General features: G+C 31.9%; 68 protein-coding genes and 1 tRNA gene (1 of these 69 only partly in view). 19 read left to right on the top strand and 50 right to left on the bottom strand.

What is annotated here, in order from left to right; genetic code table 11:
• The first annotated feature begins 128 nt into the window (after positions 1-128).
• From amrS to XO08_RS06055, 5 genes are read left to right on the top strand one after another with little or no spacing between them, the layout of a single operon-like run.
• A complete protein-coding gene (gene amrS / locus XO08_RS06035; protein WP_075666116.1) occupies positions 129-1,109 on the top strand; it encodes an AmmeMemoRadiSam system radical SAM enzyme in 981 nt (326 codons plus the stop codon).
• Entirely contained in the window at positions 1,082-2,137 is a 1,056-nt protein-coding gene (locus tag XO08_RS06040) for an FAD:protein FMN transferase (RefSeq protein WP_075666117.1), read from the top strand. Before amrS ends, XO08_RS06040 begins: the two co-directional genes overlap by 28 nt.
• A gap of 12 nt (positions 2,138-2,149) precedes the next feature.
• Complete coding sequence (locus tag XO08_RS06045; RefSeq protein ID WP_075666118.1) at positions 2,150-2,491, top strand: YbaB/EbfC family nucleoid-associated protein; 342 nt, start codon at positions 2,150-2,152, stop codon at positions 2,489-2,491.
• An 8-nt stretch (positions 2,492-2,499) separates the two neighbouring features.
• Positions 2,500-3,165 (top strand): rhomboid family intramembrane serine protease, encoded by a 666-nt coding sequence (locus XO08_RS06050; RefSeq protein ID WP_077287647.1) that lies wholly within the window; start codon positions 2,500-2,502, stop codon positions 3,163-3,165.
• 2 nt (positions 3,166-3,167) lie between these two features.
• The gene (locus tag XO08_RS06055) at positions 3,168-4,208 is read left to right on the top strand and encodes a hypothetical protein (protein ID WP_077287649.1); all 1,041 of its coding nucleotides are present in this window, start codon (positions 3,168-3,170) and stop codon (positions 4,206-4,208) included.
• An 18-nt stretch (positions 4,209-4,226) separates the two neighbouring features.
• Here the strand turns inward: XO08_RS06055 and XO08_RS06060 are convergent, their stop codons facing one another.
• Positions 4,227-4,754, bottom strand: a complete 528-nt coding sequence (locus tag XO08_RS06060) for a hypothetical protein (RefSeq protein ID WP_077287651.1) — start codon at positions 4,752-4,754, stop codon at positions 4,227-4,229.
• Positions 4,755-4,911: 157 nt separating this feature from the next.
• On the opposite strand from XO08_RS06060, the gene XO08_RS06065 reads away from it, so the two are divergent.
• Both XO08_RS06065 and XO08_RS06070 read left to right on the top strand, forming a co-directional pair.
• Positions 4,912-6,159 carry a L,D-transpeptidase family protein gene (locus tag XO08_RS06065; protein WP_077287653.1) on the top strand — a complete coding sequence of 416 codons (1,248 nt, stop codon included), beginning with the start codon at positions 4,912-4,914 and terminating at the stop codon, positions 6,157-6,159.
• A gap of 1 nt (position 6,160) precedes the next feature.
• Positions 6,161-6,787 carry an SDR family oxidoreductase gene (locus tag XO08_RS06070; protein ID WP_077287655.1) on the top strand — a complete coding sequence of 209 codons (627 nt, stop codon included), beginning with the start codon at positions 6,161-6,163 and terminating at the stop codon, positions 6,785-6,787.
• Here the strand turns inward: XO08_RS06070 and glgX are convergent.
• The 7 genes from glgX to XO08_RS06105 all read right to left on the bottom strand — a co-directional run bounded on the left by glgX (position 6,760) and on the right by XO08_RS06105 (position 12,722).
• Entirely contained in the window at positions 6,760-8,949 is a 2,190-nt protein-coding gene (glgX, locus tag XO08_RS06075) for a glycogen debranching protein GlgX (RefSeq protein WP_077287657.1), read from the bottom strand. The genes XO08_RS06070 and glgX overlap by 28 nt on opposite strands.
• A 1-nt stretch (position 8,950) precedes the next feature.
• Complete coding sequence (locus tag XO08_RS06080) at positions 8,951-9,376, bottom strand: OsmC family protein (protein ID WP_077287659.1); 426 nt, start codon at positions 9,374-9,376, stop codon at positions 8,951-8,953.
• A 14-nt stretch (positions 9,377-9,390) separates the two neighbouring features.
• Complete coding sequence (locus XO08_RS06085) at positions 9,391-10,029, bottom strand: cytochrome c biogenesis CcdA family protein (protein ID WP_077287661.1); 639 nt, start codon at positions 10,027-10,029, stop codon at positions 9,391-9,393.
• Between the two features lies 1 nt (position 10,030).
• Entirely contained in the window at positions 10,031-10,702 is a 672-nt protein-coding gene (locus XO08_RS06090; RefSeq protein ID WP_077287663.1) for a thioredoxin fold domain-containing protein, read from the bottom strand.
• Between the two features lie 139 nt (positions 10,703-10,841).
• Complete coding sequence (locus XO08_RS06095) at positions 10,842-11,084, bottom strand: glutaredoxin family protein (protein ID WP_077287665.1); 243 nt, start codon at positions 11,082-11,084, stop codon at positions 10,842-10,844.
• Between the two features lie 12 nt (positions 11,085-11,096).
• Entirely contained in the window at positions 11,097-12,047 is a 951-nt protein-coding gene (gene trxB / locus XO08_RS06100) for a thioredoxin-disulfide reductase (RefSeq protein ID WP_077287667.1), read from the bottom strand.
• A 12-nt stretch (positions 12,048-12,059) separates the two neighbouring features.
• Positions 12,060-12,722 carry a thioredoxin family protein gene (locus tag XO08_RS06105; protein WP_077287669.1) on the bottom strand — a complete coding sequence of 221 codons (663 nt, stop codon included), beginning with the start codon at positions 12,720-12,722 and terminating at the stop codon, positions 12,060-12,062.
• A gap of 169 nt (positions 12,723-12,891) precedes the next feature.
• Here XO08_RS06105 and XO08_RS06110 point away from each other — a divergent pair.
• From XO08_RS06110 to XO08_RS06130, 5 genes are all read left to right on the top strand, one after another.
• Positions 12,892-12,981, top strand: a tRNA-Ser gene (locus XO08_RS06110).
• A 69-nt stretch (positions 12,982-13,050) separates the two neighbouring features.
• Positions 13,051-13,590 carry an NUDIX domain-containing protein gene (locus XO08_RS06115; RefSeq protein WP_077287671.1) on the top strand — a complete coding sequence of 180 codons (540 nt, stop codon included), beginning with the start codon at positions 13,051-13,053 and terminating at the stop codon, positions 13,588-13,590.
• On the top strand, positions 13,587-14,186 hold the full coding sequence (locus XO08_RS06120) for a hypothetical protein (protein WP_077287673.1): 600 nt from the start codon (positions 13,587-13,589) through the stop codon (positions 14,184-14,186). The genes XO08_RS06115 and XO08_RS06120 overlap by 4 nt, the downstream gene beginning before the upstream one ends.
• Before the next feature lie 13 nt (positions 14,187-14,199).
• Positions 14,200-14,610, top strand: coding sequence for a flagellar export chaperone FliS (fliS, locus tag XO08_RS06125; protein ID WP_077287675.1), 411 nt, complete (start codon positions 14,200-14,202; stop codon positions 14,608-14,610).
• A gap of 13 nt (positions 14,611-14,623) precedes the next feature.
• Positions 14,624-14,824, top strand: a complete 201-nt coding sequence (locus XO08_RS06130) for a hypothetical protein (protein ID WP_075666133.1) — start codon at positions 14,624-14,626, stop codon at positions 14,822-14,824.
• A gap of 23 nt (positions 14,825-14,847) precedes the next feature.
• Here XO08_RS06130 and XO08_RS06135 read toward each other — a convergent pair whose 3' ends face one another.
• The 6 genes from XO08_RS06135 to XO08_RS06160 all read right to left on the bottom strand — a co-directional run bounded on the left by XO08_RS06135 (position 14,848) and on the right by XO08_RS06160 (position 24,086).
• Positions 14,848-16,080 (bottom strand): DUF1015 domain-containing protein, encoded by a 1,233-nt coding sequence (locus tag XO08_RS06135; protein WP_077287678.1) that lies wholly within the window; start codon positions 16,078-16,080, stop codon positions 14,848-14,850.
• A 164-nt stretch (positions 16,081-16,244) separates the two neighbouring features.
• Complete coding sequence (locus XO08_RS06140) at positions 16,245-17,249, bottom strand: ABC transporter ATP-binding protein (protein WP_077287680.1); 1,005 nt, start codon at positions 17,247-17,249, stop codon at positions 16,245-16,247.
• Complete coding sequence (locus tag XO08_RS06145; RefSeq protein WP_077287682.1) at positions 17,230-18,234, bottom strand: ABC transporter ATP-binding protein; 1,005 nt, start codon at positions 18,232-18,234, stop codon at positions 17,230-17,232. Before XO08_RS06145 ends, XO08_RS06140 begins: the two co-directional genes overlap by 20 nt.
• A 6-nt stretch (positions 18,235-18,240) precedes the next feature.
• Positions 18,241-20,763: an ABC transporter permease gene (locus XO08_RS06150; protein WP_075666137.1), complete on the bottom strand. Its 2,523-nt coding sequence runs from the start codon at positions 20,761-20,763 to the stop codon at positions 18,241-18,243.
• Positions 20,764-20,776: 13 nt separating this feature from the next.
• Positions 20,777-22,210 (bottom strand): ABC transporter permease, encoded by a 1,434-nt coding sequence (locus XO08_RS06155; RefSeq protein ID WP_075666138.1) that lies wholly within the window; start codon positions 22,208-22,210, stop codon positions 20,777-20,779.
• Between the two features lie 52 nt (positions 22,211-22,262).
• The gene (locus XO08_RS06160) at positions 22,263-24,086 is read right to left on the bottom strand and encodes an ABC transporter substrate-binding protein (protein ID WP_075666139.1); all 1,824 of its coding nucleotides are present in this window, start codon (positions 24,084-24,086) and stop codon (positions 22,263-22,265) included.
• 149 nt (positions 24,087-24,235) lie between these two features.
• Here XO08_RS06160 and rsmD point away from each other — a divergent pair, with 149 nt between their 5' ends.
• Positions 24,236-24,775, top strand: coding sequence for a 16S rRNA (guanine(966)-N(2))-methyltransferase RsmD (rsmD, locus tag XO08_RS06165; protein WP_075666140.1), 540 nt, complete (start codon positions 24,236-24,238; stop codon positions 24,773-24,775).
• On the opposite strand, the gene XO08_RS06170 is transcribed toward rsmD, so the two are convergent.
• The 7 genes from XO08_RS06170 to XO08_RS06200 form a co-directional block, all read right to left on the bottom strand.
• Positions 24,758-25,528, bottom strand: a complete 771-nt coding sequence (locus tag XO08_RS06170) for an ABC transporter permease (RefSeq protein WP_077287684.1) — start codon at positions 25,526-25,528, stop codon at positions 24,758-24,760. The two genes, rsmD and XO08_RS06170, sit on opposite strands and share 18 nt — an antisense overlap.
• The gene (locus XO08_RS06175) at positions 25,525-26,334 is read right to left on the bottom strand and encodes an ABC transporter permease (protein WP_075666142.1); all 810 of its coding nucleotides are present in this window, start codon (positions 26,332-26,334) and stop codon (positions 25,525-25,527) included. The genes XO08_RS06170 and XO08_RS06175 overlap by 4 nt, the downstream gene beginning before the upstream one ends.
• Entirely contained in the window at positions 26,335-27,426 is a 1,092-nt protein-coding gene (locus XO08_RS06180; protein ID WP_075666143.1) for an ABC transporter ATP-binding protein, read from the bottom strand.
• Between the two features lie 11 nt (positions 27,427-27,437).
• On the bottom strand, positions 27,438-28,460 hold the full coding sequence (locus XO08_RS06185; RefSeq protein ID WP_077198445.1) for an extracellular solute-binding protein: 1,023 nt from the start codon (positions 28,458-28,460) through the stop codon (positions 27,438-27,440).
• 71 nt (positions 28,461-28,531) lie between these two features.
• The gene (gene speE / locus XO08_RS06190) at positions 28,532-29,413 is read right to left on the bottom strand and encodes a polyamine aminopropyltransferase (protein WP_075666732.1); all 882 of its coding nucleotides are present in this window, start codon (positions 29,411-29,413) and stop codon (positions 28,532-28,534) included.
• A 30-nt stretch (positions 29,414-29,443) separates the two neighbouring features.
• Positions 29,444-29,836, bottom strand: a complete 393-nt coding sequence (gene speD, locus XO08_RS06195) for an adenosylmethionine decarboxylase (RefSeq protein WP_075666145.1) — start codon at positions 29,834-29,836, stop codon at positions 29,444-29,446.
• Positions 29,837-29,857: 21 nt separating this feature from the next.
• Positions 29,858-30,391 (bottom strand): helix-turn-helix domain-containing protein, encoded by a 534-nt coding sequence (locus XO08_RS06200; protein ID WP_075666146.1) that lies wholly within the window; start codon positions 30,389-30,391, stop codon positions 29,858-29,860.
• Between the two features lie 201 nt (positions 30,392-30,592).
• On the opposite strand from XO08_RS06200, the gene XO08_RS06205 reads away from it, so the two are divergent.
• Positions 30,593-32,014: a phospho-sugar mutase gene (locus XO08_RS06205; protein WP_077287686.1), complete on the top strand. Its 1,422-nt coding sequence runs from the start codon at positions 30,593-30,595 to the stop codon at positions 32,012-32,014.
• 12 nt (positions 32,015-32,026) lie between these two features.
• Here the strand turns inward: XO08_RS06205 and XO08_RS06210 are convergent, their stop codons facing one another.
• From XO08_RS06210 to XO08_RS06295, 19 genes are all read right to left on the bottom strand, one after another.
• Positions 32,027-32,800, bottom strand: coding sequence for a Rossmann-like and DUF2520 domain-containing protein (locus tag XO08_RS06210; protein WP_075666148.1), 774 nt, complete (start codon positions 32,798-32,800; stop codon positions 32,027-32,029).
• Positions 32,801-32,814: 14 nt separating this feature from the next.
• On the bottom strand, positions 32,815-33,504 hold the full coding sequence (locus XO08_RS06215; RefSeq protein WP_332881322.1) for a DUF554 domain-containing protein: 690 nt from the start codon (positions 33,502-33,504) through the stop codon (positions 32,815-32,817).
• 7 nt (positions 33,505-33,511) lie between these two features.
• Positions 33,512-33,919 (bottom strand): rRNA maturation RNase YbeY, encoded by a 408-nt coding sequence (gene ybeY / locus XO08_RS06220; RefSeq protein ID WP_077198448.1) that lies wholly within the window; start codon positions 33,917-33,919, stop codon positions 33,512-33,514.
• Entirely contained in the window at positions 33,906-35,264 is a 1,359-nt protein-coding gene (locus XO08_RS06225) for an HDIG domain-containing metalloprotein (RefSeq protein ID WP_075666151.1), read from the bottom strand. The genes ybeY and XO08_RS06225 overlap by 14 nt, the downstream gene beginning before the upstream one ends.
• A complete protein-coding gene (locus XO08_RS06230) occupies positions 35,251-36,207 on the bottom strand; it encodes a PhoH family protein (RefSeq protein ID WP_075666152.1) in 957 nt (318 codons plus the stop codon). Before XO08_RS06230 ends, XO08_RS06225 begins: the two co-directional genes overlap by 14 nt.
• A gap of 68 nt (positions 36,208-36,275) precedes the next feature.
• Positions 36,276-37,154, bottom strand: a complete 879-nt coding sequence (gene meaB, locus XO08_RS06235) for a methylmalonyl Co-A mutase-associated GTPase MeaB (protein ID WP_075666153.1) — start codon at positions 37,152-37,154, stop codon at positions 36,276-36,278.
• Positions 37,151-37,552: a cobalamin B12-binding domain-containing protein gene (locus XO08_RS06240; RefSeq protein ID WP_075666154.1), complete on the bottom strand. Its 402-nt coding sequence runs from the start codon at positions 37,550-37,552 to the stop codon at positions 37,151-37,153. Before XO08_RS06240 ends, meaB begins: the two co-directional genes overlap by 4 nt.
• A 10-nt stretch (positions 37,553-37,562) precedes the next feature.
• Positions 37,563-37,970 (bottom strand): biotin/lipoyl-containing protein, encoded by a 408-nt coding sequence (locus XO08_RS06245; RefSeq protein WP_075666155.1) that lies wholly within the window; start codon positions 37,968-37,970, stop codon positions 37,563-37,565.
• Positions 37,943-38,269 carry an OadG family protein gene (locus XO08_RS06250; protein ID WP_077287688.1) on the bottom strand — a complete coding sequence of 109 codons (327 nt, stop codon included), beginning with the start codon at positions 38,267-38,269 and terminating at the stop codon, positions 37,943-37,945. Before XO08_RS06250 ends, XO08_RS06245 begins: the two co-directional genes overlap by 28 nt.
• Positions 38,270-38,279: 10 nt before the next feature.
• A complete protein-coding gene (locus tag XO08_RS06255) occupies positions 38,280-39,818 on the bottom strand; it encodes an acyl-CoA carboxylase subunit beta (RefSeq protein ID WP_075666157.1) in 1,539 nt (512 codons plus the stop codon).
• 14 nt (positions 39,819-39,832) lie between these two features.
• A complete protein-coding gene (gene mce, locus XO08_RS06260; RefSeq protein WP_075666158.1) occupies positions 39,833-40,240 on the bottom strand; it encodes a methylmalonyl-CoA epimerase in 408 nt (135 codons plus the stop codon).
• 64 nt (positions 40,241-40,304) lie between these two features.
• On the bottom strand, positions 40,305-40,622 hold the full coding sequence (locus tag XO08_RS06265) for a cyclic nucleotide-binding domain-containing protein (protein ID WP_075666159.1): 318 nt from the start codon (positions 40,620-40,622) through the stop codon (positions 40,305-40,307).
• On the bottom strand, positions 40,609-41,325 hold the full coding sequence (locus XO08_RS06270) for a hypothetical protein (protein WP_077198452.1): 717 nt from the start codon (positions 41,323-41,325) through the stop codon (positions 40,609-40,611). The genes XO08_RS06265 and XO08_RS06270 overlap by 14 nt, the downstream gene beginning before the upstream one ends.
• A gap of 4 nt (positions 41,326-41,329) precedes the next feature.
• Positions 41,330-43,897, bottom strand: a complete 2,568-nt coding sequence (gene secA, locus XO08_RS06275) for a preprotein translocase subunit SecA (RefSeq protein ID WP_075666161.1) — start codon at positions 43,895-43,897, stop codon at positions 41,330-41,332.
• Positions 43,894-44,511, bottom strand: coding sequence for a septum site-determining protein MinC (minC, locus tag XO08_RS06280; RefSeq protein ID WP_075666162.1), 618 nt, complete (start codon positions 44,509-44,511; stop codon positions 43,894-43,896). Before minC ends, secA begins: the two co-directional genes overlap by 4 nt.
• 12 nt (positions 44,512-44,523) lie before the next feature.
• Positions 44,524-45,570, bottom strand: a complete 1,047-nt coding sequence (locus XO08_RS06285; protein ID WP_232218170.1) for a YfbR-like 5'-deoxynucleotidase — start codon at positions 45,568-45,570, stop codon at positions 44,524-44,526.
• Between the two features lie 29 nt (positions 45,571-45,599).
• Positions 45,600-45,935: a ThiF family adenylyltransferase gene (locus XO08_RS09455; RefSeq protein WP_250636767.1), complete on the bottom strand. Its 336-nt coding sequence runs from the start codon at positions 45,933-45,935 to the stop codon at positions 45,600-45,602.
• Positions 45,936-45,961: 26 nt separating this feature from the next.
• Positions 45,962-46,252: a ThiF family adenylyltransferase gene (locus XO08_RS09460; RefSeq protein WP_250636768.1), complete on the bottom strand. Its 291-nt coding sequence runs from the start codon at positions 46,250-46,252 to the stop codon at positions 45,962-45,964.
• Positions 46,253-46,315: 63 nt separating this feature from the next.
• Positions 46,316-46,534 carry a hypothetical protein gene (locus XO08_RS06295; RefSeq protein ID WP_077287690.1) on the bottom strand — a complete coding sequence of 73 codons (219 nt, stop codon included), beginning with the start codon at positions 46,532-46,534 and terminating at the stop codon, positions 46,316-46,318.
• A gap of 60 nt (positions 46,535-46,594) precedes the next feature.
• Here XO08_RS06295 and XO08_RS06300 point away from each other — a divergent pair, with 60 nt between their 5' ends.
• From XO08_RS06300 to fliE, 5 genes are read left to right on the top strand one after another with little or no spacing between them, the layout of a single operon-like run.
• Positions 46,595-47,284, top strand: coding sequence for a metallophosphoesterase family protein (locus XO08_RS06300; protein WP_077287692.1), 690 nt, complete (start codon positions 46,595-46,597; stop codon positions 47,282-47,284).
• Positions 47,281-48,114 carry a DMT family transporter gene (locus XO08_RS06305; protein WP_075666165.1) on the top strand — a complete coding sequence of 278 codons (834 nt, stop codon included), beginning with the start codon at positions 47,281-47,283 and terminating at the stop codon, positions 48,112-48,114. The genes XO08_RS06300 and XO08_RS06305 overlap by 4 nt, the downstream gene beginning before the upstream one ends.
• 25 nt (positions 48,115-48,139) lie before the next feature.
• Complete coding sequence (flgB, locus tag XO08_RS06310) at positions 48,140-48,523, top strand: flagellar basal body rod protein FlgB (protein WP_075666166.1); 384 nt, start codon at positions 48,140-48,142, stop codon at positions 48,521-48,523.
• Between the two features lie 11 nt (positions 48,524-48,534).
• Positions 48,535-48,948: a flagellar basal body rod protein FlgC gene (flgC, locus tag XO08_RS06315; RefSeq protein WP_075666167.1), complete on the top strand. Its 414-nt coding sequence runs from the start codon at positions 48,535-48,537 to the stop codon at positions 48,946-48,948.
• A gap of 5 nt (positions 48,949-48,953) precedes the next feature.
• Complete coding sequence (gene fliE, locus XO08_RS06320; protein WP_075666168.1) at positions 48,954-49,241, top strand: flagellar hook-basal body complex protein FliE; 288 nt, start codon at positions 48,954-48,956, stop codon at positions 49,239-49,241.
• Positions 49,242-49,272: 31 nt separating this feature from the next.
• Here the strand turns inward: fliE and XO08_RS06325 are convergent, their stop codons facing one another.
• From XO08_RS06325 to XO08_RS06370, 10 genes are all read right to left on the bottom strand, one after another.
• A complete protein-coding gene (locus XO08_RS06325; protein WP_075666169.1) occupies positions 49,273-49,701 on the bottom strand; it encodes an Hsp20/alpha crystallin family protein in 429 nt (142 codons plus the stop codon).
• A gap of 16 nt (positions 49,702-49,717) precedes the next feature.
• Complete coding sequence (gene dnaK, locus XO08_RS06330) at positions 49,718-51,508, bottom strand: molecular chaperone DnaK (RefSeq protein WP_077287694.1); 1,791 nt, start codon at positions 51,506-51,508, stop codon at positions 49,718-49,720.
• Positions 51,509-51,657: 149 nt separating this feature from the next.
• Positions 51,658-51,990 (bottom strand): YbjQ family protein, encoded by a 333-nt coding sequence (locus XO08_RS06335; RefSeq protein ID WP_075666171.1) that lies wholly within the window; start codon positions 51,988-51,990, stop codon positions 51,658-51,660.
• 14 nt (positions 51,991-52,004) lie between these two features.
• Entirely contained in the window at positions 52,005-53,204 is a 1,200-nt protein-coding gene (estD, locus tag XO08_RS06340; protein ID WP_077287696.1) for an esterase EstD, read from the bottom strand.
• A gap of 2 nt (positions 53,205-53,206) precedes the next feature.
• Positions 53,207-53,950: an ABC transporter permease subunit gene (locus tag XO08_RS06345; RefSeq protein ID WP_077287698.1), complete on the bottom strand. Its 744-nt coding sequence runs from the start codon at positions 53,948-53,950 to the stop codon at positions 53,207-53,209.
• Positions 53,947-54,759, bottom strand: a complete 813-nt coding sequence (locus XO08_RS06350) for an ABC transporter ATP-binding protein (protein ID WP_088368930.1) — start codon at positions 54,757-54,759, stop codon at positions 53,947-53,949. Before XO08_RS06350 ends, XO08_RS06345 begins: the two co-directional genes overlap by 4 nt.
• Entirely contained in the window at positions 54,710-55,078 is a 369-nt protein-coding gene (locus XO08_RS06355) for a GntR family transcriptional regulator (protein ID WP_075666174.1), read from the bottom strand. The genes XO08_RS06350 and XO08_RS06355 overlap by 50 nt, the downstream gene beginning before the upstream one ends.
• A 107-nt stretch (positions 55,079-55,185) precedes the next feature.
• Positions 55,186-56,388, bottom strand: coding sequence for an acetyl-CoA C-acetyltransferase (locus XO08_RS06360; RefSeq protein WP_075666175.1), 1,203 nt, complete (start codon positions 56,386-56,388; stop codon positions 55,186-55,188).
• Positions 56,389-56,407: 19 nt separating this feature from the next.
• The gene (locus tag XO08_RS06365) at positions 56,408-57,052 is read right to left on the bottom strand and encodes a 3-oxoacid CoA-transferase subunit B (RefSeq protein WP_075666176.1); all 645 of its coding nucleotides are present in this window, start codon (positions 57,050-57,052) and stop codon (positions 56,408-56,410) included.
• Positions 57,049-57,474 carry the 3' portion of a CoA transferase subunit A gene (locus tag XO08_RS06370; protein ID WP_075666177.1) on the bottom strand. The gene runs 225 nt beyond the window's last position, so the window shows 426 of its 651 coding nt (coding positions 226-651); the start codon falls outside the window, past its right edge; its stop codon occupies positions 57,049-57,051. Before XO08_RS06370 ends, XO08_RS06365 begins: the two co-directional genes overlap by 4 nt.

The raw sequence follows: 57,474 nt of genomic DNA on the forward strand, positions 1-57,474 counted from the left end.
TTAATTCTCATACCTTACCCACCTCCGTGTGTGTTATTCAGAGTGCCTTGGACATTAATCTTATCGGAATTTTTGGAAAAAACTTTAAAGTTTTTTTGTGGTATAATTTTTTTAGGGTGGTGTTAATTATGAAAAAAATGGCAACGTTTTTTGATGAAAAAGATGGTGGGATTGTTTGTGAACTTTGTCCACGTAAATGTTTTTTAAAAGATGATCAAATGGGTTTTTGTAAAGTTAGAAGAAATGAAGATGGAATTTTGTATACCATGAATTACGGTGAAATAAGTGCTATTGCAATGGAGCCAATTGAAAAGAAACCGTTTTTTCATTTTAGACCAAAAGATAAAGTATTTTCCATAGGTTCTTGGGGATGTAATTTTTCATGTGGTTTTTGCCAAAATTGGGAAATTTCTCAGGTTAAACCTGCTGTAAAAACTGTTACTCCTGTACAAATTGTTGAGATGGCTAAAAATAGTAATTCAGGTGGGATAGCATTTACTTATAATGAACCTATTGTGGGATATGAATTTGTGCTTGATACTAGTAGAATTTCTCATAAGGAAGGTTTGTATAATGTTTTAGTTACTAATGGTTATATAGAATTGGAACCACTTTCGGTATTAATACAAAATATTGATGCGATAAATATTGATGTAAAGGGAAACGAGAGTTTTTACAGGGAAATTGGGGGGGATTATAATCATATTTTAAAGGTTATTGAATTTTTAAAATCAAGAGGAATACATGTGGAGGTTACAACACTTGTTATTCCAGGGAAAAATGATAATGAAGGGGATTTATCAAAGATTTTCGAAGATATTTCGAAAATTGATAGAGATATCCCATTGCATTTAACTAGGTATTTTCCAGCGTATAAATATGATATTTCTCCAACTCCTATTGAAAAATTGGAAAAATTATTTTATATTGCAAAGGAATTTTTGAATTTTGTATATCTTGGAAATGTATTTGATAAAAAGTTTGAAACCACTTTTTGTCCAGAGTGTCATACGGAGTTGATTGTAAGGGACGGTTATAAAGTTGAGGTAAAGAATCTTACAGAAGGAGGAATTTGTAAAGTATGCGGAAAAAAAATAGTAAAGATTTGAATCGACTTTCGAGAATTTCTTTGATATTTACAATTCTTTTGGTAGTGTTGATTGGTGTAGTTTTAATTACAAGTTTTTTTAAAAAAAATGTAAAGTATGAAACTTTTGAAACATTTTCTTTAGGGACATATGTACAGTTGAGAATTTCGACAAAATCCAATGCAACGATAATTGCAAGAGAGATTTTTCAAGAGCTTAATAGAATAACAAAAAAATTTGATCCGTACAATCCAGAATCAATTATTTACAAATTGAACAACAGCAACGGATGGTTAGAAGTTGACGATGAAACTTTTGCCGTAGTTGATTTGTCACTACAATATGCGAAAATTACAAATGGAAGTTTTGACCCTACTTTGGGAAGACTTGTAAAACTTTGGGGATTTGATAAGTTTGCGGAAAAAGAAAATAAAACCTTTAAAGTTCCAGCGAGAGTGGAAATTGATAAAGTGCTAAAAAAGTGTGGTTATGAAAAAGTAGAAATGGATTACAAAAATAGAAGGATAAAGACGAATGGTGTTTGGCTTGATCTTGGAGGGATTGTAAAAGGATATGCACTTGAAAGGGCTTATCAAATTGCAAAGGAAGCAGATCAAGAATGTACAGGTTTTATAGAAGCAGGAGGAGACATTAGGATATTAGGGCCCAAGTTTGGAAGAGATTATTGGATTATAGGGATTAGAAATCCGAGGGGAAGTGACAGTATAGATTATATATACCTTAAAAGTGGTGCTGTCGCAACCAGCGGAGATTATGAGAGGTTTTTTGTAGTAAATGGAAAAAGATATCATCATATATTGGATATTTCTACAGGATATCCCGCGACAAGTGCTATAAGTGCGACTGTTATTGCAGACGACGCTATAAAAGCCGATGCATTTTCTACTGCAGCTTTTGTTTTAGGAAAGAATAAATGGCTTTATACAAGGACTATTATGCCCAAAAATAATGCGGATGTATTTTTGGTTACCGATGAGTTGAAATATTTAAAAACAGATGGTTTTGTATATTATGAAAATACATATTAAGGAGGTTTTGAAATGAAAAAATTGAAAAGTTTTGGTGGAAAGAATCTTGGTGGTAAATCTATGAATCAACTTCAAAAAATTCAAGAGGAAATGCAAAAGAAACTTCAGGAAGTAGAGGGAAGTTTTGCAAATATGGAAGTTGAAGTTAGTGTTGGAGGGGGAGCAATAAAAATAGTAGCAACAGCAGATAGAAAGGTAAAGGATATAGAATTAGACGAAGATTTATTAGAAGATGGTGAAACACTTAAGGACTTGTTAATTGCTGGTATGAACGAGTTGATGGAAAAAATTGAAAAACTAAGAGAAGAGGAAATGGCAAAAATTACTCAAAGCTTTCTTCCATTTGGAATATGAGGTGAATTATGAAAAAAGAAAGTTTTTATTACCTTATATTAGTGAATGTTGTTATTTTACTCTTAATTGAAATACTGAAATTTTTTAGTTACAATGAGGTTATGTTATATTTGATGTTTGGTGCACAGTATGGTCCGTTGGTTTCCAGTGGACAGTGGTATAGAATTATTACTGCAATGTTTGTCCATGGAGGTTTTATTCATTTAATATTTAACATGTATGCTTTGTATTTTTTAGGACGTATCGTTGAGAATGTGTATGGTACTGATAAGTTTTTATCGCTTTATTTTTTGACTGGTATTGTTGGAAATGTAGCAACCCATTTGTTTTATTACAAATCTTTTTCAGTAGGGGCTAGTGGAGCCATTTTTGGATTAGTTGGAGTGTTATTTGCAGCGGGATTTAGAAGAGATACGCCATATACTTTAAAACCTCTAACTGGTAGTGCTTTATTACCGATGATTTTGGTAAATATCTTTTTAGGATTTATGCCTGGTTCTAATATAAATAATGCTGCACATTTGGGTGGTTTCTTTAGTGGAATGGTTTTGGGATATTTTGTCCCTATGTATGATTATTCTTGGAATGTCAGAAAAATCTGGAAGATATTAAAATGGATTTTAATTTTGTTGGTTATAATTTCGTATTTTTTATTATTCATTAATGAGGTGTAAATATGAGAAAAGTTGTATTATTTTTTCTTTTGTTTTCTATCACTTTTTTTGGAGAATTTTTAATGCTTTATCCTGAACATGGGTTACTTGTAAAAAATATTTCTGATGGCTTTATATTACCTGAAAAGTGGAGAGTGGAAAGTATTCAAGGTAGTTTTCATGTAAAAGATATTTTTATTGATGAAAAATTAAAATATGTACCAAATATAAAGGGAAATTTTGTTTATAAAGATGGAAAGTTTGTTTCAAATGATGGTAAGGAATACAAAATAATTGATGGATATTTTTTCGAAATAACACAACATCCCAAGGTGGTCAAGAAGATATTTTTAGATACGAAAAAGGCAACGGCAACTTTTTTGGTAGATGGAAGGTACAGTTTTTCTTATATTTTAAACGAAAATGTTTTATCTCAATTTTTAAATATTTATGCAGATGTTGATAGGGCTTTTGTTTTTGTAGTTTCAGAGCCTCAACAAAATAGATGGTTAATGAAAGGATCAGGCGAAACAAATATTCAAGGTAAAAAAGTCTACCAATTAGGTGAAATTGAAGATTTAAGAAATGAAAGAACTATTTTGATTGATAGGATGAAAGTGGAACGCTTAGATTATAACTACGTTGAACTATATGATTATGTAACGAATTGGAATCCCACAAAAAGGATGGTATACATAAAGACATTAAGACAGTTACCTGCTGGAAAAATTACGGTTTGGTCAAAATTATATAATAGGTATTTGCCATTAGATCAGGCTTATTTGCCGGATACAAATGAAGAGATTGAAATATTTTTAGGATATTCATGGAATAATTGGTATAAATGGAATGTAAAAACATCTCTTAATTTGGGGAATAGAAAGAGAATATCTGGAGAGTTGAGTTTAAAAGGAAGGGGAGTATATAAAATAAAGATATTTGGGAAGAACATTGGTAGTATAAAAACCAATGTAGAAGTTATTGAAAAAAACGAGAGTTACATTATTTTACTTGCACATAATACTCAAACTATCTTTATTGAATATGAAAAGGATAAAAATTAAGCCTGGAAATTTCCAGGCTTAATTTTTGGCTATTTTATCTATAAATGTAAGTGTGTCAAAGACTCGAAAATAATAATTTGGGCTGTTATTCCAAAAATTCAAAGCTTCTATTACATTAAAGTTAGTTATATTTTTCATTATAAGATATAGGTATCTGTATGCTATTCTTATTTGAAGCTGTGGAAATTTTATAAGTTCATCGTGAGGAATTTTCTGAGCAAGTGTTTTGATTTCAGGAAAGAAAATGGAAACATAATCAACAGCTGACTTGTGGAGTTGACAATAACCAACTGCATGACCACTATCACCGTATAAATTTTTAAAACCACTTTCAGATACAATTAGTGATACAAATATTTGATAGGGTACTTGTGGAAATCTTTCGTATTCTTCAGAGACTGTATATGCGAGTAATTTTGCACGTTCTTGAGAGACATTGTAGTATTTTGCAACTTTATATGTGTATTGATAAGCTTCTTTAAACATGTTATTAGAGAATAGTACTATTGATATAATAATCAATGTTAGTACAATGTGTTTTTTCATATCAAGTCCACCTCCATAAATATATTTTTTGTATTGTGATTATAATATATTTTTTCTTTACTTTTGTGTACATATATATACGATAAAAGAACAAAATCTTCACAAATGTTAACTAATTTGAACTAATATTAAGTTTTAGGTGTGATATAATAAAAATATGAAGAAAATTTACGTGATTTCATATTTATTTCTTACAGTACTACTTTTTTCGGCGCATTATGTAGAAGTTCATACCGTTACTGCTACGGGGACTGTTTTATCCATAACACCGTATTATGATGCTGTCAAGGCACCAAAAGTTTATATTTATGGGCCTACAGGTTTTGTAAGAGCAAGAAATATTGGGAATAATCTTTACGAATTTGAGGATGGAAAGTTTAGTTGGATTGTACCTATAATTTTTGGGGAAAATAGATTCGGACAGATTGTTACTGGTGTACTTCCTGCGCCGGTTATTGATGTATACCAATATAAAAAAAATGTTAGTGTTAAGGTGCTTACCAACCCGAAAGATTTGTCTTTAACTGTGAAGGTGGATACAGATTATGATGTTGTTTCCGGGTATATTGATGGAGATAAAATGATTTTAATTAAGAGCGATAGTGGTTATATACTTTATACAGATAAAAAAAGAAAAGAACATCAAAATATCTTAAAAATAACTGTTAAGGTTGATGAAAAAAAGAGTAAAGATGTAACATATAAATTATTTACTTTAAATGGGTTTACAACTTATCTTCGAGGTGATTTTACACCGTATGTTTTTAACAAAATTACTACCCATGTAGTAAAGAGAGGAGAAACATTGTGGGAAATTGCCAAAAATTATGGTGTAAGAACGGCTGATTTACAAATTATAAACAAATTGGATGACCCTAATAAAATATATGTGGGTATGAGATTAGATATAGGAAAGGTGCAGTTTACAGAAGGATTAACATCTATAGTTGTTAACCTTGCAACTTCTAGGTTAGCGGTATATTATGCGGGAAAATTAGTAAAAATCTTTCCCGTAGCAATTGGAAGAAGTGATTCAATGCCCCCAGGAATTTATTGGATTTTTGATAAACAAATTGATCCCGCACTTTATTGGTTTGGAGAATATATTCCTCCTCGTTCGCCAATTAATGGATTGGGAACTAGGTTTTTGCAACTTTCGAATCCCAAATATGGAATTCATGGAACAACAAAGCCATGGGAAATAGGTAGGAGAATATCACATGGTTGTGTTAGAATGTTCAATAGAGATGTCGAGACATTAGATTCTTTTGTTGATTTGGGAAGTCCCGTATTTGTGGTAAAAAATTTTAAAGATTTTCCGGAGAATTTGTCTAATATTCCTGAATTTGTTAAATTTAAGATTCAGACGGAAAAAATAAGAAACAGGGAGAATAAGGGAGGATAGTATGAATATATTAATTACAGGGGCAAATAGGGGAATTGGTCGAGCATTACTCCTTGAAGCACAAAGAAGGGGATACACAATTATTGCCACAATGAGAAATTCAGTTGAGGGTGCATATTATTTAGATTTATCAGAAAAAGATTCAATAGATAAATTTGCAGATGAGTTGGTTGAAACTGTAGATATCTTAATAAATAATGCAGGAGTTTTGTATAAGGATAATTTTGGTAATTTAGATTATGAAAACTTCATAAAAACTTTTAAAGTAAATACTTTAGGAGCTTTGTTTCTTACAGAAGCTTTGTATAAAAGAGGAAGATTAAGAAGAGGAGGTAAAGTTGTAAATATTTCTTCTGTGTTGGGATCTATTGAATTGACAAGTGGAACGACTAGTTTTTCATATTCTCTTTCTAAAGCAGCCCTTAATATGGTAACCAAACTTTTATCTGATAAATTGAAAGGTATATCAGTTATTTCCGTGCACCCAGGTTGGGTAAAAACAGAAATGGGTGGAAAAGAAGCGCCAGTCTCACCGAATGATTCTGCAAAGGGTATATTGAATGTAATTGAAGAGATAAATGATACAGGTATATTTGTAGATTATACAGGTAAATTGCTACCTTGGTGATTTTTTTTGCTAATTAATATAACCGAACTTCTAGGTTGAGCGGTATATTTAAATCCTATTTGTTCAGGGATATCTAAGAAATCATTTGGTGAGTCTTTAGATGTGTCAACAACGCGATACCAAGTTTTTTCGTGCAATATAGGAAGTGTAAAGGTGAGAGGTTCTCTCCATTGGTTCAAGATAACAAATATGTCATTATCCTCCGTGGCATTTTCACACAAAAAGTCGTTTCCACTTATCATAAAGGCCAAAGAATGCGAATGGTAGGACCAATCTGGTTCAAATGGTTTTATACCGTGCCAACTAATATCTGCAATACCATCACCAGTTAAGTCTTTCCCGGTGAAAAAGTGTTTTCTACGAAGGGCATGGTGTTTTTTTCTAAAATCAATCATTTTTTTGAAAAATCTAAAAATATCGTAGTATTTTTCTTTAAATGTCCAATTAAGCCAGGTTTTCTCATTGTCTTGACAATACGCATTATTGTTTCCGTATTGTGTTCTGTATATTTCATCTCCCATTAAGATCATAGGTGTGCCATGCGATATCATAAGGATTGTTATAAAGTTTTTTACTTGACGCTTTCTTAATTTTATAATTTCGGGATTATCTGTTTTACCTTCAACTCCATAATTATAACTAAAGTTTTCATTAGTGCCATCTTGATTATTTTCTCCATTTTCTTCATTGTGTTTTTCGTTGTAACTTACTAAATCTCTCATTGTAAAACCGTCGTGGCAAGTTATAAAATTTATACTAGCGTGTGGATTTTTCTTCCCGTATAAGTCTTTACTCCCTGTTATTCTTTGTGCAAGTTCAACAATTACCCCCTCATCCCCCCTAACGAATCTTCTAATTGTATCTCTGTATTTTCCGTTCCATTCTGCCCAACCTTTTGGGAATTCGCCTAAGAAATATCCTCCAGCTGCATCCCAGCCTTCTGCAATAAGTTTTAGGTTATGTAAAATTGGATCTTCTGCTATGTCCTTTAAAAGTGATAAATCTCCTATCCATCTTCCATCTGGAGTTCTCCCAAGTACTGCGGCAAGGTCAAATCTAAAACCATCTACATGCATTTCAGTTGCCCAATATCTTAAACTGTCTATAATCATTTCTTTTACAACTGGATGATTACAATTTAACGTGTTACCGCATCCTGAATAATTAAGGTAATACCTTTTGTTTTTAGGATTTAGCATATAGTATATTTCATTGTCAATTCCCCTGAAATTTAAAGTTGGCCCCAATTCGTTTCCTTCACCTGTGTGATTGTAAACAACATCTAGAATAACTTCAAAACCATTTTTGTGCATTTCTTTTACAAAATCTTTGAATAAGAATACTTGCTCACCAAGTTTTAAACCTATTGAATAGTTTCCGGTAACTGCAAAAAAACTCAAAGGATTATATCCCCAAACATCTTTAAGTCTTTCACCAGTAATAGGATTAATTCTATCAATGGAATTAACGTTAAATTCAAAAATAGGCATTAATTCAATTGTAGTTACTCCTAATTCTTTTAAATGATCTAGTTTTTCAATAATTCCAAGAAAGGTTCCAGGAAATTTTATCTTAGAAGTAGGACTTATTGTGAATAGTCTAACGTGCATTTCATAGATTATAGTGTCTTCCCAAGGTATATGCAATTGCTTGTCATTACCCCAATCGTATTTTGAATCATCTATTACAATTGATTTTGTGGGGCTTTTTGCAGAATCTTCTGTGGAGAAAGATAAATCTTTTAACGGGGAATTTATATCATATCCGTATGCAGAAGATGAATCCCAATCAAATGAACTAGAAATAGCTTTAGAGTATGGATCAACTAGTAACTTGTTATGATTAAACCTTTTTCCATTTTCTGGATCGTATGGTCCAAATACCCTCCAACCATAATATTGCCCATGTTTTATGCCATATATGTAAATATGCCAAATATCCCCTGTTTTATTTGACACGGGATCTAATTCAAATCTATGAGAAGGTTCATCATCGTAGTAGTTTTGATAAAGTTCCAAAACTACTTTTTCGGCATTCCTGGAAAAAATACCAAAATTTACACCTGTATCATCTGGTGTAGCACCAAGTTTTGGATATCCCTTTTTCGTTTTTAAAATAACATTTGAATCGGGGTTATTATACTGTAGAGGATAATCTGCCATATTATTCGTATACAATCTCGTAAGTGAATTCTGGTATCACTTTTTTCAACATGGCAGAGACTGCACAGTATCTATCCTGAGAAAGATTTACTGCTTTTTCTACTTTTTCTTTTGGAGGTTCTCCGTTAAATTTGAATATATATTTTAGATGAATTTTGGTATATACCTTTGGATGTTCAGATGCGTTTTCATAATCTACTTCTAACTTGAAAGATTCCATTTGGTCAATAACTCTCATTTTTCTTAATAATGAAACTACATCCATTCCCGTACATCCCATAAGAGAGTATAAAATTAATTCTTTAGGTCTTGCTCCTGCATCTTTTCCACCTACATTCTCAGAAGCATCAAGTATTAAATCATGACCTGATGTTGTTTTTGAATAAAATAACATACCATTGTAAAAATTCATTTCAGCTTTTGCCATGAAAACCACTCCTTTCAAACTACCATTTTCCCAAACATTATTAGAACACCAAGTAATATTAAAAAGGCTCCGCCAATAATTCTTAGTGTAAGTTCCCATTTATATGCTTTAAAACTTGCGGTTATTAATTTTGATATATATGAGCCAATAGTCAAAAAAGGTATTGATATACCAAGAGAGTATACAAAAAGAAGAACAGCACCTTTTAGCGAATTTGCACTTGCGGCAATTGCTAATATTGAACCTAATATTGGACTACTGCATGGGATCCAGATGATGCCGATAACTCCTCCAAGTAAAAAACCGGTAATAAAGCTGCCACCTTTGAATTTCCACACATTTACTTTTCTTGGCTTTAGTAGTTCTTTTTGAAAAATATATAATGTCCCCATTAGTATAATTATAGAGCCAAATACATAATTAATTATACTACTATATTTTGCAAAGAAAAAACCAAAAATTGATGAAAAAACACCAATAACTGTGAAAAATATGGAAAAACCAGAGAAAAAACCTAAAAGTTTAAGAAGTTTATTTTTGGCAGTAAAAAGTATTCCCAAAAATGCAGGAATTAATGGTAAAATACATGGACTAAAAAAAGATAGTATACCATGACCTAGAGCTACCCAAACACTTATATCTTTATAGAACATATTACTCCTCCAATATAAGTACTCTTAAGGCGCCATTTTTACTTAATTTTTTAGCAATATCTTTGGATTTAGTTAAGTAGACGTTATAGGGATTTATATCCTCATTTAAACTATCTAAAAATATCGAGTTTTTGTCGTTCTCTTTTACAAAATCAAAGTCATCTTTTGAAACAGAAATTATTTTTTTATTCCCTAAATAGAAATCATCTTTTTTTGAGTATACCTTAAAAGTTTCTTTGTAATTTTCGTATAAAAATCTTAGGATATACATAAGTGCTTTTTTAAAATCGTTTAATGGCATATAACCAGGTATTGAGGTAATCGCCTTATCTTGATGCCAAAATACAAATGTTGGAGTTCCCCTAATACCAAACGCCGAAAAAAGTTCGTTGTTTGTAAACTCTTTGTCTAAAAACACTGTTTTTTTATTGTTTGGATTTATTTTTACAAATATATATGCAGCTTTCAAAATTTCTTGAAATTCTTTTGATGATAGTACTTCATTTTCAAATTTTTTGCAGTAAATACAAGATGGAGAAGAGAAATATATTAAAAGAGGTTTATCTTCTATCTTTGCAACTCTATTAGCAATGCCAAGGTCATAGAAAGTATAATCATATGAAAATACAAAAACTGATGTAAGTACCAACAAAGATAGTAACATATTTTTCATGGATTTACCTTCTTTCTTACTTTAAATTTTCTCATTCCAAGTTTTTTAAAAAAGCTTATAACGGGACATCTCATTTTCAACTTTTCAAAAAATTTCATACTATCACTCCTAAAAAACTAAGGGCAGGTGTAACCCTGCCTTAGTTTATATTTAATAATCTGTCTATTTTAGCTTTGTCGAATCCTACAATAACTTGATTTCCAATCTCAATTACAGGCACACCAAGTTGTTTGCTTTTTTTGTACATTCTTTCAGCGGCTTTTTGATCTTTTGAAACATCATATTCTTTAAATTTTAATCCAAGTTGCTTAAAATATTGTTTTGCCTTTTTACAATATGGGCAAGTTGGAGTGGTGTAAATAATAATTTTAACGTGTTGCATTACCCCACCTCCTTAGAAGTATTTTTTTGCAGCATGTTCAACAGCAATTGCCCCATCTGCAGCAGCTGTTACAATTTGTCTGAGATTTTTCTTCCTCACATCTCCGACTGCATAGATTCCTGGGATGTTTGTTTCCATATTCTCGTCGGTAATTATATACCCATAGTCGTCAGTTTGGACTATGTCTTTGATTAAATCACTATTCGGTTTAAGTCCAACATAGATGAATACTCCTTCAGCTTTAATAACTTTTTCTTCTTTTGTTTCGTTGTTTACTATAACAACCTCTTCAACTTTATTAGTTCCTCTGATTTCTTTTACTAGAGAGTTGAGGATTACTTTTACGTTCTTGTTTTGCATAAGCCTATCTTGAAGTACTTTTGCGGCAGTAAGATAGGGCAAATTTTGTACCATAGTAATGCTATTTACCATTTTTGCAAGAAAATGTGCTTCATCACATGCACTATCTCCACCACCAACTACAACAACGTCTTTTCCAGAGAATAAATAACCATCACATGCTGCACAGTAAGTAACACCTCTACCTCTAAATTTTTCTTCTCCGGGAACACCTAATTTTCTTGGAACAGCACCTGTTGCGAAAATAATAACCTTTCCTTTAATTTTCTTACTGTTATCAAGTTCGACGTATTTGTATTCGTTATCGTATGAAATCTTTACCACTTGTGCTGTAACAATTTCCGCTCCAAAAGCTTTTGCGTGCGCCGCAAATTTTTCTCCAAGTTCGCCACCTTCAATTTTAATAAACCCTGGCCAGTTTTCTACAATATGAGTTTGTGTTACAGCACCACCTTCTAATGCTTTTTCAAGAACAACAGCGGATAACCCCGCACGTCCAGCATAAATTGCTGCGGTAAGACCTGCTGGCCCTGCTCCAACAATAATAACATCGTAATATTCCTTTGGTCCGGAGGATATATTTCCCAAGTCAAGGTGAATCATATTTTCACCTCCTTATCTAATAGCTTTTAATACTTCTTCAAGATATTGTGGCTCAGGATATGCTCCTATAAAGAATGTATTTGGATTTCTGTTGATTACTATATGAGGAACTGATGATACACCAAATTGATTACTCAATTCAAAAAATTCATTTGCTTCAATCATTTCGGCTTTTATAAGTGGATTTACTAATGCAAAGTTATGAGCTGTTAACACTGCACGTGGACAGTATGGACATGTAGGAGTTACAAAAACACTAATTGTAACAGGTTTGTCAATTGATTTGAGTTTTTCAATTGTTTCTGCTGAAAGCTCTGGTGTAGCACCTTTTCCAAAAGTTACAATGTCTTGTACAAGTGTGCCAAATTCGTGGCCAGATGGTATGCCATAAAATCTTACACCTTTATCTTCACCATCTTCAAGTGTTAGGATAAGTGCAGGTGTCATTTCAACACCGAATTTTTCTGCTAAATCTTTATTTTCATTTACGTTATATTTTTCCACAACTATCTTATCGGAAAGATTACTTACTTCATCTAAAATTTGCTCTTCAAGTTCGCAATATTCACAATTTTCTTTTGAATCACCAAAGTAAATAAGTTTTACAGTGTTTTTAAGTTCTTTTGAAAATAAATCTTCAAGGTATTTCTTGTCTTCGTTTGATAAAAGTGCCATAATATTACACCTCCAAAAAAATTAATTAATTTCTCCCAGATTTGGGTCCCTTTTATTATACACCAATTTATGTAAATTAGTCTAAACTTAATGTTACAATTTCGGATATAATTTGTCGGTTTTAAATATTGTTGAAATTTTTATAATTTATGGTAATATATTGATGATTGGAGGCGTGCACCGAATTGGCTAAGGGGCCGGTCTCGAAAACCGGTGGGCATTTTTGCCCTTGTGGGTTCGAGTCCCACCGCCTCCGCCAAATGGCAGGGTTATCCCTGCCATTTTTTGTAGTATAATTAAGATGAGAATAGATAAGAGGGGGAGAATAATGGAAAAACTTTTAAAGAGCCAAGAAATTTTTAAAGGAGTATTATTGCACGTGAAAAAGGATGAGGTACTTCTTGAAAATGGTAGGAAAAGCACAAGAGAGTATGTGTTACATCCTGGGGCAGTTGCAGTTGTTCCAATTTTGGACGATAATAAAGTTGTGATGGTGAAACAGTATAGATATCCCATTGGTAGAGAGTTACTTGAAATACCTGCTGGAAAGTTTGATTTTAAAGGGGAAGATCCACTTGAATGTGCCAAAAGAGAACTAAAAGAAGAGACGGGTTTCCAGGCAAAAGATTATACGTATTTGGGATATATACATACTACCCCGGGTTTTTCAAATGAAGTGATTTACATATATCTTGCTAGGAATTTAGTGAAGGGAAATGCCGAACCCGACGAAGATGAGATAATCAAGATAGAAGTCAAGGATATCGAAGAAGTTTTGGAGAAATGTATAAGTGGTGATATTACAGATTCAAAGACTATAATAGGTATTTTTAAAACGTATTTTTTCTTAAGGAGTGGAAAAGAATGATAAAGTTAGTGGTAAATGGGAAGGTTGAAAAATTCGAATCTTCGAAATATGCGAATTTTGGAGAGCTTTTGGACAAAGTTTCTATGAATTTAAAAGGAATGGTTTTAAGTGAAGTAAAGATTAATAAAAAATTGGTTCCGATTAGTAGAATTGATGAATTAAGAAATGCTATTTTAGATAATGAACTTGAAATTGAAATGAATTTTGTACCGCTACAAGAATTTTTTATAACAACCCTATCAGATGTTATTGAATATATCGATAATATCACAAACCTTCTTGGTAAAGTTTCAGATAATATATTGTTAGGGGATAATGAAGGATTTAGCAATATTGTGGATCTTGCAGAGGGTATTTCTTCTATGGAGAATTTGAGGGTAAATTCCATGAAAATGACGGGTTTTTCACCTTCTGATTTTCAATTAAAAGTAGATGGTAATGAAGTTGCAGATATATTGAGAAATTTTGTGGAAGCCCTTGAAAGTAAAGATTTACTAGAACTTTCGGATCTATTGAAGGAAAAGATACCTATTGTTTTAGATTACTATAAAAGTTATTTTCAAAATATTTTAAAAACCTTGAAACAAAATAATTAGGGAAGGTGAAATGATGGATTATACAGAACAAATGGTGAAAACTGCTAGTCCAGCAAAGTTGATAGAAATGTTATACCAAAGGGCTGTAGAATTGTTGGATTTATCTATCGAGAGTATTAATAAAAAAGATTTTCTAAGTGCGAACGAATACATAAAGAAGTGTCAGGATATTATTACCGAACTTAATTTGTCGCTAGACATGAAACAAGGAGGAGAAATTGCTAAAAATTTGAGGGCATTATATAATTACATGTTTAAAGCATTAGTGGAAGCTAATATTAAGAAGGATATAGAAAAAATAACAGAAGTTAGGAATTATCTTTTTGAGCTTTTAGAAACATGGAAAGAAGCCATGAAAAACGTAGGAAATACGGCAAATAAATTACCTGATCCCAATAGACCAAGGCTTAATGTGAGTCTTTGAGGGTGTGAAAGATATGAAATTTGTTTCGAATATTTTCTTTGTTTTAAGCATTGGTTTATTTATAATTTCTGCCGTGTTTTTTGAGATTTCATTGAGATATATGAGAAGGCAAAACGAAAAAAAGAAAAAAGAAAGTGCAAATTTAGGAATAAAGTTTTTAGTATTTGGAGGTATAGTTTTTGTGATTTCAGGTATTTTTGCTTTTTTTGCTTAAAAAAACCCCCAATCTGGGGGTTTTTACATTAAATGTACAATTATTCCACTTTTTAATTTTGGCTCAAACCATGTGGATTTTGGAGGCATGGTTTTTTCTTCGTCAGCAACTCTTAAAAGATCTTCGATATCCGTTGGATATAATGCAAATGCCACTTTATATTCTCCGTTGTTTACCAGCCTTTCAAGTTCTTCAATTCCTTTAATTCCACCAACGAAGTTAATTCTTTTGTCTGTTCTTGGGTTTTCAATGCCTAATATAGGTTTTAATAGATTTTCTTGTAATATCGAAACATCTAGTGAGGAAACCACGTCATTTTCATTGTATGTTCCCTCTTTAGCTGTTAATCGATACCATTTTTCATCAATGTACATGCCAAATTCGTGTTTTTTAGATGGTTTAAATTTTTCTGTTTCTTCAATGTTGAAATTTTCACTTATTTTTTTCAGGAATTCTTCTTTTGAATGTCCATTGAGATCTTTTACAACTCTATTGTAGTCTAATATATGAAGTTGTGTGTGAGGAAATAGTACTGCAAGAAAATAGTTGTATTCTTCTTCACCTGTATGATTTGGATTTTCTTTTGCTAGTTCTTCGGCTGCTCTTGCAGCAGCAGCAGCTCTATGGTGTCCATCTGCAATGTAGAATGCGTCTACCTTTTTGAATGCTTCAACAATTTCGTTGATTTCATTTTCATTTTTAACTATCCAAAGTGTATGGTGTATACCAGATTCATCTGTATAATCATATTCTGGTTCTTTTGTTGTGTGCTTTATTATTAAATTGTCGACTTCTGGGATGGAACGGTACATTAGAAAAACAGGGCCAGTGTGTGCTTTCATTAATTTTACATGTCTTGCTCTTTCGTCTTCTTTATCTTTTCTTGTAAGTTCATGTTTTTTGATTTTTCCATCTTTGTACTCTTTGGTTGAGAAAGTTGCGTAAATTCCCGTTTGTGAATATCCCTTCCATTCTTCTCTATACACGTAAATAGCTGGTTTATCTTCCAATATCATTACTCCATCTTCTTGGAATTGCTCCAATACTTCTTTGCCTTTTAAAATGACCTCATCTGAATGTGTATCAACCTCACCATCAAAATTAATTTCTGGCCTTGTTACTCTATAGAATGTATATGGATTTTTTTGTGCTTCTTTTCTTGCTTCTTCGGTTGTTACTACATCATACGGTTTTGCAGCTACTTTTTCAATCATGTCTTTTTTTGGTCTTAAACCTCTGAAAGGTCTTACTATCATCTTTTCCCCTCCTTTTTTTTATTTGCAGAAAGATTTTAGCATACGAGTTATACATTTGCAATTTTGGTTAGGAATAAAATTTTAAAATAATCAAGTGCTAGCTTATTTTTTCTAAATTATACAGTTTTATGTATAATAAAAGTCCTAGTTCTTTTGAACTAGGACTAAATTTTTCCTTCTTCAACTAAATAGCAAGAAACATAATGTTCATTTCCCAAGTTTTTTAATGGTGGATGTGGATTGTCTTTACAAAGATTAGTTCTAAATGGGCATCTATTGTAAAATCTACACCTTTGAGGAGGATTTATTGGTTTACTTACAGAACCGATTATATTTGGTTCTTCTTTTTCATAGTCTGGGTCTGGAACTGGAACCGCGGAAAGCAATGCTTTGGTGTATGGGTGTAATGGATTAAACAATATTTCTTCTGCATCTGCATACTCAACAATTTTTCCCAAATACATTACTGCTATTTTATCACACATGTATCTAGCAACTGCGAAATCGTGCGTGATATACAAATAACTCATATTATATTTTTCTTGTAAATCCATTAGAAGGTTCATAACACCTGTTCTAACTGAAACATCTAACATTGAAGTTGGTTCATCTGCCACTATAAAACTAGGTTCTAGTACAAGTGCTCTTGCTATTGCAACCCTTTGTCTTTGTCCACCGGAAAGTTCGTGTGGATATCTCCACAAGAAACTAGATGGAGGAGTAAGACCTACGTCTTGTAATAATTTTTCAACTTTTTCTTCTCGGTCTTTCAATGTTCCTATGTTGTGTATATTTAGTGGTTCTGCAATAATATCAAATATTGTCATTCTTGGATTCAAAGATTCATATGGATCTTGAAATATCATTTGTACTTTTTTGTGATATTCCAGATGTGAAGAAAATTGATGTATTTCTTTACCTTCAATGTAAACTTTTCCATCGGTTGGTTTTTCAAGCCCTACAATGACCTTTCCCGTTGTGGTTTTTCCGCATCCAGATTCACCAACAAGTCCCAATGACTTACCACGTTTTATTTCAAATGAAACATCATCGACTGCGTGAACAAAATGACGTACTTTTGAAAATAGTCCCCTATCTGCCGGAAAAAATTTCTTTAATCTTTCAACTTTTAATATAGTATCGACTTTATTAGAGCTTAGTTTTTGCATTTTTTCTCACCTCTTCATTTAAAGGATACCAACATGCTACAAAGTGCCCATTTTCAATTTCCTTGTATTCAGGTTCTTCATTTTTACATTTTTCAGTTGCCCATGGACATCTTGGAGCAAACCTACAACCTTTTGGTGGTTTTAGAAGGTTAGGTGGTTCACCTGGAATTGTTAAAAGTTTTTTCTTTTCACCTACAGTACTTGGAAATGCGTTCATTAGCAAAAATGTATAAGGATGCATTGGATTTTTGAATATATCATGGGAGCTTCCAAGTTCAACGAATTTTCCCGCGTACATAACCGCAATTTTGTCACTTACTTCGGCTATAACTGCTATGTCATGGGAAATGTAAATCATAGCCATATTTAATTGTTTTTGAATTTTTTTCATTTCTTTTAGTATTTTATCTTGAACAATTACGTCAAGAGCCGTTGTTGGTTCGTCTGCTATTATAACTTTTGGATCACAAGATAAAGCTAGTGCTATAACTGCCCTTTGCTTCATTCCACCACTGTATTGATGAGGATATTGTTCCATTCTTTTTGGATCAAGTCCTACGAGTTCAAATAACTTTGCTACTTTATTTTTTGCGTCATCAATACTCATTTCCGGATAGTGTGTTAAAATAGCCTCTACGATTTGATCACCAACCTTGTATACGGGATTTAAGGAATTCATAGCTGCTTGAAAAATCATCGCAAGACCTTTCCATCTGTATTTTCTCATTTTATCTTCTGAAAGTGAAATAAGATCAACTATCTTTCCGTTGTCGTTAAAAAGCACTTGACCTTTCTTGAATTCGCCATTTTCTGGTAATAGTCTTAGCATTGTCATTGAAACAGATGTTTTTCCGCATCCGGATTCTCCTACTATTCCTAGACTTTCGCCACTATTAAGGGTGAAATTTATACCATCGACGGCTTTAACGTAACCCATTTTGGTTTTGTAATGCATTTTTAAGTTTTTTACTTCAAGTAACGCCACTTTAAATCACCTCTTTCTAAGTCTTGGGTTTACAATTTCTTCAAGTCCTCTTCCAAGGAAGTAGAAGCCAGAACAGAATATAGTTATTATTAACCCTGCTGGGACCCATAGCCACCAGTATGATCCTATATTTCCAGATGAAAGATATCCTGACGTCCACGCAGTGTTTATCATTATACCCCAACTTATTCTTATTCTTAAAAGTCCAAAAAAGCTTAAAGAGGCTTCTGAAAATACCGCACCTGTCACATTAAACATCATATAAAGGAATGAAAGAGGCATTACATTGGGAATTATGTGGTTGAATATAATATATCTATTACTTGCACCTGCGACTTTTGCAGCTTCAATGTATGGTTTTACCTTTATTGTTAGTGCTTGTGCTTTAATTACAAGTGTTATCCCACCAAAACCGCCTAGTAAACCAAGTATCAATGCAAGCCAAAATAGGTTTAATTTGAAAAATCCTGATAAAACAATCAAGAAAGCAATACCTGGGAATAGTAACATTAAATCGGCAAGTCTCATAAAGAAAGTATCTATAAATCCACCATAATATGCTGCAGTAGTACCAATAATAGTACCAATTGTTACGGTTATAATTGCAGCTAAAAAACCAAGCATAAATTCACTTGGGGTGCTTCTCCAAAGTTGCATAAAGATATCTCTACCACCTGGATCAGTTCCCAAAATATGCCACCTGTTTGGAGGTAATGGATGTTGAATTCCAAGCTTGGATTCAAGGGCAAGTTTGTTGTAGATTGATACTATAAGTTTTTCTGCATCTTTTTTTGATAATTTGATCGGTTTGTTTAAGTGTTCAACGGCTTTTGAAAGATCAGTTTGAGTGTTTAATACATCACTATATTTTTTTACCCAATAACTTTTGTCGTTTAATTTGGATATATATTTTTCTAAAAGAGATTTAAGTAAGTATTTTGATATTACATAGTAATCATTGAATTTATTTAAAAAGTTTATTTCTTCCGTTAGTTGTGGAGTTTTTTCTAATTTTTCAACTATATCCAATCTTTGATAATTAATATCTCCTGCGCTTTTAATGTTATTTATTATAAGATCAAAGTGTTTTGTACCTTTGGTAGCGTATGACAAAAGATTTGTCATAGGAGAGTCAAGTTCTGGAATCAGCTTGGTGTAATCAAGTGAAAGGTAAATTTCGGGTATATTTATTTTGTCAATTGGTTCATTATAAATATTTGATATTATTGTGAGCATGAAAGCTCTTGAGTTTGCAACAATTTTGTAAAGTTCTTCTTGTTTTTTTCTAAAACTTTTTTGGATTTCCGGATATTTTTCTAAGTTATTTTCAAGTTTTGCTTTAGTTTCCGGAGAAAGGTCAAAAGAAATAATGGCAAGGTTAATACCAGAAAGGTTATCTAAAATTATTTGTGGATGATTTAAATCAAATGTTAGATCAAGTTTTTCAAAAATTTTCTTAAGTTCTGAGAAATATTGATTAATTCTATCTAAGTTTGAATTTTTGTTTTCCGGATTTTCTAAGTTAGGTATTTTTTCTTCAGCCAATTTTAGTAAGTTTTTGTAATGTGAATTTTCCAATTTTGATATTATGTTTTTGTCCTTTTTTATTTTTGCGTATGTTAATATGTCCACTAACGTATTGAAAATGGTTGATTTTGCTAAATCAAATGTAGGAATCTTATTTGTTCTGATGATATTTTCAAGGTCATTTTGGCTGTTAACAGAAATTTGTATCTCTATGTCACCATTTTTTACAAGCTCGTTAACTGCGGAGAAGATTTTGTTCTTGGCTTCTGATTTTTCAAATTCAGAATATGTGTTTTTCAACATTTCGTTAAATTTATTCCTTTCATTTTTTCCTTTTATTATTTTTATCCATAAACCTATTGTGGAAACTTCACGACTGTTTTTGTATTCTGAAAGTGCAATTGCTAATGTTTTTGTATCTGCTTTTTTCAATAATTTTTTAAATGAAATTAGTGAAAACTTTTTCCTATTACCAATTTCAATAATGTTTGACAATGGTTTAATTGAAATAAGATTATGCTCTAAAAGTTGAGAAACTTGGGTTTGAAATCTCATTCTTTCTTTTATTGGAAAATAGCTGTCAACGATGGTATCTAAAATATGTCGAAAGGCTTGAGCATAATCAAGGTTTACAAATTGTCTTTGTGCGGCGTCTATTTTTTGTTCTATTTGTTTTTTGAAATCTTCTCCTTGATCTAAAAATGAATACGTGAAGATTCTTGCAGGTGGAATTTCTATGCCTTTAATTACATTTTGTGGAGACATGTATTTTGATATGTATGAAATATCTTGTACCCTTGGATCCGTACCAGTAACAGGATTATAGATACTGTGATCTACAAATTGCCAAGCGATAGGATATGTTAGTGCAAAAATTCCGAAAATTATAATTATTGATAAACCAAAGATTCCCATTTTATTTTCTTTAAATAAATTCCAGTTCTTTTTAAAATTTCTCAAAAATAGCTTAAATTTAATTTTTGTAATGGATTCATTTGCCATCTATTTTCACCCCTCAATATCTAATTCTAGGATCAAGTATTGCATATAGGATATCTGCAACCAAATGAGCTATAAGTATAAAAACACCGGTAAACGTTAAACATCCCATTGCAAGAGGTGTATCTTGGACAAGTGTGGCGTTTAAAAGAGTAAGTCCCATACCTTTCCAAGAAAACATTGTTTCGGTAATAACACCGCCACTAACTGTAGTTGCAAGTGAAAGTACAAAACTTGTAACTAAAGGTAGAAGAGCTGTTCTTGCTGCATGTTTATCTCTTACCACTTTGTCTGGAAGACCTTTAGCTTTAGCAGTTGTAATGTAATCTTCTTTTATTATTTCGAGCATGGTATCTCTCATTACTAACATACTACCTGCAAATCCCAACATTGTGAGGGATAAAACTGGTAATATTACATGGTAAATTATATCCAATGCGTAGTATCCGTATCCATTAAACAACCAGTATAATATAATAATTGAGATCCCAGAAAAGGTTATACTAAGCATAGATACTGTCTTAGATTTTTTAGTTTTCATAAATGTGGCAACAATTAGTCCAACTGTCCAGAAAACAACCATTAAAAATGCACTTAAAAGTAATCTAATAAACACATCCTGTGTTGAAAAACTTACATTTAACCACTTCGATGGTTCTATAAACCCACTAATTGGGAAGATTTTCAGAACAACACCAAAAAGCCAAATCATAATGAGCATAAAGAAAGGCGTAAATATTGTCCAAAAAATAATTCCAACAAAAGTTGCCACTTTATCTGAAATGCCACCGCGTTTCCAAGCTATTCTTTTTCCAAGATTGTATCCTAAGATATATGATGAAAGGGTTGTCATTAAAAATAGAAATACTGTTCGAGGGAGCCTTTCGGCAATGATTTCTTCAACAGGTTTTGGATATTCGGAAAATGATATGCCAAGTTCTAAGTTAAAGAAATTTCGCATATGCTTTGCGTATTTTACGTACCACGGGTCACCAACACCAAATAATTTTTTTATTTTTTCCATCATCTCAGGTTGTTTCATGATTTTTGGATCAAGAAATTTAGAAGTATAATCACCTGGCATTGCAAGGAATATGAAAAATACAACGGTTATATATATTATTAACAAGATTAACATCTGATATATTCTGTTTCTTATAAACTTAAAGAGGCCGGGTAATGGTAGTGAAAATAAGTACAAAACAATAGAAAGCAAATAATTAAATCTTGGACTAAATATAAAGAAGTATTTAAATCCAAAAAACGCTGAAAAATAAAGTAAAAGTGAAATAATCAAAAATATATAATGATGAATTTTTTTTGTATTAAATGCTGTTGTAATTATTGCGAACAGTGGTAATATTACTCCAAAAGAAGTGTATGGATGGATAAATAACAATACAAAAAATACTAATACTATTATTAACTGCATCCAAAGTTTTGTATTCATTTTCACCTCTCCTTTTTGTAGAATTCCCCCTCGAAAAACGAGGGGGGAAGGTTTATTTTACTTTCATTACGTTTTCTGGGAATCCATTGTAGTTTTGAATACCATCAAGTGTATCTGTATATGGAAATTGTATGGTATCTCTATATGCTTCGTAAATTGGTGTTGTAAAGAGTATTATATATGGAAGATCATCTGCAAGTAATTGTTGAGCTTCTTTTATGGCAGCAACAGCTTCGTCAAAATTATCAGCCATTTCAAATTCTTCAACTAAGGCATCAAATTCTGGATTGTTGTATCCTGGGGTGTTAAAACCTTCTGGAGCCATTTGGTCAGATGACCAGAAACTCTTAAAGTATGTTGGAACTCTTCCGATACCCCAACCAAGCATGTACATATCAAAATCAACTTCGTCAAATGCCCTTGTTACAATTTCATTAAAATCGGTGAGTTTCACATCGACGGGTATTCCGAGGTCTTTAGCCCATTGTTCAATGTAAATTGCCGTTGTTGCTCTCATTGGGTCATATTCTCCGGATGGGGAAAGTAATTCAAGATCTGGAACGTATTTTCCATCGGGACCTTTGAGCCCTTTTCCGCGTTTGCTTATAGGATTTGCTGGGTTATTCGGGTTAATTACAGGTTCTTGATCCCAACTAAATCCGGCTTTTTTGAGGAGTTCAACTGCTAGTTGGTATCTTTCGGCTCTTGAGAGCCCTTCTCCTATAGTCTTAACATCAGGATTAAACCAGAACGTATTTGCGGGTGGAACGGGAGTTGCAAGAGGAATTGCTTTTCCCTGAAGGACTCTGTTACAAATATAATCTCTATCTATCAACGCGGCAATTGCTTGCCTGAATTCTTTTATGTTAAATGGGAATTTTCTCATATTAAACGCAAGGTATCTGAAACCAAGTGATGGATTTACCGTTAATTTTATACCAGGTACGCCTTTCAGAGATTCAAATTCACCAGAGGTCAGACCATTTGGATTAAGAACGAAATCCACGTCACCTTTTTGAAGTGCTTGGAGCGCGACAGATTTGTTTCCGTATATTCTGTATATAATTTTATCAATGTATGGACCGTTGGCTACTTCGAGCTTTATGTTTCCATCCGGTTTTGGATTGTTGCTTGTCCATTTATAACCGCTGTTTGGATTTTCAACAACGAAACCTCCATTCTCAAAGTATATGGATTTTTCGCCTTTTGCCCAATAGAAATTATCTTCTACTTCCTTTTTAACTTCTACAAATGCACCTTTTTCGATTTTTCCAAGATTTAATGCTGTAATTCCTGGATCGACTACTTCTTGGCTTAATAACCAGTTAACTGGATTTTCTTGTTTTTTTGCCTTTTCCACATATGTTTCCCAGAAGTTTTTGCATACTATTGCAGTCATAAGGGTGTCATAGTAAATAGTCATAGTTTTTTTCTCTTCAAAATAGAACTTAACTGTCCAAGGATCAATTTTTTCAACTTTTTTTGGTTCATATGCTCCCGTCCAATTACCACCTGGGATTTGGAGTTCTTGGATGGTATTAAAGGTGAATACCACATCATCTGCGGTAAATGGTGAACCATCGCTCCACCTTAAGTCTTTTCTGATTTTTACAGTAACTGTATACATTCCGTCTTCTTCAACTATTTTTGGAATTTCAGCAGCAGCCGCTGGTATTAACATTCCATCTTTATTCATAGATAAGAGTGAAGGATATTTCCAAAGTTGTACATAAAAGTTCCAAGAAGATGAACCTGAACCAAGTAAATTCCAAATATTTGTTGTTGTGATATCTTCGAGTAAAGCATAGTTAACCACTGTTTCAGCAAATAGAAAAATACTAAATAAAATAGTTAGAAATACTAACAAACGTTTCATATAAAGACCCCCTCCTTTTAAGAAATGTAATGTTGGCAAAGTTTTGGTAACCGACATGATATATTATACATAAATTGAAACAAAAAAGTCAAATAAAATAGATAGAAATATTGATAGAATATGTTTATATTAGAGGTAGAGGTGATAGTGTGTTGTACATTGAATCTGGGAAGTTTAAAGGAACAAAAATTGAAACAGTTCCAAATGTGAAAACTAGGTATACACCAAGTATAGTAAGGTTGGCTCTCGTAAATATGTTGGATTTGGAAGGAAAAGATGTACTGGATTTATGTGCGGGAAGTGGTGTTGTGGGAATTGAATTTTTAAGTAATGGTGCAGGTTTAGTAACTTTTGTTGATGTTTCTGCAAAGTCCGTCAAGACTATTAATAAGAATATAAATAAAATTAATTTGAAAGAAAAGATTAAAATCGTAAAAAAAGATGCAAGGGTTTTTTTAAGAACATCAAAAGATAAATACGATATAGTGTTTATGGATCCACCTTTTGGTCTTGGGATAGTTAATGAATTATTACAATATACGCACAAAGTTTTAAAAATAAATGGAATTTTAGTTGTTGAACATTCTAAGAGAGAAAAAATAATACCTCCAGACGGTTTGGAGGTATTAAAAATAAAACGGTATGGAGATGTTGTTATAGATATGTATAAGTTAAAAAATATACTTTAAGTATTTTTTCATTGAAACACTTAATAGGATAGTTCCAATTAACATTATAGTTGAAATTGCGTTTATTGTTGGTGATATTCCAAATCGTATCATGGAATATATTTTTAAAGGAAGTGTTGTTGAACCGGGGCCAGCTACAAAAAATGTAATTACAAAATCATCAATTGAAAGCGTAAGTGACATGAAAAATGCGGCCAATATGCCTGGAAAACTCGCAGGAATTATGATTTTTGTCAATGTTTCAAATTTTGTTGCCCCAAGGTCATATGCTGCATCTATTATACTTTTATCAAAATCTTGTAACCTGGAAAATACTATCATCATTGCATAGGGAAGGGAAAAGGTGGTATGTGCTACAAAGATTGTAAATAAACTTAATCTTATGTTTATCATGACAAAAAATATTAAAAGAGAAACTCCAATAATAATATCGGGTATTATTAATGGTAAATATGAAAGTATCCAAATGTACTTCTTTGATTTAAATTTCTCCCAATACAATCCTATTGCCGCTAGTGTCCCAAAAGAGGTTGCAACAAAACTTGATAATAGTGCTACAAAGATTGACTTGAAGAAGGCATGCCAAATATCGAATGCATTAAAAAATAGTTCTTTATACCAGTGAAAACTAAATCCTACCCATACAGGTGATTTTGAGTTATTAAAAGAGAAGACCACTACAATAAAAATTGGTATGTAGAAAAATATTAAAACGAGAATTGTTAATATTTTTGATAATTTTCCTGGTGTCATCTTTTTTCACCTTTTTCTGCTTGTTTTACAAATAAAAGTACACCAATGAGTGTGAAAATGGTTAATATTGCAGAAATGGCAGATGCAGCTGGCCAGTTTTTTGCAACGGTTAATTGTCTTACTATTTCATTTCCAATCATTTTGGAATTTTTTCCGCCAATGAGGTCTGGAATCGCGTATGAACCTAGTGCGGGTATAAATACAAAAATTGTAGATGTGACGATTCCAGACTTTATATTTGGTATTAATACTTTAAAAAAAGCTTTGACTTTGTTTGAACCAAGGTCAAGAGCAGCTTCTATCATTGACTTATCAATTCTATCAATGGATGCAAAAAGGGGAATTATTGCGTAAGGTAAATATGTGTACACTATGACTAAAATTACCGCAAAAGGATTATACAAGAATTGTACATAATGATTTGTGACTTTTGAAATAATTTGGTTTATAATTCCGTTATTTCCAAGAACAAATATCCATGCATAAATCCGTATAAGTGAATTTGTCCAAAACGGTATTACAACTAAAAGAAGCAAGAAATCTTTAAGTTTACTGTTTGCAATAAAATAAGCAGTTGGAAGGGCAAGTAAGACTGTAAATATAGTTGCAATCAATGATATCCAGATACTCCTCCATAGTATTTTCAGATAGCTAACAGAAAATAAAGATTTGTATCCATCTAATGAAAATGAAAAATTAATACCACCGTATAGAGATTTTTGCATAAAACTAAAGCTAAGTACTATTAAAATTGGTATGAGAAAGAAAAAAATTAGCCAGAAACTATATCCAAATGTGTACTTCATCTATTCCACCTCAACAATAAAGCTATCGTTTGGATCCCAACTTACAAATACTTCATCTTTCCAGGTTAATATCGTTTCATCCAATAGATAATTTATATGTTGTTTGTAAACCTTTAGGATGTAACCATTATCTAGTTTTACAAAATACCTAGTTTGATATCCCATATATATTTCTTCTTCAATTATTCCGTGAAAAACGTTTTTTCCGTTTAAAGATTTTTTAGAAATTTTTATTTTTTCAGGTCTTAGGGTAATTAAGATATTATCATTTGATGATACATCCTTATCTTTATAGCATATAAATTCACCGATTCCAGGTGTAGTAACTTTGATAAACTCTTCATTTATTTCTATAACTTTACTTTTCATAAGATTTGTTTCCCCAATAAAAGTTGCAACAAATTTATTAGCAGGACTTTCATAAATTTCATAGGGGGTTCCATATTGTACAACTTTTCCTTCATTCATTACTGCAACATGATCAGATATACTTAACGCTTCTGCTTGGTCATGAGTTACGTATATAAATGTTATACCCACTTGATCGTGCAAATTGTCCAATTCTATTAAGAGTTCTTGTCTTAATTTTGCATCGAGAGCACTTACTGGTTCGTCTAGTAAAAGTACTTTTGGTTCGTTTGCGAGTGCTCTTGCAATGGCAACCCTTTGTTTTTGCCCACCTGAGAGTTGATGAGGTTTTTTCATAGCATGTTCTTCAAGTTTTACAAGATTCAATAGTTTTTCAACCTTTTCTTTTATTTCAGTTTCTGAAAATTTTTTTAATCGCATAGAGAAAGCAATGTTTTCAAATACGGTTAGATGAGGAAATAGAGCATAATTTTGAAAGATAGTGTTTACCGGTCTTTTATTTGGGGGGATGTTTAACACTGAGGTGTTATCAAAAAGGATATCCCCTGTGTCTGTATCTTCAAGTCCAGCTATAATTCTTAAAAGGGTTGTTTTGCCGCATCCTGAAGGACCAAGAAGGGAGAAAAATTCTCCCTTTTTGATTTCTAAATTTATGTCTTTTAAAACTTTAAAGTCATCGAAGGATTTATTTATATTTTTTATAGTGACTGTACTCCCAATCATTTAACTTCTCCTTACATTATTATTTCTTGCCATGCTTTGTTATAAAGTTCTATTGCACTTCCTATATCATTTATAAATTCACAGTTTTTGAGGTCTTCAATTGTGTAGATGGGTTTTTCTTTAATGTATTTTCTTGCTTCTATATTTGGCGAAGGTAATGCAAGAAAATCTGCTATTATAGCCGCATTTTTGGGATCTAAAATGTGGTTTATAAATTTGTATGCAAGGTCAACGTTTTTTGCACCTTTAAGGATTACCATGTTATCTATCCAAAGTGTGCCTCCTTCTTCTGGTATAAAGAAGTCAAAGTTATCTTCTTCACCTTCGGGGATTCTTTGGAATATGTCTTCACCATAGCCGTGGACAACCCAGTATTCACCATTTACAATACCATTTGCATAAGAAGATGCGTCAAATTTAACTATGTTTTCCTTCCATTTGAGTATTAATTGTTTAGCTTCTTCAATTTCTTTTGGATTTGTTGTATTTACAGAGTATCCCAAGTATTTTAAAGCCCCACCAAAAACTTCTCTCATGTCGTCGAGTAATGTCATTCTTCCTTTTAGTTTTTGATCTAAAAATATGTTCCATGAGTGACTATAATCTTTTACGTATTTTTTGTTTACACAAATTCCCGTTGAACCCATCATATATGGTACGCTATATTCGTGATTTTCATCGTAAATAGTTTTTCCCAATATCTCAGGATCAAGATACTTGAAATTTGGAATTTTGTTAAGATCTAATTTTAGAAGCAACCCTTCTTTTTTCATTATTGAAACATGATCGCCAGATGGAAATACAATATCGTATCCACCACCGCCAGCTTTTATTTTTGCATACATTTCTTCATTTGAGGCAAATGAATCGTACACAACTTTGCAGTTATACTTTTCTTCAAAGGATTTGATAACTTCATCAGGTATATATTCTTCCCAATTGTATATATAGAGTACTTTTTTTCTAGGAACTACAAAGAAAGTAACTGCAACAAAAATAGCAATTAGCCCAAGTGTGAACCAGAATTTTTTCATGCACTTCCCCTCCTTTTCCAATAAAAACGGATGGACGTAAAGTCCATCCTCTTATTGAATTTTTTTAGGCATTATAGCTGCTCCAATTCATTTTTTAAGAATGTAGGTAAAGCAAATGCTGCTTTATGAATTTCTTCGTTATAATATTTCAATTCTTCTTGGAAAGATTTAACTTTTTCGGGAGCAAAATCTTTTAATGGATCAAGTCCTTTTGATGCAAATGTATAAGACCACATTCCACTTGGGTATGTTGGCATAAATCCAAGATAAAGTTTGGTTATAGGAAATGTCTTTCTAATTCTTGAATAAGCAAGTCTCATCCATGCACCATCATATAACCAATCTTCTGATTCAGCTGAAAGTGTACCATTTTCGGTTAATGCGTCGTAACATGCCTTGTAAAAATCTTCAGTGAATAAGTGTCCACCTTCACCAGCAGTTGGATCTGTAGAATCTATAATTATTACATCAAATTCGTTTTTGAAATTTCTGACAAATTGAGAACCATCTTCGTAAACAAGTTCTACTCTAGGATCATCAAGTTTTGAAGCTGTTACAGGAAGATATTTTTTTGCGGCTTCAACAACCATTTGGTCAATTTCACACATGACAACTTTTTCTACGCTTTTGTGTTTTAAAACTTCCCTAACACTTCCGCCATCTCCGCCACCGATTACGAGCACTTTTTTTGGATTGGGGTGCATAAACATAGGTACATGAACGAGCATTTCGTGATAGAAAAAGTCGTCTTTTTCAGTGGTCATCGTGATACCATCTAAAGAAAATACCCTTCCAAAAAAATCAGTTTCAAAAATATCAATTCTCTGATATTTACTTTGAGCAGAATATAATGGTTTGTTTATTTTCATAAATATCCCCGTGTTTCCAGGGGTATAGTATTCAAAATACCAAAGATGTCTATTAGGAACAAATCCATATTGGAAATCTTTCATTATTTTCTTTTCTATATTTTCATTCATAGTTTACACCTCCATTTTGTGTGGGGAATTTTCTGGAATACCAATCTCATCATATTTTCCTCTCAAGTGTTCTACAACATGCACTCTTTGAGATTTAAGAGATTTTTTTAAATAAGAAAATGCCTTCCAAGGATCTACATCATCGCCACAGGTAAATAAATCCACAGCTGCATAACCATACTCAGGCCAGGTATGTATGGTTAAATGTGATTCGGAAATAACTACTACTCCACTTACTCCATATGGGAGGAATCTATGGAATGAGGAGTTTACTAATGTAGCACCAGTTTCGTATGCTGCATCTTTCATTGATTTTTCAATAACTTCAACATCATCCAGTATTTCCTTATCACAGTCGTAAAATTCTGCTATAATATGTCTTCCTAAGCTTTTCATGTTAATCCCTCCCTTTCTTTTTTATTCAATATCAATCCAAATGAATTTTACTTTGGATTTATAAGGATTTTTTATTTTATGCCTTCTGTCGGCGCAATAATAAAAACAATCTCCTTCGTTTACTTTATATTTTTTTCCATCTAATATCAATTCCAGCTTTCCACTTATAACAAATCCGAATTCATCTCCCTCATGGGGTTCTTCTTCTTCAGTTTCAGAACCTGGTTCCATCTCAATTAACTTTGGATCAATTGACTTGTCTTCGATATTGTCCATTAAAATAAAACCTTTTATGCCTAATTCATCTAAATACATTGGAACTCTATCGCTTACTTTAAAAACTATCTTTTCTTGTTTTTTGTCTGTTGAGAAAAATGTTTTTAAATCACTTCCTAGGACTCTTAATATTCTTTCTAAAGTGTCTATCGAAGGTGAAACCTGGTCATTTTCAAGCTGAGATATGAAACTTCTAGAAAGATCACATCTATCCGCTAATTCTTCTTGAGTGTACCCCCTAGCCACTCTTAAAGTCCTTATTTTAGAGCCTAATTTCAACTTCCCACCCCGTTGATGTCTATAATACTAAACAAAAAATGTTTATGATACACAACATATTATATAATCTTTTCACTTTCTTTCAAGTTAATTTTGTGTAAAATAAAGGTAACGAAATAAGAGAAAAATGCGTTAAAAATAGCACTTATTAGATTTTTAGGTGTTATAATTACAAAGAAGATGATGAGAGGAGGTTTGATAATGATATTATTTGGAACTGGTGGAATTAGAGGAGTAATGAGAGAGGGAGAATTTGACGAAAAAACAGTTATGGTTGCAAGTAAAGGTGTTTCTAATTATATGAAAGATAATAATTTAAAAAGTGTAGTTATTGCATACGATACTAGAAATAATTCAAAAAAATTTGCAGATTTATCTGCAAGGGTCTTTGCATCAGATGGTCATAAAGTTTTTTTGTTTTCACAGCCGGTTCCTACTCCTGTTTTATCGTTTGCGGTAAGGCAATTAAAATGTGATATGGGGATTGTTATAACTGCAAGTCATAATCCACCTGAATATAATGGATATAAGGTTTATACTTTTGATGGAGTCCAAGCTATACCTAAAATTACAAATGTTTTGGCAGATTATGTGGAAAAAGCATGGAATATGCCTATAGAACTTTCAGAAAATTTTGAATACGTCCAAGATGAATTGCTTGATCAATACATAGAAAAAGTAACCAGTTTAATTTCAACAGATTTAAATGGACTTAAAATAGTGTATACACCGTTACATGGAACTGGTTTAAAACCAGTTATGTCTGTATTAAAAAAATTAGGTGCGCAATTAATACCTGTTTCGGAGCAGTTCACATTTGACGGAAATTTTCCCACTGTAAAATCTCCAAATCCGGAAGATGATGGAGCGTTAACTTTATTGAGAAAGTACATGAAAAAACATAATGTAGATCTTGGAATTGCAACTGATCCAGATTGTGATAGAGTAGGGGTTGTTTATAAAGGAATACGTTTAACAGGCAATCAAGTGGGAGTTCTTATATCTGATTACTTATTAAACTATGCAGATGAAGACAGTATGATAGTTAAAACTATTGTGACTACGGATATGGTGAAACCCATGTGTAAGGAAAATGGAGTAAGGTTATTTGAGACACCAACGGGCTTTAAATATATAGGCTATCTCGCAGAAAATAGTAAATATAAATTTTTATTTGGTTTTGAAGAGAGTTGTGGATATCTTACGGGAGATCTTTCAAGAGATAAAGATGGAGTGATAGGTTCTGCGTTAGTTGCCGTGGTTTCAAAGAAATACGATTTATTGGATAGATTAGAGGAACTTTATCAAAAATATGGATATTACCAAGAAAAGCTTTTAAACTTTAAATTTAAGAGTGTAAATATAGCCAAAGAAATTTATGAAAGAATAAAGAAAATGGATTTGGATATAATAGATTATTCAAAAGGATATGGTAATGTTGAACCTAACGAAACTATTCAAATAATGTTTGAGGAAGGTAAAATTTTTGTACGACCTTCTGGAACTGAACCAAAATTGAAAGCATATGTTATGACCGTATCTGAAGACAAGGAAAAATCCATAGAGAATTTAGAAGTACTTGTAAAAAAGTTTAAAGATATATTAGAAAAAACGAAAGGGTAATTACCCTTTCGTTTATTTTTCCTCTTTTATAGATAATATTACTTGGATAAATGAATCGAAAAGAGGGCATAGTTCTGGGAATTTACCACAAAATAGTTCCATTTCTGCGTTTATTATTTCCAAATCTTCCCTGACAATAGGGCCGGTTATAGTCTTAATTGTTCCGTAATTTTTGATATTTTCAATTGTATTTTTTAGCAAGCTTTCCATTACTTTAAAGAATAATTCTTTTGGTAATTTTGCATCATCGTATATCTTTTCTGCAATATATATCAAAGAATGAGTAAAGTTACTCATTATTACCGCAGAGAGATGATAGTTAATTTTAGCATTTGTTGGTATTATAAAAGATATACCACCTAAGAGGTCCACTATTTTCTTTGCTAAATCTATATTTCCTTCTATCCCAAAAGGTACATTTGTAAATTTTGTATTTTCGTTTATTACTGGACAATTTGGATGGATAGACGCAGGATTCCATTTTTCTGGAAAAATAGTTGAGGGGTAAAATCCACTAAAATGTATTACAGATGTATTAGTAGGTATAAACTTTTCTAGCATATTTTTTGCTTCAGGAAGAAATGTATCGTTGTATCCTACTAAAACTACATCTTCAAACTTAAAGGAATCGCTATATGATACGGGAGTGCCCTTTCCAATTTTTTTTGAGAATATTTTTGCTTTTTCTTTGTCTCTTGATAAAATGTATCCAATTTCAACTTTGTCTTTTAAATTGAAAAGCAGGGCAGATGTAACTTTTCCAAGTCCGGCAACATTGATTTTCATTTTTATTTTCCTCCCTAAAATAAATTAACCAAAAATACTAAAAGAGGGCAGATTAACAATGCGGGCAAAAAATTTCCTACTCTAGTATCTTTAATTTCAAGAATTTTTAGACCAATGCCTAATACCATAACACCACCTGCGGCTATTAAATCATTTAAGTAAGCGGGAGTAGTTAGAAATGATAATTTTGAGGAAAAGATAACCAGTAGACCTTGAATAACAAGTACAGAAAAACCAGATAATAGTACTCCAAGGCCATAGATAGAAGATAGAACAATTGAGGAGATACCGTCTAAAAGTGATTTCATATAAATTAGTGAACCGTCATTTGTAAGTCCAGCGGTAATTGAACCTATTATTGTTAAAGGACCAACAAGGAATAAAAGAGATGATGTAACAAAACCTGTAGAAAAATCTCCTTCTTTTATTGTATCACCTATCTTTTTCAGTTTGCCTTCTATATTTATAAGTTCGCCTATAATTCCACCTATTGCAAGCGATGATAGAACGATGAGGAAATTATTTGTCTTTAGGATCATTGTTAAAGATAAACCTATTGTTGATAATCCAACTGCGTAAAATAAAATATTCTGTATGTTTTTTGGAACCCCTTTTTTTATAAATATTCCAATAAGACTTCCTATAACTATCGAAATAGTATTTATTATCGGTGTAAAAATAACATATCCCTCCTTTTTATCTATACCCTATTTATAGATTGAATTTTTTTAAGTATTTTTCGTAATACTTGTTTTGTATTTTAAACATTAATTCTGCGTTAGTTGTGTCGTATTCATGGTCATATCCACAACAGTGTAAAGAAGCATGTATTAAGACCATTAACAATTCTTTTTCAAATGAATTTGAAAATGTTTCGGCGTTTCTTTTAATAACATCTTCGCATATGTATATTTCTGCAAATAAGTCATCATCTCCGTATACAAAGGTTAGCACATCTGTCTCTGTATCCTTTTTTCGAAAGGTGTTGTTTAGTTTTTTGATTTCTTCTTTTGAAACAAAGATAATATTTATGTTTACTTCTTTTCCCAATTCATTTTTTGTAATTTCTTTAACTATCTTGGTGTATTTTTTATCTATTTCCTTGTTAGTTGTTATCACTTGATTGCACCACCTTTTTAATTTCTTCTTTTGGATATTCTATTCTACTCTTTGTAATATTAATAATCACTTTTATAAATTCATCGATTATAAGTTCCAATTCTTTAAGAGTTAAACCAGATTCATCTAGTTGTTTTTCGTTGTATATACCAGACACAATTTCTTCGACTTTGTCTTTAATTCTTTGATAGTTTGAGGTGTTTATACTCTTTAATGCTGCTTCTACACTGTCTGCAAGCATTATTATTCCTGCCTCTTTGAATTGTGGCTTGGGACCAGGATATCTAAAAGAATCTTCATCTACATTTTCTTCAATTTCTTTTGCTTTAAAGTAAAAATATTTTTGTACTCTTGTTCCATGATGTTGTGGAATTATAAACTCTATTCTTAAAGGAAGTCTATACTTTCGTGCAAATTCAACACCAGATTTTACATGATCTTCCAGGATAATATGACTAAGAAAAGGGCTTATTTGATTGTGCGGATTTTGATTTTTATCTTTCAAATTTTCGACAAAAAAATATGGTCGTACCATTTTTCCAATATCATGAAAGTACGAGGCAACTCTTGCAAATGTAGAGTTTGCACCTATTCTTTCTGCAGCAGCTTCTGCAAGTGTTGCAACCATAATACTGTGATAATACGTTCCAGGGGCTTGTATGGATAGTCTTTTTAAAAGAGGATGATTCATATTTGCAAGCTCTGCAAGACCGATATTAGAATATATTCTTGAAAAATATTCTATATAGGGAAGTACTCCAAGAATTATGACAGTTGATACAAATGGATTTAGAATAGCATATATAAAGGTATATACGTTTAGATAGAAAGGTTTAAGTGGACTTTGAGCAACGACAAGTAGAATTGCCGTTAACGAAGTAAAAGTAGCAGCTTTTGCTATTTCAATTCTTCTTACAATGTTTTTTATTAGATAGTTCATAATTACAATTTGTGGGACAAAGAAAAATAGGGAGTAAAAATTTCCAAGATGAAATGAAAGAATTACACTTTGTAATATTCCTGCAGCTATGCCTACTTCGTATGTGGTAAGTAAGGTGAGAAGAAGCGATGAAATCAAAAATGGGGAAAGACTGACATCCCAATTTTTCATTGATGGATAAGTAATCAAAATTCCTATTATGAATAAAAAATAAAATGTGTATTTATAAATTTTGTGGAGTTTGAAATAATAAATATATTTGAACAACAATTCAATGACCAAATACCATAAAAGAGTTAAAAAAATAAACTCATTTGTAGCTTTTACGAGATTAAAGTCGAATGAATTAATTATAATTACTGATATAAGCGAAACAACTATTCCTTCGAAGTCAATCTTTTTCATTTTTTTCCCCTTTTTCATATTTTTCGTATGCTTTGATTATCTTTTTTACAAGAGGATGCCTTACTACATCTGCTTCAGTTAAATGAACAAATTCTATCCCATCTATACTTTTAAGTATCTTTTCTGCCATCACCAAACCAGAATTTTCTTTTATGTCTATTTGTGTTATATCTCCGGTAATAATTGCTTTGGAACTGAATCCAATCCGAGTTAAGAACATTTTCATTTGTTCATAAGTAGTGTTTTGAGCCTCGTCTAAAATTATAAATGCATTGTTTAATGTTCTACCTCTCATGTAAGCAAGGGGAGCAATTTCAATAATATTTCTTTCCCTGTATGATATGAATTTTTCAAAAGGTATTAAATCAATTAAGGAATCAAATAAAGGTCTTAAATAAGGATCTACTTTTTCAGATAAATCTCCAGGTAAAAAACCTAACTTTTCTCCAGCTTCAACAGCAGGCCTTGTGAGTATTATTCTATTTATTTTTCCGCTTTTTAAGTAATCTACAGCAAGCGCAGATGCCAAATAAGTTTTTCCAGTACCAGCAGGACCTATAACAAAAACTATATCACTTTTTTCAACGGCTTCTATGTACTTTTTTTGGCCTCTTGTTTTTGGTTTTACCCTACCATGGATAATAGTTTTCGTGATAACTTCAGTTAATATTTCAGAGTTTTTTTCTGTTTCCTTTTCCGATACCAAATATTCAAATTCTTGTTTATCCAGTAAATGTCCTTCTCGTGTAATATTTATCATTTCATTTATTATGCCTTCAACGATTTTTATGTTTTCTTCATTTTTTCCTTTTAAAAAAACTTCATTTCCCCTAACAGATATATCAAGTCCAAATTTTTTTTCCAAATATCTAAGCCTATTGTCATACTGACCAAAAATTTCGACTATGAATATGTCTTTTGGAATTGTTATTTTTTTTATCACTCATGCACCTCACTTTTGTTCTTCTAAGTTAGTAAATAAAAAGTTTCCCTATCCCCCAAGTGTCTTTTTTAAATTATACCACATAATTTATTAAGAGTTTTTTCTACCAAAGTTGAGACTCTTTCTTCAGGTTCAATTTTGGAAATTATCTCTTTTACCTTCCTAATTACTATTGTTTCTGCATGCCTTTTTTGTCTTTGTTTTTTTCTTGTATTTAGCTCTCCATTTTCTTTGAATTTATTTAATAAATCATTTATATTTTCTAAAAGTTGTTTAATTCCTTTTCCAGAAGTAGCAATAGTTTCAACTATTGTTTTTTTAGAATTTGAGAGTGATAAGATATGTTCAAGTTGGATCTTTAAAGATGCTGTTCCATCTAAATCTGCTTTATTTATAACATAAATATCACCAATTTCCATTATTCCAGCTTTTAACAGTTGAATTTCATCTCCTGCTCCTGGCGAAAGTACGAGTGTAACTAGATCAGATACGTTTACTATATCAATTTCACTTTGGCCGGCTCCTACAGTTTCAATTAATATATAATCAAATCCAAATGCATCCATTAGTTTTATCACGTCAAAAATACTTTCGTTAAGACCTCCAAGACTATTTCCACTGCCCATACTTCTTATGAAAACACCTTTGTCAAGGAAGTGTTTTTTCATCCTTATTCTGTCACCCAAAAATGCGCCGCCGGTAAAAGGGCTTGTAGGATCTACCGCAATTACCCCAACAGTTTTTTCTGTTGCTCTAATTTCAGAAATTAGAGCATTTACTAAAGAACTTTTTCCCGCTCCTGGGCTTCCAGTAATTCCAATAACAAACGAATCATTTGTCCATAAATCGTCAACAAAATTATTTTCAGTATTATTTTCAACGTAAGTTATAAGCTTTGCAAGTGCTCTCTGATCTTTTTGTTTTAATTTTTCTAAGAGTTCTTTCAATTTTTAACCTCCGTAAAGAAATTTTGTATTTTTTTAACGATTGTGTTTAAGGGTGTCCCAGGTCCGAATACTTCTTTTATCCCCATCTTCTTTAATTCAACTGCGTCGTTTGCTGGAATTATACCACCAACAAAAACAGGTACGTTAAAATCATTTTCTTCCATTAATTTTAGTATTTTTTTACAGATACTCATATGTGCTCCTGATAATATGGAAAGCCCGATTACATCCACGTCTTCTTGTATAGCAGATTGAATAATTTGTTCTGGAGTTTGTCTTAATCCCGTATATATAACTTCCATACCAGCGTCTCTTAATGCTTTTGCAACAACTTTTGCACCTCTATCATGACCATCAAGTCCTGGTTTTGCAATAAGTACCCTTATTTTTTTTTCCATTTTCCCCCTCCTATTCAAGTTCGATTAATGCTTGTCCTGTGTCGACATTATCTCCTTCTTTTACGAGGACATTTTTCACAGTTCCTCCTACCTCGGCTATAATTTCATTTTCCATTTTCATGGCCTCTAAAATTACAACTTTGTCACCAGGTTTTACATTTTGGCCTTGGGAGATTAACACTTTTAAGACAAGCCCAGACATAGGGGCGTTAATAGTATGACTACCTGAAGATGATTTCTTTGGTTCAATTTTTTCAGTTTCAGGTTTAGATTGTGTTTTTTCCTCTACTTTTGGTGTTTTTACGTTTTCTACATTTGATGGTGTTTTTTCTTGCAGAATTTGTGTGTGAGCTTGTAAATCCTCAACTTCTACTATGTATTCTTTTCCATTTACCCTAACTTTGAACTTTTTGACCATCCTTTTACACCTCTCCATCCAGTTTTTTTCCAGACAGTCCAACCTCTGTTTTCATTTTTTTTATAAACTTTCTTTACTGTTACTGGACCTAACATACTATATATTGCAGCCATAATTGCTGCTATTTCTTCTTCTTCTTCTTCTTCATTATTTAAAGTTAAGTCCTCGTGTGATTCTATTTTTTGAGGCAATTTTATTGCAGCTTTTTTTGAGAAAAATCCAAATAGTAAAAAGACAAAGTACAGTATCGTAAAAACCAAAAAAACTGTTACTAATCCTATAATGGTTATTATAAACATTCATTTCACCTCATAATGGAATGTTTCCATGCTTTTTCTTTGGTCTTGGTTCAACTTTTGTTTTGCCGTATTCAATTGATTTAGCTATCCATTTTCTTGTATTTCTTGGATCAATTATTGCATCGATGTAACCTCTTGACGCGGCAACGTATGGATTTGAGAATGCGTTTTTATATTCTTCTATCTTTTTAATTCTCATTTCCTCTGGATTTTCGGCATTTGCTATTTCTTTTTTGAAAATTATATTTGCTGCTCCTTCAGGTCCCATTACTGCGATTTCTGCGGTAGGCCATGCGGCTACAAAGTCTGCACCTAGATGTTTACTACCCATTGCAATATAGGCGCCACCGTATGCTTTTCTCAATATTATGGTAATTTTCAATGTTGTGGCTTCACTATATGCGTATAACATCTTTGCACCATGTCTTATTATTCCACCGTGTTCTTGTTTTGTTCCTGGGAGATATCCAGGTGTATCTACAAATGTGATAATTGGAATATTAAAGGAATCTAAGAATCTTATAAACCGTGCAGCTTTGTCTGAGGAATCTATATCCAAGACACCTGCAAATACGTTGGGTTGGTTTGCAACTATACCGACTGGATATCCATTAATTCTTGCAAAGCCTACCACTATATTTTTGGCAAAGTGTTCGTGAACTTCAAGAAATTCTCCATTGTCCACTATTTTTTTGATTACATTTTTTACATCATAACCTTTTTTAGAATCGGAAGATACTATATTAAGTATTGAATCATCAATTTCAAGGTTACCACCACTTGATATTTCTGGCTCTTCCATGTTGTTTTGCGGAAGGTATGACAAAAGATTTTTAATTAGTAGGATGGCATCTTCTTCAGATTTTGTAATGAAGTGTGCGTTTCCACTTTTTGAGTTGTGAATAAAAGCTCCCCCTAAATCTTCTTTTGAGATTTCTTCTCCTGTTACGGCTTTGATAACATTTGGTCCGGTTATAAACATTTGGGCTACTTTATCCACCATTATAACAAAATCTGTAATGGCAGGTGAATAAACAGCACCACCGGCACATGGTCCTGCTATTAAAGTTATTTGTGGTATTACACCAGAAGCGAGTGTATTTCTAAAGAATATTTCTCCGTAACCATATAGCGAATCTACACCTTCTTGTATTCTGGCACCACCTGAATCATTTATACCAATTATTGGGATTCCCATTTTAAGGGCAAGATCCATTATTTTGGCAATTTTTTTTGCGTGCATCTCACCTAAGGAACCACCCATAACGGTAAAATCTTGTGAAAATACAGCGACTGGTTTTCCGTTAATTTTTCCAATACCCGTTATAACTCCATCTGCAGGTAATTCTTTTTTATCTAATCCAAATTGTGTATTTCTATGTTTGACGAACTTGTCAATTTCTTCGAATGTTCCTTCATCAAATAAGAGTTGTAATCGTTCTCTTGCTGTTAGTTTTCCATTTTTGTGTTGTTTTTCAATTTGTTTTTCTCCTCCACCTTTTTCTATTTTTTCTTCCATTTCCTTTAGTTTTTTAATTAATTCTTCCATGTTTTTTCCTCCTTTTAGTGATTACCTTCAACTAATTCCAATAATATTCCACCAGTGGTTTTTGGATGAATGAAAAGAACCTTTGTTCCTCCTGCTCCTTTTTGTGGTTCTTCTGATAGAGGTTTTAATCCCATTTCTTTTGCAAGGGATATAGCTTCATTTATACCGGATACATTTACAGCTATATGATGTATACCTTCCCCTTTCTTTTCTAAAAATTTAGAAACTTCCGAATTTTCATTTATTGGTTCTAAGAGTTCAAAGCGTGTTTCTCCTATTTTCACAAAATAAACCTTTAATCCTCTTTCTGGTATTGTTTCTATATGTGTAACTTCAAGCCCCAAAAAATTCTTATATAAATTTAATCTTTCTTCTGCGTTTTTGACAACAATACCAATATGATCTATTTTGTTTGTTTTCAAACTAACCACCTCCGGTTAAATTGTAACACCGGTTTTTTATATTATCAAATTTCAAAATTATTGATTAAAGCCATCCAAGTATTTTCATAGTCCTTTTAGTAAATGATTTAAGTGCTTTTTTCTCAACATCAGTTCCACTGTATAATTCTTTGAATTCATCTGGTGAGAGTTGGTTTAGTTTTACTTTTGTTTTTGCAATGGCAGTTTCAGTGTACGGTTCGTTTAATAGGGATTCTATTCCTATAACTTCGTTTTGTTGAAGAATTTCTTCAAAGTTATTGTATATTATTTTCACTTCACCTGATTTAATTATATAAATATATGTTCCGTTATCTCCTTTTTCAAAGATTTTACTTTCTTGATTTAATTCAATTGTTTTCATTTTGCATCACCCCAACGTATTTAGCGATATCTGAGTAAAATATCCACATTATATTTCCCTCTTCTTTGTATACTAATGCAAGTAAATTAAGTGCATCATGACAAATTTGTAAATTGTCGGAATAATGTAGTAATATCTTTTTACATAATAATTTTGTTATATATCTATCACCAATTGTTGAATAAACTTTTTTGGCTGTATCCAAAATTAATTCTGCTCCAGATTTTGAATCTGGGAATTTTTTTATAAAGTTTTTTAGATAATTTACCTTTGTTATTAATTTCGAATCGTCTATATTTTCTATTAAATGTAAGGCTGTTTCTTCATCATCTGGAAGTTCACCCACACTTAACGATAATAACGTTTCCATGTGTTCAATTACATTATCAAGATTTTCATCGTCTACTATGAAATCTTCAAGAGAAAAGTTTTTTTCCGTGTTTTCCTTCCTTAAGTTTATTAACTTTCTTAGAATATTTTCAAATTCTTCTGATAAAGATACTTCTTCAATTTCAGATTCTTCTATTGCTGAAATATCACCGGACAACGGAATTTCCAGTAGATATTCTGAAACTGCTATATAATCTCCTGCTTCTAATATTACAGGTCCTGATTTTTTCATTTCTCTTACTTTACCCGATTTTAATACGTATAGTTTTCTTGGGATTTCATTTACTGTAAATATTATTCCTTGGACTTTCAAATTTTCACCTCTTTACTTTTAATCTTTTTTTTCCTTTTTTGTCTACAGCTCTTCGTTTGCGCCTATTAACCAAACTAAATTCATCGTGTTGTGTGTTGATTTTTTCCAATTCTTTTTTAGATTGTCTTTCTGTTTCATCTGAAAGCCTTTGAATGTTTAACGTATAGATTATTGTCTGTTCAAAGATCCTTGACATCATTCCATCAAACATTCTGTATGTTTCCTTTTTAAACTCTATTATCGGATCTTTTTGTCCGTATGCCCTGAGGCTTACTGCTTCTTTTACATGTTCAACTTCTTCAAGGTACTGTCTCCAATTTTCATCAATTACCCTTAATGCAATAAATTTTCCTATTTTGTGGAAATCTTCACCAAATTCTTTTTTCTTTTCTTCAAACTTTTCGATTAGTTTGTTTTTCAAAAATTCTTTTAATTCTTCTCTTATGTCTGGTATCTCTCCCGTTATATTTACAATTTTTAGACTTTCTTTTACCTTGTTGACATCACAAACATTTTGTTCGCAAAATTCTTCTAATCTTCTTTCTGTAAAATCTTCAATGGCATCTTTAAAGTGCTCATCTATATTTCCTGAGAGTAAATATTCTCTGTAGCTATAAATGGCTTTTCTTTGTGCATCCAATACAGTATCCATTTGTAGAAGATTTTTCCTGATACCAAAATTTATACTTTCTACTTTCTTTTGTACTTTTTCAATGAGTTTTGTGAGCATTGGGTGGTAGATTGGTTCTCCTTTTTCTATTTTGACTATGTTCATTATTTTTTCTAATTTTTCACCACCAAATATCCTTATTAAATCATCTTCGAGTGATAAGAAAAATATGGATTCACCTGGATCACCTTGTCTTCCAGCTCTACCCCTTAGTTGGTTATCGATTCTTCTACTTTCGTGTCTTTCTGTTCCAATTATTAAAAGTCCGCCAAGTTCTTTAACGCCGGAGCCAAGTTTGATGTCTGTTCCCCTTCCTGCCATATTCGTTGCAATTGTTACTGAATTTTTTTGACCGGCTTTCGAGATTATCTCTGCTTCTTTTTCATGATGTTTTGCATTAAGAACGTTATGAGGTATGTTTTCTTTTTTTAGCATTTTGCTAAGTCTTTCACTTTTTTCTATAGAGGTAGTTCCTACAAGTACAGGTTGCCCCTTTTCGTATCTCTTCTTAATTTCATTAACAACTGCTTGAAATTTTTCTTCTTGTGTTCTATATATCAAATCGTCTCTATCTTTTCTTATCATAGGTTTGTGTGTTGGAATTACAACAACATCCATTCCGTAAATTTGCTTGAATTCTTCTTCTTCTGTTTTTGCAGTCCCGGTCATACCGGCAAGTTTTTCATACATTCTAAAGTAGTTTTGATAAGTTATAGTTGCATAAGTTATCGATTCTTCTTTTATAGAAACACCTTCTTTTGCTTCGATAGCTTGGTGGAGACCTCCGCTATACCTTCTTCCTGGAAGAAGTCTTCCTGTAAATTCATCGACAATTACAACTTCTCCTTTATGAATAATATAATCTACATCCTTTTTAAACAAATATTGTGCTTTTAATGCGTTTAGTAAAAAATACATCTTGTTTACATGTTCAGGGTCATATAGATTGTCGATATTTAACAATTTTTCCACATGTTCGATTCCTTCGTCGGTCAATATAACCGTTTTTTTCTTTTCGTCTACTGTAAAATGTTTGTCTTTAATTAGTTTTTTGGCAATTTGGTTAAATCTTTTATAATCTGAGGCCTTTGTTTTAGATGGACCACTAATTATTAGGGGAGTTCTTGCCTCGTCTATTAAGATGCTATCTACTTCATCGACAATGGCGTAGTAGTGGCCCCTTTGAACTCTATCGGAGAGGTCTATGACTAAATTGTCCCTCAAGTAATCAAAACCAAATTCCGTATTTGTTCCATATGTAATATCGCAATGGTATGCTTCTTTTCTACTTATTTCTTTTATTTCTATTTCAAATGCAAGGGTTGCATTTTTTACCTTCTTTTCTTCGGGTAAAAATTCGTCGGAAAAATCTAATGGCCATACACTTAAGTTTTCTTTTACAGCATTTTCAAAAGCTTCTTTATTTTTCCAGATAATTTCGTACGATTTGTTTTGTGTGTTTATTATTCCTACTCTTAGTCCCAAAGCAAGATATATAGGTCCCATCCACATTGCATCTCTTTTGGCAAGATAATCATTTACAGTTACAAGATGTACACCTTTCCCCAAAAGGGCATTTAGTACAACAGGCATAGTTGCTACAAGTGTCTTTCCTTCGCCGGTTTTCATTTCGGCAACTTTACTATCGTGTAATACCATTCCACCAATAAGCTGCACATCAAAGGGTCTTAATCCGATGGTTCTTTTTGCAACTTCTCTTACTATTGCAAAAACTTCATATAGATAATCATCTATGGTTTCTTGGGTAATTTCCTTTTTTATTTTGTTTATTCTTTCAATTAATTCACTAAATTTTGAATTTTCTAAGTTTATTTCGTTGATTTTTTTTACCTTTTTCCAATATTTTTTTAAAACTCTTTCATTCTTGTCGAATAATTTCACAGTTTTTCCTCCCTTTGAACGATTTCATCAAATATTAATTTTCCACCTTTTGAATATATAAAAGTGGGATTATTATATGTTTTTGATAATTGATGTTTTATATCATTTATTTGAATTAGTGGGCTATTTAAAGAAAGTGTAAGTATATATGCAGGTGTTATTCTTAAACCGGCCTTAATTAGTCCGTGACAAGAACCGAAAATTACAACAGAACCTCCTGCATTTATTTCTGAACCCACATGTACGTTTCCAACTAAAATAATATTTCCATTGTGAGTTATTTTTTGACCGGATCTTAGATTTTTAATGAGAATGATAGTCTTCTCTTTTTCTTCTTCTTTATTTTCTACAGTTACATTTTTTTCATCGAATTCATCAGTTATTATAGCTTTAGTTTTGATATTATATTCTTCTAATTTTTCTATTATTTTTGGAACATCGCAAATTTTTTCCTTTAAATTTTTCACTTTTAAAAGTACTTTTTCTCTGCCATCAAAAAAGTGTTTGATTTCTTTCATTTTTGAATCAATATTTGAGAGTAAATTTTGAATTTTATCGTACTCATCAATGTAGAAAACAATATCGGATTTAAATGCTTTTAAGTCAAATGACAAAACACTCCCCCCTTAGAAGACAATGTCTTCTATTTCATCAATCCATTCTCCTAAATCTAATTTTTCAAATGTTTTCAAATGTTTTTTTAGATCGAAAAATACGTTTCTAAATGTTATTTCTTTGTTACCTGAAAATATTTCAAGTGAGCATTCTAATAAAGCGGCAAAATAATCTGCAATTCTAACTATTTGACCTTCAAAGGTAGAAAAAGGATCCGAAACCATATTTTCGTACTTTTTCAAATATGAAATTTTTGGATTTTCCTTTAACCATTCATTAAACATTTCTTTTTCTACCATGGATACCAACATGTCTAATTCTTTTGTTTTTTTCTTGGTTGGAGTTATAACATCTCCAGTAAAAGCTTCTGGTAAGTCGTGTAATAGTGCTCTTTTTATTATGTTTTCAACACTATCTTTTTCAAGATTTAACAGTTTTGCTATTATAAATGAAATTGCCACAACAATGAAAGAATGTCCTGCAACGGTTGTTTTTATATTTCTATATATCCTATTCCACCTTACCATGGATACCATATTCAGTGCAATTGAAAAAAATATTTTTGGTATATCATCTGGGAAGTTATTATTATATTTATTAAGTTTTTCTTCAAGTTCAAGAATGGGTTTTTTAAAATCAAAAACTTTATCATTTACTTTTGCTTCAAAAAAACTTGTGTAAATATCTGCAAATTTATCAATTGGTTCAAATTTTTCGTCTGTAAGGTTATCTAGTTGGTCTTTTTCTACTATGTTGTATAGATCTTTGAATGCTTTGTCTCTTACTTTTTCCCAGACATCTGGAGAAAGTCTTTCTACGCGCTCTTTAAGTTCAAGTGAAACATCTGAAAGTACAAGTTTGGGTAGTATTCTACTCATTCTCCATTTTACCGCTTTTTCGATTTCCATATTGTAGTATTCTCTTAAGGCAAAGGAAATTAAAAGAGTTGAATAAGCATTGTCAGCTTCGGAAAATTTTACAACTGCTGGCTTGTTATTCCATCTTTGTATTGTAAATAAATTTCCCATCATAAATATTAATTTACCGATTCCCAACATTCTCCCTCCTTTGAAAATATTTTAACACATTAAATTCTTATTGTTTCAAAGTAATTGTCTTGAAGATCAAAAAAAAGTAATTTGTTTACGAGTGCATCTTCAAGATTTCCAGATAAAATTTTTATTGCTTCCAAAACTTGAAATGATGCAGTAATTAAAACAGCAGGTGGAAATACTTGGGGTGTTGTTGGAAAAACATATCCCTTTAATATATTTAATAAGGACTTTGTAACATTTGGTAAGATTACTGTTATTTGTCCAAAAAATCTTTCTACAGCACCGTGTATTAGAGGAATATTTAATTTGTGTGATAAATCATCCAGTATAAGTCTTCCTTCTATATTATCTAGACAGTCAAATATCAAATCAACTTTTTTGGAAAAGTTTTTTGTTATTTTTGAGCGAAGATTTCAACGTTGCAGTTTGGATTAATCCTTTTCAATTTTTCTTTTGCGATTATAACTTTTTGTTTGTTTACGTCGAAATAATCAAATAGTATTTGACGATTTAAATCTGGTGGATCTATACTTTTTGGATCGTATACAACGATGTTTTTAAAACCGAGTCTAACTAGCAATTCCAAATTGGTTAAACCTAACCCACCTGCACCTGCAACCAAAATTTTTTTACTTAATATGTTTTTATCAATTAGTTTTTCATGTCTTGAAATTAATTTTTTCATAATATTATCCCCCTCCAACTGGTATTAATATTATTAGTTCTCCGTCTTCTATGCTTTCTTTGTTTAGGATATTTCAGCATTATTTAGGATTATAACAGATACTTTAGTTTTTATTTTATCGTTTAATAGTAAGAAAGTTTTTTCATTTTCTATCAAAAACGATATTTTCTTATGTGTTTTTTGGCTAATTTGTTTTGAAATTTCATCGAGTGTACCAAAATTTACTTCAATTGTATTTACTCCAATTATATTTCTGGCAGCTTCTGAAAATTTTATTTTCATACTTTCGCTCCTTATTTGATATATTCCTGTTAATATTATATAATTTTTCTGGTGATTTATATGATAGTTGTTTTTAGTGATATCCATGGTTGTTTTGAGCAATTTAAAAGGTTAGTTAATTATATTGAAAGAGTTTACAGTGATATAAAGTATATATTCTTGGGCGATTTTATTGATAGAGGTAATGATTCTAAGAAAGTTGTGGACTTGGTTTTAGAGATAAAAAATAAAGTGGTACTTTTGGGTAATCATGAAGAAATGATGTTAAGATACATGCAAGGGAAACCGTCTAGTTGGCTTTCTCAAAACAATGGTGGGTTAAAGACATTGAAATCTTTTGGCAAAAAACTAAACAATTATATTCCTTTTTTCCAGGAACTTAGTTTTATACACTTTGAAAAGATAAAAGATTTTAATTTTGTATTCTCTCATGCAAATATATCAATGTCATTTCCGCTAAGAGAAGCCTTAAGTTTTAAAGGAAATTTTTGGAAATTTTTAGAAGAATATAATGTACCTTTAAAGGGGAGCAATATATGGTATAGAGTACCAGAATATATAGATGGATATGTAGTTGTGCACGGTCATACCCCCGTAAATGAACCTGTTGTTTTGAAGAAGGATGGAAAAATTTATGATATTAACATAGATACAGGATGTGTTTATGGTGGTAATTTGACGGCTATGATTATTGAAGAAAATATAACGTTTATTAACGATGATCTTAAATATTTGGAGGGGAGAATATGAAAGTTGTTGCAATAATAAATTTATTGATTGTAACTTTGATTTGGGGATTAACTTTTCCCATACAAAAGATGATTTTACCAAATATTTCTCCTTTTGCGTATAATGCGATTCGATTTTGGATTGCGACTTTACTTTCGTATTTTATTTTTGGAAGAGGGAATAAATACGGTATAATTTTAGGTGTTGTGTTAGGAATATCATATGCAACTCAAACTTGGGGACTTTCAATAACTACATCTTCAAAAAGTGGATTTATTACCGCATTTTACATAATGCTTATTCCGGTGTTTTCGTTTTACATAGAAAAAAAGAAACCATCAAAAATTCAAGTCTTCTCATTTTTGATTGCTATTGTTGGTGAATATCTTCTTTCTGGAGGTATTAATAGTATAAATATTGGTGATATTCTTACGTTTTTCTGTGCTATTTTTTATGCTTTACATGTTGTTTTAGTAACGCACTATTCCAAAAAGTCTAATGAAAAGGATTTGTTAACTTCTCAGTTTTTTATGGTAGCTTTGCTAAATACTTTATTTGGAATAAAAGGTACTTGGAATTTTAGTTTAAATGTTTTATCTGTTGCCTTGTTTACTGCGGTATTTGCCACTATATATGCGTTGATTGCACAAGCAAAATACCAAAAAATTGTAGGAAGCAATACAGCTGCATTAATTTTTGTGGGTGAGCCGATTTTTACAACGCTTTTTTCCATTTTACTTTTATCTGAGAGACTTTCGCTAATGCAAGTATTTGGGATGATTTTGACTTTGTTGGCTTTGATTTTGGCTATAATTCCCAAGAAATTTTTAGGATTTTTAAGAGAGATGTAGAATGATTAGAATGAGGAGGGGAAAGATGTTTAATACGAATTTTCATACATTAAAGATTGCAATGGATGTAGCTTTAAAAAGGCAAGAAATACATTCACAAAATATTGCAAATGCGGAAACTCCAAATTATAAAAGAAAATATATAGCATTTGAAGAATTATTAAGTGAATCGAAGATGAAGTTAAAATTAAGAACTACTTCTGCTAATCATATAAGTAATATTAAGGAAAGCATAAATCCTATCTTAAAGACACAGGAAAACACCTCCTTAACTAATGATAAGAATAACGTAGATATTGATGTCGAAATGGCTGAGATGGTTAAAAATGCTTTAAAGTATCAAACACTTTCTAGACTAATGAGTGCAAACATTGAAAGGTATAACACAGTTGTAAGAAATATTAGATAAGGAGGATTTGTATGAACGAATTTAATATAATGACAATTGCTGCAACAGGTATGTCAGCTCAAAGATTGAGAATAGATGTTATTACAAATAATCTTGCAAATTCTGAAACTACACGTACAAAAAATGGGGAACCGTACAGAAGAAAGGTTCCGGTCTTTCAAGAATTGGTTAGGAATATTAAAGGTAGGGTGGAAAATGGAGGAGTTATTGTTAAAGAAATATATGAAGATCAATCTCCTTTTAGAATAGTTTACGATCCTGCTCATCCGGATGCTGATGAAAATGGTTATGTGAAATTACCAAATGTTAATGTAGTAAGGGAAATGGTTGATATGATAAATGCTCAACGTGCGTATGAGGCAAATGTTACTGCTTTTAATACCACTAAAGCGATGATTAATAGTGCGCTCCAAATTGGGAGGTGATTTGAATGATAGATAAGGTAAATGGAATAGGAAATTATGGGAATTTAAAACCAAATTCTTTGAAAAAGCAAAATAGTGATTTTACAAGTATATTGAATGATGCTATAAAAAGTGTTAATCAACAGCAAAAAAAGGCAGAACAAATGGCAGACGATTTTGCCACAGGGAAGATAAGTAATATACACGAGGTAATTGTGGAAGCTGAAAAGGCATCAATTTCACTTAGGCTTACTGTTGAGGTAAGAAATAAGATAGTAGATGCGTATAAAGAGATAATGAGGATGCAATTTTAAAAAAGGCTTCGGGAATTCCCGAAGCCTTTTTTTATTCTACCTTTATATCTATAATTTTCTTTTCTTTTTCTACTTTTTTAGGAAGTTCAATTTTTAAAACACCATCGTTAAATTTAGCGCTTATTTTTTCTACATCTACATAATCTGGTAATACAAATGCTCTTTCAAATTGACCTTCGACTCTTTCGATAACTCTGTAGTTCTTGTTTTTATCTTCTCTGTTAAATTTTCTTTCTCCCTTTATTATTAAGGCTCCATCTTCTATTGTTATTTTTACATCATCCTTTTTCATTCCAGGAAGTTCTGCCTCAATTACAACTTCATTTTCCGTTTCATATATGTCCACTTTTGGGAAGTGAATTCTGGAACTTCTTGAAGGTTCCATGAAATCTTCAAATAATCTATCAATTTCCCTTTGAAGTTCTACAAATGGATCAAAGTAACCTCTTCTTGCTAACATAGTTTCACCTCCTTTTTTATTTACTATTTTCTGATTGTTGATTACCATTTTGTTTGTATATATATTCACCTATTTTGTTTTTCTCCCTATCAAGCTCGTCAAACAACATTTTTATTCTTGGTATATCGTTTTTGTTTATAGCATCTCTTAAGTCTTTTACTAAGTTTTCAAGTTTTTGTTTTTCGTCTTGAGGAATCTTATCACCATATTCCTTTAGGGATTTTTCTATGTAGTATGCAAGGTCGTCTGCTTTGTTCTTTAATTCCACTTCTTCTCTTCTTCTTTTATCTTGTTCTTCGAATTTCTTTGCATCCTCTATTATCTTGTTAATATCATTTTCAGAAAGTTTATGTCTTCCAGAGACAACCATAGATTGTTCTTTTCCAGTTCCTAAATCTTTTGCAGAGACATGTACTATACCGTCGCTGTCAATGTCAAAAGTAACTTCAATTTGAGGGACTCCTCTGGGAGCAGGTGGAATTCCAACTAATCTAAAGCTACCAAGCAATATATTATCCGCTGCAATTGGTCTTTCACCTTGATATACTCTAACTTCTACCTCGGTTTGACCATCTTCTGCTGTTGTAAATACTTTACTCTTCTTAATTGGTATTGTTGAATTTCTAGGAATAATTGGCTCAAATAATCCGCCTTTTACTTCAATTCCCAATGTTAATGGAGTGACATCTACTAGGACAATGTCTTTACCTTGTGCACCTTCTTCTCCAGCTAATATTGCCGCTTGAATAGCTGCTCCAACTGCAACAGCTTCATCGGGGTTTACTCCTTTATTCGGTTCTTTTCCAAAAATTTCTTTGATAAAGTTTTGTACCATAGGTACTCTTGTCATTCCGCCAACCAATATTATTTCATCAATATCTTCTGGTCTAAGTTTTGCGTCTGATAAAGCTTGTTCTATAGGTTTTCTCGTCATTTCTACTAGATCTCTAGTAAGAGATTCAAACATCGAACGTGTTAGTCTCATTTCAAGATGCAACGGACCTTCTGCGGTAGCTGTTATGTAAGGAAGACTTATATCTGTTTCTAACTTACTTGAAAGTTCAATTTTTGCTTTTTCAGCTGCATCTCTTAACCTTTGTAATGCTTGTTTGTCTTCTCTAAGGTCAACACCATGTTGTTTTTTGAATTCTTCAGCTAACCAGTCAATTATTTTTTGATCAAAGTCGTCTCCTCCAAGATGGTTATTACCAGATGTTGCGATTACTTGAATAACTCCATCCCCTATTTCAAGGATCGAAACGTCAAATGTACCTCCACCTAAGTCGTATACCAAAACTTTTTCTTCTTTTCCTTTTTTGTCGAGACCATACGCAAGTGCAGCGGCTGTAGGTTCGTTTATTATTCTTAAGACTTCAAACCCAGCTATTTTTCCAGCGTCTTTTGTTGCTTGCCTTTGTGCATCGTTAAAATATGCAGGACATGTGATTACCGCTTTTTTTATTTCGCCACCCAAATATTCTTCAGCATCTCTTTTTAACTTTTTTAATACAAATGCACTAATCTCTTGTGGGGTGTATTCCTTGTCGTTGATTTTTACTTTGTAATCTGTTCCCATTTTCCTTTTAATTGATTTTATAGTCCTATCAGAATTCAAGATTAATTGTCTTTTGGCAGGTTCGCCAACCAATATTTCACCCGATTTACTAAAAGCGACTATTGATGGTGTAGTTCTTGTACCTTCAGCATTTGGAATAACCTCAACATTTGAATCTGGTTTCATCCATGCGATTACACTATTTGTTGTTCCCAAGTCTATACCTACAACGTATTCTTTCTTATTTGCCATTTTTCCACCTCCCAGTTTATATTATATGATATTAGCACTCTATTGTCAAGAGTGATAACACAAAATTCTAAAAAACAGGAAGGCTCATGAATAAACGCCTTCCTGTGTGTTAATTTATTGTTTACTTAAAATTATAGCAAACGTAATTTTTAATTGTTATTGTTGGTTGGGGATAATTTCACTGCTGTGCCATATGCTAATATTTCTGCGGCACCGCTCATTACTGCGGCGCTGGAAAATCTTATTGATACTATTGCATCGGCTCCTAGCTTTTCTGCTTCGTCGATCATCCTTTCTATTGCTTTGTTTCTTGCTTCAGTCATCATTTCTGTATAGGATTTGATTTCACCGCCGGCCAAGGTTTTAAATGCTGCGGCTATATCTTTTCCTAGGTGTTTGGAATGTACTATGTTTCCCATAACGACTCCCAATATTTTTGTTATTTTGTACCCTGGAACTTTTTCCGTGGTAGATATTAACATAATGTTCTCCTCCTTTAATTTTTTATGAATTTTATAATTTCATCAATAACTTTTGCATCAACATGATTTTCGATTAAGTATGCATTTGGTGTTTTTTCACCTGGTATAAATAAATGAGTTAATCCATTAAAGAGTATAATTTTGGTATTGTTAGTTAAGTGTTCTTTGAATATGTTGTAGTCTTTTAAAGTTACTTGATAATCATTTTTTCCAAAAAGTATTAAAGTTTTCACCTTTCCTAAGTATTTTAATGGGTTGTAGCTTCGTAAATCATACCAATATTTTGCTTTTGCGCCTAATACAAATTCGTCATTTGGTATTTTATTTTCTTTAAGCTCTTGTAGTTTCTGTAATACTTCATTATTTGTATTTTGTAGAAACTTTAGTTGATCAGCTATTACATCTTCTAAATTTCTTGCAGGTGGGGCAAGTAATATTAATCCTGAAATATTATCATTTATTGTTGCAATGTATGGGGCTACATATGCACCAAGGCTATGTCCAAGTAGATATATCTCTTTGTAGTTATAATCCTTGAGTAATTTTATTGCTTTTAGAACATCGTTTATTATTTCTTCTTTAATTGTTATATTTTCATTTGCTTGATACAAAGTTCTTTTGTTATATCTTAATACTGCTATATTGTTACTTGACAAGGCATATGCTATATCTTTAAATATTTTGTTTGGTCCAATTGTTTCGTCCATATCTTGTGGCCCTGAACCATGTATTAAAATTACCGCGTATTTTGTGTGCTCTTTTGGAATTGTTAATTTTCCTGGAAGATCACCAACTTTTACGTCTTTTTCCACAAATTTATCACTTTTAACGTACTGTGGTATTTTATATTCTACATTTTGCGCAGGAGAGAAAAACAAGCCATCGATTTTTCCTTCTTTGTTTAGAGTGATAGATATATTTAAATTGCTTTTTTTAAACTTAGATGTGAATATGAAGACTTTATATGGTGGTTTTTCTATTATTTGCAATTTTACTATCTTTTCAAATTTTCCGTATGTTGATGTTATTTGCTGCCATATTTTTTTTATTTTTTCTATTGGAAGATGTTGTTTCATTATATTGGATGATAGATTGTACGCCACTTTGTAGTTTTCATTTACAAGTGCATAAAAATAATTGTAAGCTATTTTTTCAAAATTTGATGAAAATAAAAAAGTTGAGAAGATTACAATAGAAATTATCCATCTTTTCATTTTTACACCTCCTTATTTTCAAATAAGTAATACGAAAAGGATAAAAGTATTGTTCCAATTAAAATTAGTGATGTTGAATATGTAAAGTCTATTGTGGATTCTTTAAAAATTTTGTAGCCAAGAATATATTTATAGGTGTTAAGAAAACTTATGGGTCTTAAAAATCCGAGGGTAGTTGAAATACCTAGTATTGCAAAAGAAGTTAGCAAGGGTTTAACTTGATCGTTAAAAATCACAGAGAACATAAAAGATATGGAATACCAGAAAAATGCACCGATAAAAGAATGTATGAAAAATTTTGTAGTTGTCTCAAAAGAAAGTGTTTTATTTGTGATTATGGAGTAAATATATGGAATGTAAGATAGAACAAAGATTTCTATAGAAAGTACAATAAAGCTGACGATAAACTTGTTGTAAAATATGTTTTTTCTTGATTTTCTTACAAGTAAAAATGAGATTGTTTCATTTTCAAATTCCCTTGAAAATAGTGGAAATGAAAGTATTATACCAATTATAGGAATTATTTGTCCAAAATTTTTCCCAAACCACTGTGATAATATGTAAAAATCCCAATTTTTGAGTTTTTCAACAAAATTATTTCCTACGAATCTTTGTATGACCTCTGAGTTTTTGTTTAGAAGATCTATCACAAAATTTTGAAATGGTGCAATAGAAAAAAAGAGTATTAACATTACAACAAAGGTGAGAATACTTCTAGTTTTCATATCTATCCATTCTTTTTTCATAACTTTTCCCCCTTTACAAGAGCCTCAAATATTATTTCGAAAGTTGCGGATTTTATATTCCCTTTTGCATTTTCTTTCTTGCAAAGGATTATTTTTTCATTTCCTGTTTTTTTGTATAAAAGTCCTTCGATATTTTCGTTAGTAACACATAAAACATATTTTTCTTTGATGTTATCCATGTAATCGTATTCGACAATTTTTCCATTGGACATAATTGCAATTTTGTCTGCAATTTTTTCTACTTCGGAGAGTATGTGACTTGTTAAAAATACAGTTTTTTCTTCAAATGATAGTTTTCTAATGATTTCGATTACTTTTTTTTGCATTAGAGGGTCAAGCCCCCATGTGGGTTCGTCAAAAAAGTATATATCGACGTTTTCAGATAGTACAATTGCAAGATATAACAATGTTGTCATTCCATGTGATAATGTTGCAATTTTTTCATTGAGCGGAAGTTGAAATTCATTGACAAAATCCAATGATTTTTCCAATGAAAAGTTTGAAGAAAGTTCTTTGGTTATTTCCAATATTTTTTTTACTGTTAAATATTTATATAATTCTTTTTTTTCGGGAAGATATGTATATGTTCCATTGAGTATGATTTCTCCTTTGTCTTTTTTCCTTAAGTTTAATATGCACTTTAAGGTTGTTGTTTTACCAGCACCGTTGGGACCTAAAAGTGCAAATATTTCGCCTTTGTTTACTTCAAATGAGATATTATCTACCGCTTTTTTTGAACCATATGCTTTTTTTAAATTTTTAACTTTTATCAAGGAAATCACCCCCTCTAATAAATTCACAAATTTCATTTATTGAAATTCCTGCTTTTAGGCATTTTTTTACAATTTCAGATAGTTCTTGTAGTATTTCCATATTGAATTTTTCCAAAGAATCCTTTATTACTATATATCCTTCACCGCGAACTGCTTTAATAACATTTTCGTTGGCTAATTCTCTGTATGCTCTTGCTACAGTGTTTAAATTTACATTTAGATCATTAGCTAATTTCCTTATAGAAGGAAGAAAATCACCGTTTTTTAATCTACCCTTTAAGATTTCAAGCTTTATATTTTCAACAATTTGTTTATATACAGGGATGTGAGATGAAAAATTTATACTAAACCACATATTACACCTCCTACACTGTAATATTATAATATTACAGTATGCATAAGTCAAATAAAAAAATCCAAGTAATCCTTAAAGATTACTTGGATTTATACGATTTTTGAGTGTTACTGTAAATTTTCAATTATAACGGCAGTGCCCATACCTCCACCGATACATAATGTGGCAAGTCCATATCTTAAATTTCTCTTTTTCATTTCGTATAGTAGCGTTACTATTATTCTGTTTCCACTTGCACCTATTGGATGACCAAGAGCTATTGCGCCACCATTTACATTTGTTCTCTCGAGTATCCAGTCTTTACTTACACCAAATTTTTCGCTCCACAATTTTATTACCGCAAGACTTTGTGCTGCAAATGCTTCGTTTAACTCTATTAGTTCTATATCTTCCATCTTTAAATTTGCTTTTTTGAGTACTTTTTCCGTTGCGGGGACAGGGCCAAGTCCCATTTCCATTGGATCCACTCCTGCTTGTGCCCATGCTATTATTCTTGCAAGTGGCTTTAAATTGTTCTTTTCAACATATTTTTCAGATGCAAGTACTATAGCACTTCCTCCATCGTTTATACCGCTTGCATTTCCCGCGGTTATCGTGCCGTCTTTTTTAAAAGCTGGTCTTAACTTTGAAAGTTTTTCAAGTGTTACGTCAAGCCTTGGATGTTCATCTGTATCAAAAATTTTAGTTTCTTTTTTTGTGATTATCTCTACTGGAACAATTTCGTCTTTGAATTTTTCTTCCTCTATTGCTTTTTTGGTCTTCATTTGACTTTCATATGCAAACTTATCCTGTTCTTCTCTTGAAATTTGGTATTTTTCCGCTAAATGTTCTGCGGTAAGTCCCATGTGTATGTTGTTAAAAACATCGGTAAGTCCATCAATTATCATGTGATCTATTACTTCAAAATTTCCAAACTTTACCCCATATCGTGCTTTTGAGGGGAGTAAATAAGGAGAAGCAGACATGTTTTCAATACCCGCAGCAAGAACAAGATCAGCCTCTTTGGAAATGATATCAACTGCTCCTATCATAACAGCTTTCATGCCGCTGCCACAAAGCATATTGACGGTATACCCAGGTTTTTCCTTTGGAATACCTGCATATATCCCCACTTGCCTACCAGGTCCCATACCTTGTCCTGCAGTAAGAATAGAACCAACGATAGTTTCGTCAAAATCTTCTTTTGGAACGTTTGCCTGTTCAATAGCCGCCTTAGCAGCTATTGCCCCAAGCTTTGGTGCAGGTATATCTTTTAAACTCCCCGCAAATGTACCTATCGCTGTTCTTTTTAGTCCTAGTATGTATACCATTATATCCCTCCTAGTTGGATTAAAATGTTTTTATTTCTTTGTTAATAATTAGATTTGCATCTGTTAATTTAAGTACCTCATCAATTGTAGTTTCTTCGGAAATTTCTTTTAATACTAATCCTTCATTTGTAGGTTCAATTACGGCAAGTTCTGTGACTATTAAATCTACACGTCTAACCGAAGTTAAAGGTAATGTGCATTTTTTAACAATTTTTGGTTTTCCCTTTGCAGTATGGGTCATTGCGACTATAACTTTTTTTGCACCTGTGACTAAATCCATAGCGCCACCCATACCAGGAATCATTTTGTTTGGAATCATCCAATTTGCAAGGTGTCCTTCTTCGTCTACTTGTAGGCCACCGAGTACAGTAATATCTAAATGTCCTCCACGGATTATTCCAAAGGAAAAGGCGCTATCAAAGGTCATTGCACCGGGCAATGCTGTAACATAACTTCCACCTGCATTTGTCAAATCTTTGTTTTCAAGACCTACATTTGGAGCAGGTCCCATACCGATAATACCATTTTCGCTTTGAAAAAACACGTGAATATTTTTTGGAATGTAATTTGCCACTAGAGTGGGTAATCCTATTCCAAGATTTACCAATTGCCCATCTTTCAATTCCTTGGCTACTCGTATTGCAATTTTTTCTTTTATATTCATTTTTCCACCCCCACAATGTAATCGACGATTACTCCTGGAATTTTTATTTCATTTGGGGCGAGTGAACCTGTGGGGACTGTTTCTTCTACTTCTACTATTACCATTTTGGCGGCAAGTGCCATTAGTGGATTGAAATTTTCTGCGGTAAGATTAAATACTAAATTCCCCATGTAGTCTGACTTTTTAGCTTTAATAATGGATATGTCTGCGTGTAATGGGAGTTCTAAAAGGTATTTTTTTCCATCAATTTCTAATAGTTTTTTTCCGTTTTCTACCACGGTTCCTACTCCAGTAGGTGTTAGTATTCCTCCCAATCCTACCCCAGCAGCACGGATTCTTTCGGCTAGTGTTCCTTGTGGAACTAATTCAACTTCTAAGCTTCCTTCTATCATTTGTTTTTGAGTTTCTGGATTTGTTCCAAT

This window comes from Thermosipho sp. 1074 (assembly GCF_001999655.1).
Lineage (GTDB): Bacteria > Thermotogota > Thermotogae > Thermotogales > Fervidobacteriaceae > Thermosipho > Thermosipho affectus.

Coding starts and splice junctions, on each gene's coding strand:
- XO08_RS06070 (WP_077287655.1), top strand. CDS start 6,161: ATGAATATATTAATTACAGGGGCAAATAGGGGAATTGGTCGAGCATTA.
- XO08_RS06325 (WP_075666169.1), bottom strand. CDS start 49,701: ATGTTAGCAAGAAGAGGTTACTTTGATCCATTTGTAGAACTTCAAAGG.
- XO08_RS06240 (WP_075666154.1), bottom strand. CDS start 37,552: ATGGAAAAAAAAATAAGGGTACTTATTGCAAAACCAGGACTTGATGGT.
- XO08_RS06300 (WP_077287692.1), top strand. CDS start 46,595: ATGATAGTTGTTTTTAGTGATATCCATGGTTGTTTTGAGCAATTTAAA.
- fliE (WP_075666168.1), top strand. CDS start 48,954: ATGATAGATAAGGTAAATGGAATAGGAAATTATGGGAATTTAAAACCA.
- dnaK (WP_077287694.1), bottom strand. CDS start 51,508: ATGGCAAATAAGAAAGAATACGTTGTAGGTATAGACTTGGGAACAACA.
- XO08_RS06040 (WP_075666117.1), top strand. CDS start 1,082: ATGCGGAAAAAAAATAGTAAAGATTTGAATCGACTTTCGAGAATTTCT.
- XO08_RS06115 (WP_077287671.1), top strand. CDS start 13,051: ATGGAAAAACTTTTAAAGAGCCAAGAAATTTTTAAAGGAGTATTATTG.
- XO08_RS06085 (WP_077287661.1), bottom strand. CDS start 10,029: ATGTTCTATAAAGATATAAGTGTTTGGGTAGCTCTAGGTCATGGTATA.
- XO08_RS06355 (WP_075666174.1), bottom strand. CDS start 55,078: ATGTGGTTTAGTATAAATTTTTCATCTCACATCCCTGTATATAAACAA.
- XO08_RS06305 (WP_075666165.1), top strand. CDS start 47,281: ATGAAAGTTGTTGCAATAATAAATTTATTGATTGTAACTTTGATTTGG.
- XO08_RS06155 (WP_075666138.1), bottom strand. CDS start 22,210: ATGAATACAAAACTTTGGATGCAGTTAATAATAGTATTAGTATTTTTT.
- glgX (WP_077287657.1), bottom strand. CDS start 8,949: ATGGCAGATTATCCTCTACAGTATAATAACCCCGATTCAAATGTTATT.
- XO08_RS06170 (WP_077287684.1), bottom strand. CDS start 25,528: ATGACACCAGGAAAATTATCAAAAATATTAACAATTCTCGTTTTAATA.
- XO08_RS06050 (WP_077287647.1), top strand. CDS start 2,500: ATGAAAAAAGAAAGTTTTTATTACCTTATATTAGTGAATGTTGTTATT.
- XO08_RS06120 (WP_077287673.1), top strand. CDS start 13,587: ATGATAAAGTTAGTGGTAAATGGGAAGGTTGAAAAATTCGAATCTTCG.
- amrS (WP_075666116.1), top strand. CDS start 129: ATGAAAAAAATGGCAACGTTTTTTGATGAAAAAGATGGTGGGATTGTT.
- XO08_RS06060 (WP_077287651.1), bottom strand. CDS start 4,754: ATGAAAAAACACATTGTACTAACATTGATTATTATATCAATAGTACTA.
- XO08_RS06285 (WP_232218170.1), bottom strand. CDS start 45,570: ATGTTGGGAATCGGTAAATTAATATTTATGATGGGAAATTTATTTACA.
- XO08_RS06335 (WP_075666171.1), bottom strand. CDS start 51,990: ATGTTAATATCTACCACGGAAAAAGTTCCAGGGTACAAAATAACAAAA.
- fliS (WP_077287675.1), top strand. CDS start 14,200: ATGGATTATACAGAACAAATGGTGAAAACTGCTAGTCCAGCAAAGTTG.
- flgB (WP_075666166.1), top strand. CDS start 48,140: ATGTTTAATACGAATTTTCATACATTAAAGATTGCAATGGATGTAGCT.
- XO08_RS06185 (WP_077198445.1), bottom strand. CDS start 28,460: ATGAAAAAATTCTGGTTCACACTTGGGCTAATTGCTATTTTTGTTGCA.
- speE (WP_075666732.1), bottom strand. CDS start 29,413: ATGAAAGATTTCCAATATGGATTTGTTCCTAATAGACATCTTTGGTAT.
- XO08_RS06045 (WP_075666118.1), top strand. CDS start 2,150: ATGAAAAAATTGAAAAGTTTTGGTGGAAAGAATCTTGGTGGTAAATCT.
- XO08_RS06210 (WP_075666148.1), bottom strand. CDS start 32,800: ATGAAAATCAATGTTGCCGGACTTGGAAAAGTTACATCTGCCCTGCTT.
- XO08_RS06175 (WP_075666142.1), bottom strand. CDS start 26,334: ATGAAGTACACATTTGGATATAGTTTCTGGCTAATTTTTTTCTTTCTC.
- XO08_RS06140 (WP_077287680.1), bottom strand. CDS start 17,249: ATGCAAAAACTAAGCTCTAATAAAGTCGATACTATATTAAAAGTTGAA.
- XO08_RS06055 (WP_077287649.1), top strand. CDS start 3,168: ATGAGAAAAGTTGTATTATTTTTTCTTTTGTTTTCTATCACTTTTTTT.
- XO08_RS06080 (WP_077287659.1), bottom strand. CDS start 9,376: ATGGCAAAAGCTGAAATGAATTTTTACAATGGTATGTTATTTTATTCA.
- XO08_RS06345 (WP_077287698.1), bottom strand. CDS start 53,950: ATGAAAAAAGAATGGATAGATATGAAAACTAGAAGTATTCTCACCTTT.
- XO08_RS06255 (WP_075666157.1), bottom strand. CDS start 39,818: ATGGAAGAATTAATTAAAAAACTAAAGGAAATGGAAGAAAAAATAGAA.
- XO08_RS06095 (WP_077287665.1), bottom strand. CDS start 11,084: ATGCAACACGTTAAAATTATTATTTACACCACTCCAACTTGCCCATAT.
- XO08_RS06160 (WP_075666139.1), bottom strand. CDS start 24,086: ATGAAACGTTTGTTAGTATTTCTAACTATTTTATTTAGTATTTTTCTA.
- XO08_RS06090 (WP_077287663.1), bottom strand. CDS start 10,702: ATGAAAAATATGTTACTATCTTTGTTGGTACTTACATCAGTTTTTGTA.
- XO08_RS06295 (WP_077287690.1), bottom strand. CDS start 46,534: ATGAAAATAAAATTTTCAGAAGCTGCCAGAAATATAATTGGAGTAAAT.
- XO08_RS06225 (WP_075666151.1), bottom strand. CDS start 35,264: ATGAAAAAGATTGACTTCGAAGGAATAGTTGTTTCGCTTATATCAGTA.
- XO08_RS06250 (WP_077287688.1), bottom strand. CDS start 38,269: ATGTTTATAATAACCATTATAGGATTAGTAACAGTTTTTTTGGTTTTT.
- XO08_RS06205 (WP_077287686.1), top strand. CDS start 30,593: ATGATATTATTTGGAACTGGTGGAATTAGAGGAGTAATGAGAGAGGGA.
- XO08_RS06065 (WP_077287653.1), top strand. CDS start 4,912: ATGAAGAAAATTTACGTGATTTCATATTTATTTCTTACAGTACTACTT.
- trxB (WP_077287667.1), bottom strand. CDS start 12,047: ATGATTCACCTTGACTTGGGAAATATATCCTCCGGACCAAAGGAATAT.
- XO08_RS09460 (WP_250636768.1), bottom strand. CDS start 46,252: ATGAAAAAATTAATTTCAAGACATGAAAAACTAATTGATAAAAACATA.
- speD (WP_075666145.1), bottom strand. CDS start 29,836: ATGAAAAGCTTAGGAAGACATATTATAGCAGAATTTTACGACTGTGAT.
- XO08_RS06365 (WP_075666176.1), bottom strand. CDS start 57,052: ATGAATATAAAAGAAAAAATTGCAATACGAGTAGCCAAGGAATTGAAA.
- XO08_RS06265 (WP_075666159.1), bottom strand. CDS start 40,622: ATGAAAACAATTGAATTAAATCAAGAAAGTAAAATCTTTGAAAAAGGA.
- XO08_RS06130 (WP_075666133.1), top strand. CDS start 14,624: ATGAAATTTGTTTCGAATATTTTCTTTGTTTTAAGCATTGGTTTATTT.
- XO08_RS06105 (WP_077287669.1), bottom strand. CDS start 12,722: ATGGCACTTTTATCAAACGAAGACAAGAAATACCTTGAAGATTTATTT.
- XO08_RS06135 (WP_077287678.1), bottom strand. CDS start 16,080: ATGATAGTAAGACCTTTCAGAGGTTTAAGACCAAAAAAAGACATGATT.
- XO08_RS06350 (WP_088368930.1), bottom strand. CDS start 54,759: ATGAAATTTGTGAATTTATTAGAGGGGGTGATTTCCTTGATAAAAGTT.
- XO08_RS06150 (WP_075666137.1), bottom strand. CDS start 20,763: ATGGCAAATGAATCCATTACAAAAATTAAATTTAAGCTATTTTTGAGA.
- estD (WP_077287696.1), bottom strand. CDS start 53,204: ATGAAAAGATGGATAATTTCTATTGTAATCTTCTCAACTTTTTTATTT.
- XO08_RS06180 (WP_075666143.1), bottom strand. CDS start 27,426: ATGATTGGGAGTACAGTCACTATAAAAAATATAAATAAATCCTTCGAT.
- XO08_RS06360 (WP_075666175.1), bottom strand. CDS start 56,388: ATGGTATACATACTAGGACTAAAAAGAACAGCGATAGGTACATTTGCG.
- XO08_RS06245 (WP_075666155.1), bottom strand. CDS start 37,970: ATGGTCAAAAAGTTCAAAGTTAGGGTAAATGGAAAAGAATACATAGTA.
- flgC (WP_075666167.1), top strand. CDS start 48,535: ATGAACGAATTTAATATAATGACAATTGCTGCAACAGGTATGTCAGCT.